48 protein-coding genes (1 of these 48 running past the window's edge) are annotated in these 57,671 nt (G+C 65.3%); 22 read left to right on the top strand and 26 right to left on the bottom strand.

Annotation, left to right across the window (positions count from 1 at the left end):
- Window positions 1-1,670: calcium-binding protein (locus tag KBA48_RS02655; RefSeq protein WP_367273803.1), on the top strand; the 1,670-nt coding region annotated here is incomplete at its 5' end.
- Here KBA48_RS02655 and KBA48_RS02660 read toward each other — a convergent pair.
- The 7 genes from KBA48_RS02660 to KBA48_RS02690 form a co-directional block, all read right to left on the bottom strand.
- Complete coding sequence (locus KBA48_RS02660; RefSeq protein ID WP_292903538.1) at window positions 1,661-2,308, bottom strand: NapC/NirT family cytochrome c; 648 nt, start codon at window positions 2,306-2,308, stop codon at window positions 1,661-1,663. The two genes, KBA48_RS02655 and KBA48_RS02660, sit on opposite strands and share 10 nt — an antisense overlap.
- Window positions 2,308-2,841 (bottom strand): nitrate reductase cytochrome c-type subunit, encoded by a 534-nt coding sequence (locus KBA48_RS02665; protein WP_292903438.1) that lies wholly within the window; start codon window positions 2,839-2,841, stop codon window positions 2,308-2,310. Before KBA48_RS02665 ends, KBA48_RS02660 begins: the two co-directional genes overlap by 1 nt.
- Before the next feature lie 3 nt (window positions 2,842-2,844).
- Complete coding sequence (gene napA, locus KBA48_RS02670; RefSeq protein ID WP_292903439.1) at window positions 2,845-5,346, bottom strand: nitrate reductase catalytic subunit NapA; 2,502 nt, start codon at window positions 5,344-5,346, stop codon at window positions 2,845-2,847.
- Window positions 5,343-5,612 carry a chaperone NapD gene (locus KBA48_RS02675; protein ID WP_292903440.1) on the bottom strand — a complete coding sequence of 90 codons (270 nt, stop codon included), beginning with the start codon at window positions 5,610-5,612 and terminating at the stop codon, window positions 5,343-5,345. The genes napA and KBA48_RS02675 overlap by 4 nt, the downstream gene beginning before the upstream one ends.
- Window positions 5,602-5,892, bottom strand: coding sequence for a 4Fe-4S dicluster domain-containing protein (locus KBA48_RS02680; RefSeq protein WP_292903441.1), 291 nt, complete (start codon window positions 5,890-5,892; stop codon window positions 5,602-5,604). Before KBA48_RS02680 ends, KBA48_RS02675 begins: the two co-directional genes overlap by 11 nt.
- Window positions 5,893-5,905: 13 nt before the next feature.
- The gene (napE, locus tag KBA48_RS02685; protein WP_292903442.1) at window positions 5,906-6,052 is read right to left on the bottom strand and encodes a periplasmic nitrate reductase, NapE protein; all 147 of its coding nucleotides are present in this window, start codon (window positions 6,050-6,052) and stop codon (window positions 5,906-5,908) included.
- Window positions 6,053-6,172: 120 nt separating this feature from the next.
- Window positions 6,173-6,367: a hypothetical protein gene (locus tag KBA48_RS02690; RefSeq protein WP_292903443.1), complete on the bottom strand. Its 195-nt coding sequence runs from the start codon at window positions 6,365-6,367 to the stop codon at window positions 6,173-6,175.
- Between the two features lie 30 nt (window positions 6,368-6,397).
- Here KBA48_RS02690 and KBA48_RS02695 point away from each other — a divergent pair, with 30 nt between their 5' ends.
- The gene (locus tag KBA48_RS02695) at window positions 6,398-7,114 is read left to right on the top strand and encodes a cyclic nucleotide-binding domain-containing protein (RefSeq protein ID WP_292903444.1); all 717 of its coding nucleotides are present in this window, start codon (window positions 6,398-6,400) and stop codon (window positions 7,112-7,114) included.
- A 52-nt stretch (window positions 7,115-7,166) separates the two neighbouring features.
- Here KBA48_RS02695 and KBA48_RS02700 read toward each other — a convergent pair whose 3' ends face one another.
- Window positions 7,167-9,344, bottom strand: a complete 2,178-nt coding sequence (locus KBA48_RS02700) for a glycosyltransferase (protein WP_292903445.1) — start codon at window positions 9,342-9,344, stop codon at window positions 7,167-7,169.
- Window positions 9,345-9,362: 18 nt separating this feature from the next.
- Here KBA48_RS02700 and KBA48_RS02705 point away from each other — a divergent pair, with 18 nt between their 5' ends.
- Complete coding sequence (locus KBA48_RS02705; RefSeq protein WP_292903446.1) at window positions 9,363-9,773, top strand: hypothetical protein; 411 nt, start codon at window positions 9,363-9,365, stop codon at window positions 9,771-9,773.
- Window positions 9,774-9,951: 178 nt separating this feature from the next.
- Here KBA48_RS02705 and KBA48_RS02710 read toward each other — a convergent pair whose 3' ends face one another.
- The 3 genes from KBA48_RS02710 to KBA48_RS02720 form a co-directional block, all read right to left on the bottom strand.
- Window positions 9,952-10,740 (bottom strand): hypothetical protein, encoded by a 789-nt coding sequence (locus KBA48_RS02710; protein ID WP_292903447.1) that lies wholly within the window; start codon window positions 10,738-10,740, stop codon window positions 9,952-9,954.
- A 181-nt stretch (window positions 10,741-10,921) separates the two neighbouring features.
- Window positions 10,922-11,839: a hypothetical protein gene (locus tag KBA48_RS02715; protein WP_292903448.1), complete on the bottom strand. Its 918-nt coding sequence runs from the start codon at window positions 11,837-11,839 to the stop codon at window positions 10,922-10,924.
- Between the two features lie 306 nt (window positions 11,840-12,145).
- Window positions 12,146-14,167 carry a class I SAM-dependent methyltransferase gene (locus KBA48_RS02720; RefSeq protein ID WP_292903449.1) on the bottom strand — a complete coding sequence of 674 codons (2,022 nt, stop codon included), beginning with the start codon at window positions 14,165-14,167 and terminating at the stop codon, window positions 12,146-12,148.
- Window positions 14,168-14,339: 172 nt separating this feature from the next.
- On the opposite strand from KBA48_RS02720, the gene KBA48_RS02725 reads away from it, so the two are divergent.
- From KBA48_RS02725 to KBA48_RS02745, 5 genes are all read left to right on the top strand, one after another.
- The gene (locus KBA48_RS02725) at window positions 14,340-15,575 is read left to right on the top strand and encodes a glycosyltransferase family 4 protein (RefSeq protein WP_292903450.1); all 1,236 of its coding nucleotides are present in this window, start codon (window positions 14,340-14,342) and stop codon (window positions 15,573-15,575) included.
- 78 nt (window positions 15,576-15,653) lie between these two features.
- Window positions 15,654-17,333 (top strand): tetratricopeptide repeat protein, encoded by a 1,680-nt coding sequence (locus KBA48_RS02730; protein ID WP_292903451.1) that lies wholly within the window; start codon window positions 15,654-15,656, stop codon window positions 17,331-17,333.
- Window positions 17,334-17,474: 141 nt separating this feature from the next.
- Window positions 17,475-18,230, top strand: coding sequence for a FadR/GntR family transcriptional regulator (locus KBA48_RS02735; RefSeq protein WP_292903452.1), 756 nt, complete (start codon window positions 17,475-17,477; stop codon window positions 18,228-18,230).
- Window positions 18,231-18,290: 60 nt separating this feature from the next.
- Entirely contained in the window at window positions 18,291-18,884 is a 594-nt protein-coding gene (gene recR, locus KBA48_RS02740) for a recombination mediator RecR (RefSeq protein ID WP_292903453.1), read from the top strand.
- A gap of 252 nt (window positions 18,885-19,136) precedes the next feature.
- A complete protein-coding gene (locus tag KBA48_RS02745) occupies window positions 19,137-20,390 on the top strand; it encodes a polyhydroxyalkanoate depolymerase (RefSeq protein ID WP_292903454.1) in 1,254 nt (417 codons plus the stop codon).
- A gap of 85 nt (window positions 20,391-20,475) precedes the next feature.
- Here KBA48_RS02745 and KBA48_RS02750 read toward each other — a convergent pair whose 3' ends face one another.
- The 3 genes from KBA48_RS02750 to KBA48_RS02760 form a co-directional block, all read right to left on the bottom strand.
- A complete protein-coding gene (locus KBA48_RS02750; RefSeq protein ID WP_292903539.1) occupies window positions 20,476-22,146 on the bottom strand; it encodes a methyl-accepting chemotaxis protein in 1,671 nt (556 codons plus the stop codon).
- A gap of 166 nt (window positions 22,147-22,312) precedes the next feature.
- A complete protein-coding gene (hrpB, locus tag KBA48_RS02755; protein WP_292903455.1) occupies window positions 22,313-24,808 on the bottom strand; it encodes an ATP-dependent helicase HrpB in 2,496 nt (831 codons plus the stop codon).
- A gap of 46 nt (window positions 24,809-24,854) precedes the next feature.
- Window positions 24,855-25,502 (bottom strand): hypothetical protein, encoded by a 648-nt coding sequence (locus KBA48_RS02760; protein WP_292903456.1) that lies wholly within the window; start codon window positions 25,500-25,502, stop codon window positions 24,855-24,857.
- 322 nt (window positions 25,503-25,824) lie between these two features.
- On the opposite strand from KBA48_RS02760, the gene KBA48_RS02765 reads away from it, so the two are divergent.
- A complete protein-coding gene (locus KBA48_RS02765; protein WP_292903457.1) occupies window positions 25,825-26,517 on the top strand; it encodes a phosphatidylserine decarboxylase in 693 nt (230 codons plus the stop codon).
- Window positions 26,517-27,371, top strand: coding sequence for a CDP-diacylglycerol--serine O-phosphatidyltransferase (pssA, locus tag KBA48_RS02770; RefSeq protein ID WP_292903458.1), 855 nt, complete (start codon window positions 26,517-26,519; stop codon window positions 27,369-27,371). The genes KBA48_RS02765 and pssA overlap by 1 nt, the downstream gene beginning before the upstream one ends.
- On the opposite strand, the gene KBA48_RS02775 is transcribed toward pssA, so the two are convergent.
- On the bottom strand, window positions 27,372-28,547 hold the full coding sequence (locus KBA48_RS02775) for a glycosyltransferase (RefSeq protein ID WP_292903540.1): 1,176 nt from the start codon (window positions 28,545-28,547) through the stop codon (window positions 27,372-27,374).
- Between the two features lie 222 nt (window positions 28,548-28,769).
- On the opposite strand from KBA48_RS02775, the gene KBA48_RS02780 reads away from it, so the two are divergent.
- The 4 genes from KBA48_RS02780 to KBA48_RS02795 all read left to right on the top strand — a co-directional run bounded on the left by KBA48_RS02780 (window position 28,770) and on the right by KBA48_RS02795 (window position 34,232).
- Entirely contained in the window at window positions 28,770-30,158 is a 1,389-nt protein-coding gene (locus tag KBA48_RS02780) for an efflux RND transporter periplasmic adaptor subunit (protein ID WP_292903459.1), read from the top strand.
- Window positions 30,155-32,137: a MacB family efflux pump subunit gene (locus KBA48_RS02785; RefSeq protein WP_292903460.1), complete on the top strand. Its 1,983-nt coding sequence runs from the start codon at window positions 30,155-30,157 to the stop codon at window positions 32,135-32,137. The genes KBA48_RS02780 and KBA48_RS02785 overlap by 4 nt, the downstream gene beginning before the upstream one ends.
- Window positions 32,138-32,163: 26 nt before the next feature.
- The gene (locus tag KBA48_RS02790) at window positions 32,164-33,567 is read left to right on the top strand and encodes an efflux transporter outer membrane subunit (RefSeq protein WP_292903461.1); all 1,404 of its coding nucleotides are present in this window, start codon (window positions 32,164-32,166) and stop codon (window positions 33,565-33,567) included.
- 101 nt (window positions 33,568-33,668) lie between these two features.
- The gene (locus KBA48_RS02795; RefSeq protein WP_292903462.1) at window positions 33,669-34,232 is read left to right on the top strand and encodes a hypothetical protein; all 564 of its coding nucleotides are present in this window, start codon (window positions 33,669-33,671) and stop codon (window positions 34,230-34,232) included.
- Between the two features lie 44 nt (window positions 34,233-34,276).
- Here KBA48_RS02795 and KBA48_RS02800 read toward each other — a convergent pair whose 3' ends face one another.
- Together KBA48_RS02800 and ybaK are read right to left on the bottom strand one after the other, a co-directional pair.
- Window positions 34,277-35,320, bottom strand: a complete 1,044-nt coding sequence (locus KBA48_RS02800; protein ID WP_292903463.1) for a sensor domain-containing diguanylate cyclase — start codon at window positions 35,318-35,320, stop codon at window positions 34,277-34,279.
- 175 nt (window positions 35,321-35,495) lie between these two features.
- Window positions 35,496-35,981: a Cys-tRNA(Pro) deacylase gene (gene ybaK, locus KBA48_RS02805; RefSeq protein WP_292903464.1), complete on the bottom strand. Its 486-nt coding sequence runs from the start codon at window positions 35,979-35,981 to the stop codon at window positions 35,496-35,498.
- Window positions 35,982-36,154: 173 nt separating this feature from the next.
- On the opposite strand from ybaK, the gene KBA48_RS02810 reads away from it, so the two are divergent.
- Window positions 36,155-36,886 carry a response regulator gene (locus tag KBA48_RS02810; RefSeq protein ID WP_292903465.1) on the top strand — a complete coding sequence of 244 codons (732 nt, stop codon included), beginning with the start codon at window positions 36,155-36,157 and terminating at the stop codon, window positions 36,884-36,886.
- Window positions 36,883-38,307, top strand: coding sequence for an ATP-binding protein (locus KBA48_RS02815; protein WP_292903466.1), 1,425 nt, complete (start codon window positions 36,883-36,885; stop codon window positions 38,305-38,307). The genes KBA48_RS02810 and KBA48_RS02815 overlap by 4 nt, the downstream gene beginning before the upstream one ends.
- Window positions 38,308-38,315: 8 nt before the next feature.
- Here KBA48_RS02815 and KBA48_RS02820 read toward each other — a convergent pair whose 3' ends face one another.
- The 4 genes from KBA48_RS02820 to KBA48_RS02835 all read right to left on the bottom strand — a co-directional run bounded on the left by KBA48_RS02820 (window position 38,316) and on the right by KBA48_RS02835 (window position 43,530).
- The gene (locus tag KBA48_RS02820; protein ID WP_292903467.1) at window positions 38,316-40,007 is read right to left on the bottom strand and encodes a YjbH domain-containing protein; all 1,692 of its coding nucleotides are present in this window, start codon (window positions 40,005-40,007) and stop codon (window positions 38,316-38,318) included.
- 72 nt (window positions 40,008-40,079) lie between these two features.
- A complete protein-coding gene (locus tag KBA48_RS02825) occupies window positions 40,080-41,468 on the bottom strand; it encodes a glutamine synthetase family protein (RefSeq protein WP_292903468.1) in 1,389 nt (462 codons plus the stop codon).
- Window positions 41,465-42,847, bottom strand: a complete 1,383-nt coding sequence (locus KBA48_RS02830) for an aspartate aminotransferase family protein (RefSeq protein ID WP_292903469.1) — start codon at window positions 42,845-42,847, stop codon at window positions 41,465-41,467. The genes KBA48_RS02825 and KBA48_RS02830 overlap by 4 nt, the downstream gene beginning before the upstream one ends.
- A 77-nt stretch (window positions 42,848-42,924) precedes the next feature.
- Complete coding sequence (locus KBA48_RS02835; RefSeq protein ID WP_292903470.1) at window positions 42,925-43,530, bottom strand: XRE family transcriptional regulator; 606 nt, start codon at window positions 43,528-43,530, stop codon at window positions 42,925-42,927.
- A gap of 284 nt (window positions 43,531-43,814) precedes the next feature.
- Here KBA48_RS02835 and KBA48_RS02840 point away from each other — a divergent pair, with 284 nt between their 5' ends.
- The 5 genes from KBA48_RS02840 (at window position 43,815) to KBA48_RS02860 (ending at window position 49,447) form a co-directional block, all read left to right on the top strand.
- Window positions 43,815-45,314 carry a CoA-acylating methylmalonate-semialdehyde dehydrogenase gene (locus tag KBA48_RS02840; RefSeq protein ID WP_292903471.1) on the top strand — a complete coding sequence of 500 codons (1,500 nt, stop codon included), beginning with the start codon at window positions 43,815-43,817 and terminating at the stop codon, window positions 45,312-45,314.
- 73 nt (window positions 45,315-45,387) lie between these two features.
- Entirely contained in the window at window positions 45,388-46,530 is a 1,143-nt protein-coding gene (locus tag KBA48_RS02845; RefSeq protein ID WP_292903472.1) for an isobutyryl-CoA dehydrogenase, read from the top strand.
- A 137-nt stretch (window positions 46,531-46,667) separates the two neighbouring features.
- Complete coding sequence (locus tag KBA48_RS02850) at window positions 46,668-47,450, top strand: enoyl-CoA hydratase (protein WP_292903473.1); 783 nt, start codon at window positions 46,668-46,670, stop codon at window positions 47,448-47,450.
- A 133-nt stretch (window positions 47,451-47,583) separates the two neighbouring features.
- On the top strand, window positions 47,584-48,771 hold the full coding sequence (locus tag KBA48_RS02855) for an acetyl-CoA C-acyltransferase family protein (protein ID WP_367273805.1): 1,188 nt from the start codon (window positions 47,584-47,586) through the stop codon (window positions 48,769-48,771).
- Window positions 48,772-48,868: 97 nt separating this feature from the next.
- Window positions 48,869-49,447 (top strand): hypothetical protein, encoded by a 579-nt coding sequence (locus KBA48_RS02860; protein WP_292903474.1) that lies wholly within the window; start codon window positions 48,869-48,871, stop codon window positions 49,445-49,447.
- A 50-nt stretch (window positions 49,448-49,497) separates the two neighbouring features.
- Here the strand turns inward: KBA48_RS02860 and KBA48_RS02865 are convergent, their stop codons facing one another.
- The 5 genes from KBA48_RS02865 to xdhA all read right to left on the bottom strand — a co-directional run bounded on the left by KBA48_RS02865 (window position 49,498) and on the right by xdhA (window position 56,421).
- Window positions 49,498-51,063 (bottom strand): alpha-L-arabinofuranosidase C-terminal domain-containing protein, encoded by a 1,566-nt coding sequence (locus tag KBA48_RS02865; RefSeq protein WP_292903475.1) that lies wholly within the window; start codon window positions 51,061-51,063, stop codon window positions 49,498-49,500.
- Between the two features lie 141 nt (window positions 51,064-51,204).
- Window positions 51,205-51,591 carry a hypothetical protein gene (locus KBA48_RS02870; protein WP_292903476.1) on the bottom strand — a complete coding sequence of 129 codons (387 nt, stop codon included), beginning with the start codon at window positions 51,589-51,591 and terminating at the stop codon, window positions 51,205-51,207.
- Between the two features lie 194 nt (window positions 51,592-51,785).
- Complete coding sequence (xdhC, locus tag KBA48_RS02875; RefSeq protein WP_292903477.1) at window positions 51,786-52,616, bottom strand: xanthine dehydrogenase accessory protein XdhC; 831 nt, start codon at window positions 52,614-52,616, stop codon at window positions 51,786-51,788.
- Window positions 52,613-54,943 carry a xanthine dehydrogenase molybdopterin binding subunit gene (xdhB, locus tag KBA48_RS02880; RefSeq protein WP_292903478.1) on the bottom strand — a complete coding sequence of 777 codons (2,331 nt, stop codon included), beginning with the start codon at window positions 54,941-54,943 and terminating at the stop codon, window positions 52,613-52,615. The genes xdhC and xdhB overlap by 4 nt, the downstream gene beginning before the upstream one ends.
- Window positions 54,940-56,421 carry a xanthine dehydrogenase small subunit gene (gene xdhA / locus KBA48_RS02885; protein WP_292903479.1) on the bottom strand — a complete coding sequence of 494 codons (1,482 nt, stop codon included), beginning with the start codon at window positions 56,419-56,421 and terminating at the stop codon, window positions 54,940-54,942. Before xdhA ends, xdhB begins: the two co-directional genes overlap by 4 nt.
- A 149-nt stretch (window positions 56,422-56,570) precedes the next feature.
- Here xdhA and KBA48_RS02890 point away from each other — a divergent pair, with 149 nt between their 5' ends.
- On the top strand, window positions 56,571-57,671 hold the 5' portion of the coding sequence (locus tag KBA48_RS02890; protein WP_292903480.1) for a Zn-dependent hydrolase. It continues 162 nt past the right edge of the window; the window shows 1,101 of its 1,263 coding nt (coding positions 1-1,101); the start codon lies at window positions 56,571-56,573; the stop codon falls past the right edge of the window.

Raw genomic sequence — 57,671 nt, forward strand, 5'->3', positions numbered from 1 at the left:
GGCGCGATGTCATCACCGATTTCACGCCGGGCAGCGACCGGCTGGACCTGTCGGTCCTGGGGATCGGCAGTTTCGAGACGTTCCTACTGCTGGCGGAATCGGCGCGCGTTGGCGGGGTGGCCACCACCTATATCCGGTCGGACCTGGCCTGGGACCGGGGTGGGGGGATCGCGCTGCGCACCGACCGGGGGCAGATCGGGCCAGGGGATGTGATCCTGGCCAGCCAGACCGCACCGGTGAACCGGGAGGCGACGGATGTCGCCACCGATCTGTTCGGCGGGACGGCGGGCGACATGCTGCGCGGCAACGGCATCGCCAACCGCCTTTTCGGGGAAGGGGGCAACGATACGCTGACCGGCGGGGCCGGCAATGATCGTCTGTATGGTGGGGCCGGTATCGACACGGCCCTGTTCAGCGGCAATTCCGGCAGCTACAACATCTACACGATCAACGGCATCACCACTGTCCGGCATAATGGCGGCAGCGACGGGACCGACATCCTGACGGGGGTGGAGCGGTTACAGTTCGCCGACCGCACGGTCACCGTGGCCACCACCACCGCACCCGTCCTCAGCCTTCAAGGCGGCTATGTGCTGGAGGGCAATCACGGGTCGAACCCGATCATCATCGATGGAAGAGTGGTCGGCGAACCGGGGCCAACGGCGCCGCCTCTGTCCCTGGTCTATACGGTCGCGCTGTCCGTCCCGGCGGCGGAGACGGTGCGTTTCACCTTCACGGCGCAGGCGGAGAATGGACAGACCCTGTTCACCGGCCCCGTCACCATCGCCGCCGGTACGACGGGCACCAGCATCGCCGTGCCCTATGGTCTGGGCAATACCGTGATCGGCCCGGATATACGGGTGACGGGAACGGTCAGCGCGGTGCAGGGCGCCCTGCTGACCACCGGCGCCGACAGCGCCCGCACCTGGGTCACGGTGGTGAATGATGATTTCCAGGCGGGGTTCAGTCTGGCCGCCTATCGCGCCATGAATGGCGACCTGGACGCCTACTTCGCGGGCAATGATACCGGGCTGCTGTCGCATTACATCACCAATGGCCGGGCGGAAGGGCGCTCCGCCCAGGGGTTCGACGCGGAGGCCTATGCCGCCCTGAACCCCGATCTTTACCGGGCCTATGGACTGGATGCGGGTGCGCTGCTGCGTCATTACCTGTCAGACGGCAACCGGGAGGGGCGGGCGGCGGAAGGGTTCGATGCCGCCGCTTACGCTGCCCTGAATCCCGACCTGTATCTGGCCTTCGGTCTGGATCACCGGGCGCTGGTGGAGCATTACATCAGCAATGGCAGCGGAGAGGGGAGGCTGGCCGCCGGGTTCGATCCGCAAGCCTATGCGGCGCTGAACCCGGACCTGTTCCGGGCCTTTGGTCTGGATGAAGGGGCGCTTGTCGCGCATTTCATCTTTCATGGCCGCGCAGAGGGACGGGCCGCCCTGGGTTTCGATGCCGAAGCCTATGCGGCCCTGAACCCCGATCTCTTTGCCGCCTTCGGCCTGAACCGCGCGGCGCTGGTCAGCCACTATATCAGCAACGGTGCGGCAGAGGGGCGTCCGGCCTTCAGCGCCGATGGTCAGGTCCCGGCGGCCCCGCCGCCCGACCTGACCCTCCTGGCGCCGGGCAGCAACTGGGGGCCGGATAATAGCGGCTATTGGTGAAGCGCGCCCCCCTGCTGGCGAACATCCGGCATGGTCCAGATGGGAACGCCGGTCATGTCGGGCAGCCGGTGGGCAATGCCCTTGTGACAGTCGATGCAGGTGGCCTGACCCGTGAACAGGAAGCGCTGGTGCGCCTCGGCCCCGCGTGCGCCCTGACGCGTGATGTCCATGCTGTCGGCACTGTGGCAGTTGCGGCATTCCAGGGAGTTATTCGCCTTCAGCCGTGTCCATTCGTGGCTGGCCAGCTCCTTGCGCTTGGCCTCGAATTTTTCAGGCGTGTCGATGGTGCCGAAGATCTTGCCCCAGACCTCCTTGGACGCCTGCATCTTGCGGGCGATCTTGTCGGTCCAGTTATGGGGGACGTGACAGTCGGGGCAGGTGGCGCGCACGCCCGACCGGTTGGAATAATGGACGGTCTGCTTCAGATCGGCATAGGGATTGTCCTTCATCTCGTGACAGCCGATGCAGAACGCCTCCTTGTTGGTCATCTCCAGCGCAGTATTGAAGCCGCCCCACCAGAGGACGCCGGCCACGAAGCCGCCGATGGTCAGGAACCCGATGCCCAGATGTGCCGCCGGGCGGTTGAAGGCGGCCCACGCGGCCTTGACGAGGCTCAGTGCCCGTTGGATGAGGGACATCATCTTCCCTCCCCGGCGGGGGGCCTGCTGCTGCGGATGACGCTGTCGACATCGCGGAAATTGTTGACGACGCGCGGTTGCGCATCCGTCTGCGGCACATGGCATTGCAGGCAGAAATAACGGCGGGTGGAGACGGCCCCCAGCACCTGACCGTCCCGGTCCTGGAAATGCGTGACGGAGATCATGGGCGCCTGGCTGTCGGCCGTGAATTCGCGGGCATGGCAGGTCAGGCACTTGTTGGCACGCAGGTCCAGTTGATAGCCGGCGATAGTATGCGGGATGACGGGCGGCTGTTCGGGATAGTTGCGCTGCCGCCGCTGATCGTCGCTGACATCCTTGGCCATGGCCGGCGCTTGCTGCACCACCAGCCCGTCCGCCCCTGTGAAGGCGGGACGGCCCATGGCCTTCACGTCGCGGGTGCTGGCGGTGGGCGGGGACGGATCGGTGGCAAAGGCCCGTTGCGCCAGCGGTTGCAGCAACAGGGGCAGGGCGGCCAACAGGGCCAGGAACAGGGGGGTGTGCCGCTTGCTCATGGTTCAGGCCTCCCCGACCGGGGTGATGCGCACGGCGCATTTCTTGAAATCGGTCTGTTTGGAGATCGGGTCGGTGGCGTCCAGCGTGACACGGTTGATCAGGACATCGGCATCGAACCAGGGCACGAAGACCAGACCACGCGGCGGCTTGTTGCGCCCGCGCGTTTCCACCCGTGCCCGCACCTGTCCCCGGCGCGATGCGACCAGAACCTCCTGCCCGCGCCGGACCTTCATGGCCTGGGCATCGTCGGGGTGCATGTAGCACAGCGCCTGCGGCACCGCCTTGTGCAGTTCCGGCACGCGGCGTGTCATCGACCCGCTGTGCCAATGTTCCAGCACGCGGCCCGTGGACAGCCAGAACGGATAGTCCTTGTCCGGGCTTTCCGCCGGCGGTTCATAGGGCAGGGCGAAGATGCGGGCCTTGCCATCCTTGTGGCCATAGAAACGCACGCCCTCTCCCACCGGCACATAGGGATCGCTGCCTTCGCGGAAGCGCCAGCGGGTTTCCTTGCCATTCACCACGGGCCAGCGCAGGCCGCGTTCCTGATGATAGGTGTCATAAGGGGCCAGGTCATGGCCGTGACCCCGGCCAAAGCTGGCATATTCCTCAAACAGGCCCTTCTGCAGGTAGAAGCCGAAGGTCTTGGCCTCCCGGTTCTCATAGTCCTTGTCGCATTCGGTGACGGGGAAGCGGTCCACCTGCCCGTTGCGGTACAGGATGTCGTACAGCGTCTTGCCGCGATATTCCGGTGCCTTGGCCAGCAATTCCTCGGGCCACACCTCCTCTACCTTGAAGCGTTTGGAGAATTCGACCAGTTGCCAGAGGTCGGATTTCGCTTCGCCGGGCGCATCAACCAACTGGTGCCAGACCTGGGTGCGGCGTTCGGCATTGCCATAGGCACCTTCCTTTTCCACCCACATGGCGGCGGGCAGGACCAGATCGGCGGCCATGGTGGTGACAGTGGGATAGGCGTCGGAGACGACGATGAAATTGTCGGGGTTGCGGTATCCGGGCCAGGTCTCGTTGGCGGTGTTGGGCGCCGCCTGCATGTTGTTGTTCACCTGCACCCAATAGCAGTTCAGCTTGCCATCCTTCAGCATCCGGTCCTGCTGTACCGCGTGGAAGCCGGGCTTGGCCGGGATGGTGCCTTCCGGCAGCTTCCACAGGTGTTCGGCATGGGCCCGGTGTTCGGGGTTGGTCACCACCATGTCGGCCGGCAGCCGGTGAGAGAAGGTGCCCACCTCCCGCGCGGTGCCACAGGCGCTGGGCTGTCCCGTCAGGGAGAAGGGGCTGTTCCCCGCCTCCGCGATCTTCCCGGTCAGCAGGTGGATGTTGTAGACGAGGTTGTTGGCCCAGACGCCGCGCGTATGCTGGTTGAAGCCCATGGTCCAGAAGCTGACCACCTTGATCTTGGGGTCGGCATAAAGCTCTGCCAGCGCCTTCAGCCGGGCGGCGGGTACGCCCGACTGGGCCGCCACCTTCTCCAGCGTATAGGGGGCGACGAAGGCCGCGAACGCGTCAAAGCTGATCGGGTCGCTTTCATTGGCCTTGGCGGCATTCTTGGCCGCCACCTCCAGCGGGTGTTCAGGTCGCAGGCCATAGCCGATATCGTCGCGGCCCTTCACAAAGGTCGTGTATTTGTTGACGAAATCCTTGTTGACCCGGCCCGTCTTGATGATGTGGTTGGCGATATAGTTCAGGATGGCCAGATCGGTCTGCGGCGTGAAGATCATGGGGATGTCGGCCAGTTCGAACGACCGATGTTCGAACGTGGACAGGACCGCCACCTTCACATCCGGGTTGGACAGGCGACGGTCGGTGACGCGGGTCCACAGGATGGGGTGCATCTCTGCCATGTTGCTGCCCCACAGGACAAAGGCGTCGGCGGCCTCAATATCGTCGTAACAGCCCATCGGCTCATCAATGCCAAAGGTGCGCATGAAGCCGGCGACGGCCGATGCCATGCAATGGCGGGCGTTCGGGTCGATATTGTTGGATCGGAAACCGGCCTTCATCAATTTGACGGCGGCATAGCCTTCATGCACCGTCCATTGCCCGGAACCGAACATGCCGATGGCTTCCGGCCCCTTGGCCTTCAGCGTCGCCTTCCATTTCTCCGCCATGATGTCAAAGGCCTGATCCCAGGTGACGAGCGTGAAGTCGCCATCCTTGGCGTAGCGGCCATTTTTCATGCGCAGCATCGGCGTGGTCAGCCGGTCCTGCCCATAGATGATCTTGGACAGGAAATAGCCCTTCACACAGTTCAGGCCACGATTGACCTCCGATTTCTGGTCGCCATGGGTGGCGACGATGCGCCCCTCCTTTACGCCGACCATGACGCTGCACCCCGTACCGCAGAAGCGGCAGGGGGCCTTGGACCATTGCATCTTGGCGTCCATGCCCGTGGGGAGCTGCGTCGCGGCGGCATCCAGGGTCAGGCCGGCGGTGGCGGCGGCGGTCGCGGCCGCCTGTGCCTTCAGATAATCGCGTCGGGTCAGGGTCATGGCATCGGCTCCGCAAGGGCTGCCGCCGGTTCGGCATGGTGATAGACGGGCAGGGCGCTGTAGACGCCCGGCAAGGCATTGATGGCGTCCAGCGTTTCGGCCACGGCGCTGCTGCTGGACCGTTCGACCAGCACGATCACGCGGCTGGCATCGCCCCGGGCGGGCACGATCGCGCAATCGAGACCCAGCAGGCGGGCCGTCAGGTCCGGCATGGCGCCGGGGGCGGCATGGACGATGACGCTGGAAATATGGATTTCACTGCTCATGTGTTTCCTCCACGGCACCGGACATCGTGATGGCGCCGGCCGGACAGGGGGGCAGGCAGTCGCCGCAGCCATTGCAGCGGTCGGCATCGACATCCGCCCGCGCCCGGCCACGCGGCAGCAGGTGGAAACGGATGGCCCCTTCCGGGCAGGCATCGGCGCAGGTCCTGCAATAGGCACCGTTTTCCGCCAGACAGGTGGCAGCGATGACAGCCAGCGGCGGCCGGACCGGGGCAGGTGCCGGGCGGGTAAACAGGGCGCGGCGGGAAAGCCGGGTTTCCATGATGCCCCCCCCCTCACATGCCGGGCGGGCCGGCGACCATCTGGACCATCCAGACGGCGAAGCCATAGGCACCGACAACCCCGACCGACAGGACGGGCACCAGCACGAAGGCCAGGAACAGGAACGTGAGAAGTTCAGTCCGTTTTCTGTCGGGATGCATGTGCATGACGTCCTGCCAGCAAGATTGTTTGCCAGGGGAACCAATATACCCCTGGGTTATCCGCAAACATTGATCAGGATCAATTTAGTGTGATCAGCATAAATCAAAATTCGTCGGGGATCATTTGAAAAGAATTAAATAATTTTGTGTACTTGATGTATTCAATATTTGTGATTGATATTTATCAAGAATTGCATCCTCGATTTTTCGACTGCGTGGCGTTTGCTGCGCTGCGGCGGGTGTTGACGGGATCAGGCTTGATCCCTTACCAAACGCCATGCCCACATTTTCCTTTTGCTGTTTGATATCGGGCAATGTCTCCAATTCCCGCGCGGGCCGGCAGCCATGATGAAGCAAGACGACCTGACCCTGGTGCGCAACCTGCCCATGTTTGCCAAGGTGACGGAGTCGCAATTGGCATCCCTGGCCGTGCGCGGGTCTTTGCAGCGCTATCCGCGCGGTACCCTGCTGTTTCAGGAGGGGGATGGGGCGGATTTCCTGATGGTGCTGCTGGAGGGCGGGGTGGAGTTGTTTGCCCGGGATCAGGGCGGGACGGAAGCCGTGGTGGAAACCCTGTTCCCCGTCGACAGCTTCATCCTGGCCGCGGCCCTGACGGGGGCGCCCTATCTGATGTCGGCGCGCACCTTGATGCCGTCGCGGGTGCTTCTGCTGGATGCAGACATCTTTCGCACCGCCGTGGCTGCCGATCCCGACCTGTCGGCCCCGGTCATGGCCGAACTGGCCCAGCATTTCCGCCGTCTGGTCCGGCAGATCAAGGATCTGAAACTGCGCACAGGCGTGCAGCGGCTGGGCTGCTACGTGCTGGGTCTGGCCGGCGGCGCGGATGAGGTGCAGTTGCCGTTCGACAAGCGCACACTGGCGTCACGGCTGGGCATGACGGCGGAGAACCTGTCCCGCGCCCTTTCCGCCTTGCGCGACCATGGCCTGTCGGTGCAGGGCAACCGGCTGCTGATTCAGGACCGGGAACGGCTGACCGCCTTTTCCCGGCCTGACCCCCTGATCGACGCGCCGGAAGGGCGGCTTTCCCTGAGGGGGGAATAGCATGTCCGCAATCACCGCCCGCAAATGAGCCGCCACCCCTGATACAATCGTATCAGGGACAATGCCTCAGCAATGCATCGTTGATGGCGCCGGCATCCAGCAGGGGGGGCAGCAGCAAGCCCCGGCCAGCGGCCCGCAGCCTTTCCGCCTGGGCCCCCAGGTCAAAGGCCGCGACGAACAGGCCGGCCGTGATCACGTGGGTCAGGGCATAGCACCATGTCTCCGGCCAGACGGAGGGCAGGAAAGCCGCATGGGGCCGCAATTGGGCCAGCAAGGCCGGTACCTCGTCCTCCTCATACTGGCCGATAATGTCCACCCGGCCCGTTGCTGCCAGAGCGTCATCGTCCATGCTGTACCCCAGCACCTGGAACCGCAGGGGCAGGGACCGGCGTTTCGCATCCGCCGCACAGGCCAGCAGCACATCGTACCCCTTGACGGCACCGATGGCCCCCGGCACGACAAGCCGCAGGGCTTCTCCCGCCGCACGCGGTGGAAAGGGCAGATGCGTGGGCAACGCCACCGGCTCGGCGGGGCTAACCGCATATCGCGCCTCCGGCACATATCGGCGCATACGATTGGCGGTGCTTTGGCAGGAACAGCCGACGGAAAGCGCCGCCGCCAGGATCGGTCTGGTCAGCATCCGCCATTGCGACACCGGCATGCCGACCTCCATCAGGTCGCCATGGGTGGCAACGCACCGGTCGCATTCCTGAACCGCCGGCTCACCACAATAACGCCCGGTGCCGTCGACCAGATTATAGCGGGGGCAGATCCAGCCATAATCATGGACATAGGCACGATAGGGAAACCAGGATGCCAGCACCGGCAGCAACGCGGCGGGCAGCCGCGCGGCGTGGTGCAGTTCCATTTCCGTCACACCCAGATGGATCAGGTCCTGGCGCAGCGTTTCAATGTCGGCCTGTGTGTCATAGATCAGATTGGTCAGGTCAGGCCGATTCGGCAGTTCCAGCCGCAGACGGCTGGAACCCGTGCTTTCGCCCTTTTCCGGCCGCAGGATCACGGTATCGCCGCCCGAGCCCGGACGGGCGGCAATCACCTGCTGGATAAACCGGTTCGTGCCACCCCCGAGATCGGCGCACAGGATCAGCAGCGGTCGCTGCCCCGACCCGGAAACCTGTGCCATATCCAGCCGTTGCCGTGCGTCGCGCAAGGGGTTGGCAGCGATGAAGGCCTGGATGTCGGCATCATAGCCGGGATAACGGCTTTCCAGCACCGCCAGGGCCGCATTGATCCGGGCCTGTTTGGCGGCGCCGAACGACCCGCCGCCGATATGGCCGACAAACACATCCAGGGCGATCAGGTGGCGCCACCCGAGCGCCGATGCCCGAAGGCAGAAATCATTCTCTTCGCCGTACCCCGTGCCGAAGGCATCGGCATCGAACCAGCCGGTTTGGGCCAGGCACGCCCGGCGGATATACATGCAGAAACCGACAGCGGTGGGGATGGGGCAGGTCGCGTCGGGCAGCGTGCGGGCCACCAGACGGTCCAGCGCCCCGATATCCAGGCCCGTCAGCGGCGTGGGGCTGTTTGCCGCCGGATAAGAACAGATCGTCGCGTCATTGGACCAGGGGGTGACAGTCCCCGTGCCGGTTTCACGACAGGCCGCCTTACGCAGCCGGGCCAGCCAGCCCGGCGCGACCACAGTGTCGGCGTTCAGCAGTACGACGTCGCGGCCGCTGTGCGCGGCCATGCCGATATTTACCGATCGCACAAAGCCAAGATTGCCGGGATTGCGGATCAGGGCGATTCGTCTCTGGCCCGCCAACTCTTCCAGCAACCGCACGATCCCAGGTTCGGGACTGGCATCTTCTATCACGACGACGCGCATGGGCGTGCCGGGGTCATGCGACAACAGTGCCTGGAAACAGGCACGCGTTGCTGCCTCGTCGCCATGGACCGGCACCACCACATCGACGATCCCATCGTCGGCCCCGGCCTCCACCATAACGGGTTCGCCGGTCAGTTCGAAACAGAGGGCGGTGCCAGGGGCGTTCGGCGGTGTTTTTACGGCCAGTGGTGGTATTTCACCAAAACCGGTCACGCCCAACGCCGTGACCGGTGAGCTAACAAAACCGCTTATCACCTGATCGCCGGCGCGAAGCTGCAGGGCGACGGGCCGACCGGGGGCGGCCCGATCCATCGGTTGGACCTGAAGGGTGCCGTCGTCGTCGACAGAGATCAGCGCCTGTAATCGTGGGGCGGCCAACATCTCGGCCGCTATCCGCCCATGCCGGATTTCCACGTCATTGATGCAGACCACAGGGGCCACGATGCCCCGCAGTCGCTCGGGGATGGGCAGGGCTATCTGCCTTATCTCATCAGAGGGCCCAAGCTGAATTTCCGCCAATACAAGATGTTGCCAGCGCAGACTGACCCGCCAAATTCCAGGCGGCAGGATGCAATGCGTCAATCGACGCCGGACATAAGCCACCGGCTCATGCGTAGCGCGGACATGCGCCAGCAAGGTGGTGATCGAGTCGGGATCGGTTTCGGCGTGCCAGCGCAACGCATCGACAGCTTTGGGGGGAAGCACCGGATCAAGGCGGGAAAGAGCCTTGGCGGCCATGTCCTGATGCGGATCCAGCGCCAGCGCGCGATCAAGCAGCATGCGGGCCTGGGTGATATTCCCGCTGCATAACCAAGCCACTGCCGCGACGGTCAGGTCGTCAGCATGGGGTGGCGCCATCCGGGACAACCTGTGCGCGAGCAAAGTGGCTTGCGCAGAATCCCTGTCGGCAATGGCCTTGTAGATCTGTGCCCGGATCGCAGGACGCCCGGACAAATCACTGCCGGACACAGTAACCGCCGAAGGAGGGTCAGCGGGGGACAATTGCCACCCGGACGGCGATCAGCGGGTCCTGGGATTGGGGCGATCGGCACGGTTCACCATCAGCGGCCATGACTTCCCCATGGCGCAGAAAACGTCCCGCATAGACAACGCGGTGACTTTCGGCCAGGGGGGGCAACAGTCGGAAGGCGACACCGAGAAGCGGAGCGCCGCCGGGCGTGCCCAATCGACCGGGTGCGGCCGTCCAGGCGCCATCCGTGGTGCTGACCCCGGGGACACGATACTGGAGCAATTTGCCGACGGTGGGGGTCACTTCCAGTCGCAGCGCTTCGATCCAGAACGGTGCATCGGTTGCCGCCCATTCTCCGGCTGCGAAACGTTGTTCGCCAATCTGCTGAATATGGGCGTACAGGACCAGGCCGACCGACGGGGCCTGTTGGGGGCCGCCCAGACGGGTTATGTCAAGATCCTGGCATTGCTGCAATTCCGGACCATAGACATAATTGGTAATCAACAGGGGGGAGCCACCGGCCGGAATGGTGATCACGGCGATGTCTGCCCCGCTGATCCAGGCACAAGCGGTCAGGTTGCCCTTGTGAAGGATGCTGGGGGCGACAGTACCTGGCTGAGGGATCGACGAAATCTGGGTCGCCGGAAAGGTGACGCCATTGATAATACGAGGGCTTTGTCTGTTGGGCTTCAGCGCCGCAAGATAAACCCCTTCAGGAAGCGGGAGTACCTGTGGTGTGGCGCGGAAACGATCAACAGCCGTCGTTATCCGATCATTCGCTGTCATCAAGTCATTTGCTATCGACATGATCGATGCGCCTTAACCCTGCTCAAAAAACCAAACCCATACGGACATGGATCGGCTGATATTGGCAGTTGGGTTGCCATGTGGACAACTGGAATTTGACCACATTCGGATCAGGAGAAGCCTGCAAAAAAAGAAATGGCGGACAAAAGCCCGCCATTTCAATTTCAAGACGCTCACCAGTTTACTTAACGGTAAACCAGTTTATGTTGATGCCCGTGGCACCAGCAACAGTAACCGTCGATCCATCCGGCATGGTGATGATCGTATTGCCACCAGAGACCGTGGCCCGCGAGATCACATCAAGCAAGCTCCAGCCCGCCGAAGAGATATCGGAGAAGTTCGCCAAACCAAGCGTATCCTGGCTGGGGTCAAAGCCGACGATGAGGTCATTGCCGCCGCCGCTGGTGTAGATGAACACATCCTTACCAGCGCCACCGACCATGGTGTCATTACCCGCTTCGCCGATCAGCGTACCGCCACCGGAGGAGGCAACGATACTGTCGGCACCGCCGCCACCGCCCAGAGTAGCCACACCCAAGCCACCGATCAGCGTATCGGCGCCTGCACCACCGTTGGCGACACCAAAATCACCCAACTGCACCGAATCGTTGCCAGAGCCGGCAACAACCGTATCGTTGCCAACGCCCGTAACGATGTTCATATCCTTGGTGGAGCGGGACAGATCCATCAACTGCGTGCCGGCATCGCCAACAACGATCTTCGTCTCCGACTGGGAATCAATGATGACGCCCGTGACGGTGCCAATCTGCGTTCCCTGGATGATGAGGCCACCCGCTTTATCATCAACAACAATGTTGTTGATGGCGCCACTACCCTGACCCGGCGTCGGAGCGGGCAGCGAGGCAACAACAACTTCATTGTTAGTCGTAGGTATGATCACAGTGCTTGTGACGCTCGTGGCGTCAAAGGTACCGATCGTCTGCGTGACCTGGGTGGGAGGACTTGCCGCCGTATCAAGCGTCACCTGACTGATGGTGACCGCCGGAAAACTCGAATTCAGAATGTTCGTAATCGTCACATTTTCTTGTGCCGTAACACCCTGTGTCGCAATCGTTTGACCACCCGACAACGTCGCCATGCCTCAACCCCCATCCCTTAAAGAAAGCCGAATGTGGACCGCCAAATGCGTTACCCACATGCCCAACTCGCCAAAACAATTTAGAGAGTATTTACCACCTTGGACTTCATTGTGCAACGCCGTTGGTGTGCAGGACCCCCTACCCCGAAAGGCCTATGCCTTCCCAATTCCGCACCTGATCTTACGGGTGGTGGGTCCGATCGGGAGCATTTCCACAGGGACGCGTTAGAAACATGCAGGGGGTGAGGTTACCAACCCCTCTCCATGCCCCTCTCCATGGATTGCAAGTATTTGATGTAATTTGAATTATCTTGCAGAGGCGGCGATGGCGAGGGCCGTTGCCACGGGGGCGTCGTCCGCCAGGCCGGGGTCTTCCCAGGCTTCGAACAATGCTTCCGCCTCGGCGAACGCCCCCAGCAGCACCAGACGGATCAGTGCCAGCTTGCGGGCATGCTTGATCGTTATCGGGGCTTCGGCCGCGCCAGGCATCGTCCAGACCGACCAGAGCGCCTGATGAACACTAGTGACATCCGGGGCCGATTCGATAGAGGCGAAGCCAGGGACAGGCGCTGCGATCGTGCCATTCCGGCGCGCCGCGGCGGCGATGGCCAGGGCGTCGGCCACTGATGGGTCGTCGGCCAGACGCGGGCTGTTCCAGGCGTCAAAAAGGGTTTCCGCATCCGCGAAGGCGCCCAGCAACACAAGGCGAATCAAGGCCAGTTTGCGGGCATGTTCAAGGCTTGCCGGGGCTTCGCCTATTCCCGGCGTCGACCAGACTTCCAACAGGGCCCGCCGCACCGAATCGGCGTTGGCAGCCGATTCGATGGCGTTGAATGCCGCGATGGGGGCAGGGGGCAAGCCCGCCGCCAGTCCCCGCGACAAGAGGTCAGTCTCATCGGATCCACCGGGATCTGCAACCAGAAGTACACGCCACAGCAGGGCAGAGTGTCGGGTGGCGCGCAGATCCTTCGCAACCATTCGCCGCAGGTGCGAACGGAAGGGAGCCGGCAGCAGCAATCCATGGTCGGCATGCCCACGTTCCACGGCGGTCAGCAGGGGGGCGGTGTCGGCCCCGATCCCGGCCGCCGCCGTCAGATGCAATTGGACAGCGGCCATCGCCAGCGCTTCGGTTTCTCCATCCTCGATACCCATCGGGCGCAGGGTGCGCCGTAATGATGCACCGGCCAGAGCCGCCATGCCGGCGAACAGCGCCGCCGCCCGCGCGTTACCCTGGGCGTTATTGGCCAGAACAGCCCGGAAATAAAGCAGGCCGGTGAGGTTGCCGGGCAACCGCGACAGCCATTCCCGCCCGTCGACCGAGGGGTCGGGCAGGACCAGATCCGCCGGCCGTTCCAGATCGATACCGAATCGCTCCCGCATCGACTGCGCGAGCTCGCCAAAAAGAGCCAAGGCCTCCTGCGGGCGGCCGGCATTGACCAGTTCCTTCAGCAGCCGATAGCGCAGGCCCGACAACAGCGGCGCCGCGATATCGGGTGTGGCGATCCGGAGGCGTAGATAGGCCTGGTATTGCGCGTCGTCCAGCGCTTGCGGTGCCGGCAGGTCACAGTCACTGGCAAAGGCCCGCAACTGTGCGCCATCCGCGTCCACCTTCACCTGGGCAAAGCCGGCGGCGCGCAACGCGTGTTCCAGTCCACGGGCGCTGAACAGTGTCAGATGCAGCCCCGGGCTGGCGATTGGTATCAGCATGGCCGGCGTCGTGCCGGGATTGAGGGCCGTGCCGTTCGGTGTGGTCAGGACCACGATGCCGGTGTCCCCCACAGCCCGGCGCATGGCGGCCAGAAAGGGGGCCGGCTCCGGAATATGTTCAATGACTTCCGAAGCATAGGCGACGTCGAACGGCTCCGGCAGGGGCGTGTCGGTTGTCCAGTAATCGCGCGTGATGTCGAGCCCCAGATAACGCTGGCCCATGACCGCGAGGCCAGAAGGATCGTAGCACTTGGCCGTCCAGCCCAGAACCGTCTGGACATAATCACTGGGAAACCCGAAACCGCCGCCGATTTCCAGCATGCGCCGCGGCCCCGGCTGGGCAAACCCCAACGGTTCCAGCATGGAGCGCAGGCCCGCCCCCTGTTCCATGTAATAATGCAGGAACGGCGTGTCGGGCAGTTCTTCACCCCGGTAATCGGCGCCGTTGCGATCGGTGGAGAAGCGGGAACCGCAATCCGGGCATTCGACGATCACCCAGTCCGCGCCAGCGGGGCCGGCACCGGGCAGAATCAGGGCGAGCTGGTGCGGGCCGACATGGGCGCATACAGGACAGGTGCCGGGAACAGGGGCGACGGAATTGTCCGGCCAGATGAACTGCAAGGGGTTTCTCCGCGTTTCCAAATGAATGGCGGCCTGATACCGCCCGGATAGTCTCCACCATAGGCGCTGACGACGTGTGTGCAACCCAATTGTCTTGCCCGCCCTTTACAAGTGCGCCACTTTTCACAACGCGGCCAGCGGCCGGCGGGGTTGGTCACCGGACAGGACGGGCATGTACAAGGTACTGTTTGTACACAAGGATTTTCCCGGTCAGTTCCTGCATCTGGCCCGCCATCTGGCCGCCATGCCCGGCGTGCGGGTGGATGCGATGGCCAGCGACCCGGTGCAGGAGGTCGAGGGCGTCACGCTGCACCGCTACACTATGCATATGGGGGGGGAGAGCAGCACCCATGCCTATCTGGTCCGCACCGAAAGGGCCATGTGGCAAGGCCAATCAGCCCTGGCGGCCTGTGTGCTGCTGGCCCGCACCGGGTACCGGCCGGATCTGGTGATCGGCCATTGCGGATGGGGCGAGATCCTGTTCATCAAGGACCTGTGGCCTGACGTGCCCATGATCGGCTATTTCGAGTTCTATTACCGGGGCAGCGGGGCGGATGTCGGGTTCGATCCGCCCGTGCCCGTCAGCCTGAACGAGCGGGCACGGGTGCGCAGCCTTAATCTGGTGAATCTGCTGGGCCTGGAGGCGGCGGACCGGGGTGTTTGCCCCACACGCTGGCAACGCGATCTGCATCCGCCCGAATTTCAGAACAAGCTGACCCTTCTTCATGAAGGGATAGATACTGACGCGGCCAGCCCCGGCCCGGCCCGTCCGCTGGTGCTGGCCGATGGGAGCACCCTGCTGCCGGGGCAGGAAATCGTCACTTATGTCGCCCGCGATCTGGAACCCTATCGCGGGTTTCACATCATGATGCGCGCGGCGGCGGAATTGCTGCGGGCACGACCGGGCCTGCACCTGGCCATCGCCGGCGGCGACGGCACGTCCTACGGACCGCCGCCCGACGACGGGAGCACCTGGCGCGATCGGCTGCTGACCGAACTGGGTGACGCCTTGCCACGGGACAGGGTCCATTTCCTGGGCCATGTCCCGCATTCCGATTTCATCAATCTGATGCGCCTGTCCAGCGCCCATCTCTATCTCACTTATCCGTTCGTTCTGAGCTGGTCGATGCTGGAGGCGATGGCCTGCGGCGTAACGCTGGTCGCATCCGACACCGGGCCGGTGGTTGAGGTGGTGGAGCATGGCGTCAACGGGTTGCTGGTGCCCTTTCATGATCCGGCGGCCGTGGCGGCCGGCCTGATGATGGCGCTGGACATGCCGTCCGGCCGGCGGGCGGATCTGCGGAAGGCGGCGCGTCAGACCGTCATAGACCGGTTCGATCTTGCCCGGTCGGGTGTGCCCGGCTGGCTGCGCATGCTGCATGACGATTTCGGGCTACCCCACCCTTGACGGCAAAACCTTCCTGCTATGCCTGAGGCGAAGGGTGGGGTAGACCTTGGGTAGCTATGACCGACAGGGGCGGCTTCTGTGTCCTCTTTCTTTCCCAACATCTTCCTGGACCGGCTGCTGGGCGGAATCTCCAAATCGCCCTATAAGCGTGGCCAGCATGCGGCGGCCAGCGGAAACGACAGCAAGGCGGCGGCTTTCTGGCTGACAGGCGCGCGTGCCGGCGATGCCGACTGTAAACTGGCGCTGGCCGATGCGCTTTGGAATGGAAAGGGTGTGCTGCGGGACATGCGCTCGGCCCTGCGCTGGTTCGAAGAAGCGGCTGAGGCTGGCAAGGCGCAGGCGCAGGCGCGGCTGGCCGGGGTGTATGCAACGGGTATCGGCATCACCCCTGGTGAGCAGAAGCCGGCAAAGACTGATGACGGCGACCTTGTGGTGCCCCGGGACCGGGCCAAGGCCCGCCATTGGGCCAGGCTTGCCAGTCAGCAGGACCATGTGGAAGCCCAGGTCCTGCTGGGCTGGCTGTGCAGCATGGAGGGCGATCCGGACGGGCTGGATATCAGCCAGGCCATCGAATGGTATAGCCGCGCCTCAGAGAAGGGCAGCGCTCCCGCCATGGTCGGCCTGGCGGGGCTGATCAGTGTCGGGTCCGTGCCCGGCCAGGGACCCGAGGATGCGGTCCAGCTTTACCGCCGGGCGGCTGAACTGGGCAACAAGACCGCCTTCTACTATCTGGGCGCGGCCTATATGAACGGAACGGGAGTCGAGGCCGATCCCGTCGTGGCGTACAAATGGCTGCAGCGTGCGGCCGACGAGGGAGTGATCGGCGCCTTCCGGGCCCTGGGCATGATTTCCCTGAACGGCAGTGGCGGACAACCCGTGGATGTCGGACAGGCCGAAACCTGGCTCCGGCGCGCCGCTGTCAAGGGTGACGTCGACAGCATGGTCCTGCTTGCCGACCTGCACGCGTCGAAACAGGCGCAAGTTCCCAATCAGGCGGAAGCCATCTTCCTTTATGTCGCGGCCTCCGATCAGGGCAACATGAAGGCGACGACCGCACTGGGTCTGGCGCACCTCAACGGCAACGGGGTCGAGCTGAACCACACGCTTGCGGTCAAGCTGTTTGAAAAGGCGGCGGATCATCATGCGGAGGCGCGGTTCCAACTGGCGCTGTGCCATCTGCTGGGCCGGGGGGTACCGGCCGACCCGGCCCTTGCCGCCGAACATCTGCTGAAGGCGGCAGAGCAGAAGCATCCCGACGCCACCTATAATTACGGTACGCTGCTGTATCACGGGAATGGTGTGCCGCAGGACCGGAAGGCGGCCTTCGATTTCTATATCGCTTCGGCCGAACTGGGCAGTGCTTCGGGCCAATTCCGTGTCGCCCATGCCCACACGCTGGGCAAGGAACTGCCGCTCGATAATGATCGGGCCATCACCCTGTTCACCGCCGCCGCCGCGCAGGGCCATCTGTCGGCCCAGATCAATATGGCGCGCATGCTGTTGCTGCACCGTCCGGACGAACGCGCCGCGCTTGAGAAACTGAAGGAGCAGTTGCGCGAGCCGGCCCGGTCCGGGGTGATGGAGGCCATCACCATGCTGGCCGAACTGTTATGGCGCCTGGATCGCGATGCCGAGGGGGCATTGGCCCTGCTGCGGCAATCGGCGGCCATGGGCGATCCCCTGGCCGGTTACGTGAAGGACATGATCAATACATCGCCATCGCCGGGACCTGAGGTTGCGACAATCGCGGCTGGCTGAAAAGGCTTGACCAACTTCCGGCCCGCCACGCAACGCAAGGGCGGGCAAAACGGATATTGGTCAGGCAACCGGTTCTTGCCGGGAACCCTGTACGGTGGCACCCTGGGTTCCATTGCTCAACCGCCATCCATAGCCGCAGAGATGATGTCCGCCACCGAGGGTCGCAAACTCTACCAACAGATCGCCAATGCCATCTCCAAGGCCATTCGCACCGGCACCTATCAGCCCGGTCAGCGGCTGCCGCCTGAACGCGAGCTGGCGGAGGAGTTCAAGGTCAGCCGTCCGACCATCCGCGAAGCCATGATCGCGCTGGACATCATGGGTCTGGTGGAGGCCCGCCAGGGTTCGGGCATCTATGTCACGCATTCACGGCCGGAGGAGCAGGCGGACGACCTGGATATCGGCGCGTTCGAGCTGACGGAGGCGCGGCGCCTGTTCGAAGGGGAGGCCGCAGCCCTCGCCGCCGCCACGATCAGCGAAGCGGAACTGGCCGAACTGACCGACATCCTGTCGGATATGGTCGATGAGAATGAACGCGACGTCGTCGGGGACAAGGCAGACCGGCGTTTCCATGTCGCTATCGCACGCGCCACCCGCAACAGCGCCATCGTCCTGGTGGTGGAGACGCTGTGGGACCTGCGTTACAAGTCGCCGCTGTGCCGCAACATGCTGGCCCGCGCCCGCGCCGTGGGTGTACGCCCCCTGGTCGATGACCATGTCGAGATCGTGGCCGCGCTGAAGACCCGCGACCCGCGAAAGGCCCGGGCCGCCATGCACCACCATCTGGGGACCGTCATCGAGAACCTGCTGACCGCCACGGAACTGGAGGCGGTGCAGCGGGCGCAGTCAGAGGTGGCCGCGCGGCGCAGCGAACTGGCCCGGCGCACGGCATTGTGAGGCTTTTGCGCCCGAAGGTTCCTCTGGAACATTCGGCGAACATCATGTAGCGTCGCGTCCATGATCGGACCCGATATTGACCGCCTGATTCAATTGCTGGCCAAGCTGCCGGGCCTGGGGCCACGGTCGGCGCGTCGTGTCGCGTTGCACCTGATCAAACGGCGTGACGGGCTGATGGCCCCCTTGGGGGAGGCGCTGGCCGCCGTGGCGTCCTCTATCCGCACCTGCTCGGTCTGTGGGAATCTGGACAGTCACGATCCCTGCCATATCTGCGCCAGTGCCGGGCGCGACGGCGGAATATTGTGCGTGGTGGAGGATGTGGGCGACCTCTGGGCCCTGGAACGCACCGGCGCCTTCCGGGGCCGCTACCATGTGCTGGGGGGCACCCTGTCGGCGCTGGACGGAGTCGGTCCAGACGACCTGTCCATCCCGGCCCTGCTGGAGCGGGCCAGCCGGCCGGAGGTGGGGGAAGTGATCCTGGCGTTGAATGCCACGGTGGGTGGTCAGACAACTGCGCATTACCTTTCTGACCGGTTGGCCCCCTGCGGTGTCCGGATTTCACGCCTGGCGCATGGGGTGCCGGTGGGCGGTGAACTGGATTATCTGGACGACGGAACCTTGACGGCGGCGCTCCGGTCACGCCGGACGCTGTAAATGGCCAAAATCATACAGGCGTGATCATACTGGTCTGCTTGAAAAATGGGCAGATGAGACCGGTATCAAGGGTTTGCCTCCAACTATGGTCTTGTGCGCCTGATCTTAACTGTTTCGAGATTTATCTGTTGCAAGCTGATCATCCGTGGTTACGCTACGGCCTGAGACAGGGTGCCGCAGGGGTACCGCTTTTGTGTGGGTACGCGACCGACCAGGGTTGAGGCGGCCGCCGGTTGAAAGGGGACGTTACAAGTGCTCTATCACCTTTATGATCTTCATCATGCCGCCCTGACGCCCCTGCGCCTGATGGCGGAAGCGACGCAGCAGACCTTCCAGAATCCGTTCGTTCCCGCCTCCTATACCAAGGTCGGCCGCGCGGTGGCCGCCGGTGCGGAACTGATCGAGCGCACGACCCGCCGCTGGGGCAAGCCGGATTTCGGCCTGCCGACCACCCGCGTCAACGGGCGTGAGGTGGCGGTGACCGAACGCGTGGTGCTGGAACGCCCCTTCGGCAATCTGGTCAATTTCGAACGCGCCGTCCCGCATGACGACCCCAAGGTGCTGCTGGTGGCGCCGATGTCGGGCCATTATGCCACGCTGTTGCGCGGCACCGTCCAGGCGCTGATGCAGAACCATGATGTCTACATCACCGACTGGCACGACGCGAAGCTGATCCCGCTGTCGCGCGGCCGGTTCGACCTGGAGGATTATATCGACTATGTGATGGATTTTATCCGTCACCTGGGCCCCAACACCCATGTCATGGCCGTGTGCCAGCCGGCGGTGCCGACCCTGGCGGCCGTGGCGCTGATGGCGCAGTTGGATGACCCGTGCCAGCCTTCGTCGATGACCCTGATGGGGGGGCCGATCAACACGGCGGCGGCCCCGACTGTGGTGACGCAACTGGCCGAGGACAAGGATATCGGCTGGTTCGAGCGCAACGTCATCACCACCGTGCCCTTCTATTATCCGGGCGCCATGCGGCAGGTCTATCCGGGCTTCGTGCAGTTGACGGGCTTCATGTCGATGAACCTGGACCGGCATGTCGGTGAACATCTGAAGCTGTTCAGGCATCTGGTGCGCGGCGACGGCGAAAGCGCAGAATCCCATCGCAAGTTCTATGATGAATATCTGTCGGTCATGGACCTGACCTCGGAATTCTATCTGCAGACCGTCAATCAGGTGTTCCAGGAACGGACCCTGCCCACGGGGCGGATGAAGTGGCGGGGCCTGACTGTCGATCCCTCGGCGATCGAAAAGACGGCTCTGCTGACCGTGGAAGGCGAACTGGACGATATTTCGGCCCCTGGCCAGACCATCGCCGCCCACGACCTGTGCAAAAACATCCCGCAAGCCAAAAAACATAACCATCTGCAGAAGGCCGTCGGCCATTACGGTATTTTCAACGGCCGCAAATGGCGCGAAGATATCGAGCCGCGCGTGCGCCGCTTCATCCTGGAAAATGACGCGGTGCGTGCCGGGCGGAAGACGACCGCCGCGGCCTGAGTGCAGGGGGAACGACGATAAAGGCGGGGGCGCCGATCCTGACGGGTCGGCGCCCTTATCAATTCAAGGGCTTGACCTGTGCATGTCACCCCTTGCCGGTGGCTGTCCGGCGGATGTCGGTGGCGAAGCTTTCCACCTGCCGGGCCAGATCGCTGGCCTGCCGGGCAAGGTCCTGGGTCCAGCGTTCGATTCCCGCCGCCGATTCCAGCGCCGCCGTGGCCCCGTGCGAAATGCCGTCGACCTTGGCCGAGACATCGCGCGACGCCTCAGCCGCCTGGGACGTATTATCGGAAACGCCGGCGATGGTGGCCGCCTGTTCTTCCACGGCCCCGGCAATGGCGGCGGCGTTGCCGTTCACAGCCTCGATCGTTGAGGCGATGCGGCCGATGGCGGCCACGGCATCATTCACGCTCTGGCGCAGGGTGGCGATCTGACGGGTGATCTCCTCCGTCGCGCGCGCCGTCTGGCCAGCCAGACTCTTCACCTCGCCCGCCACCACGGCGAAACCCTTGCCGGCTTCGCCCGCCCGCGCCGCCTCGATGGTGGCGTTCAGGGCCAGCAGGTTGGTCTGGGCGGCGATATCACCGATCAGGGCCACCACCTCCCCAATATGGTCGGCCGCCGTGGACAGCCCGTCCATGACGCTGCGCGCGGCACCGGCCTCCTGCACGGCATTCTGCGTGACAAGGGTGGCGTGGGAAACCTGACGCGCGATCTCCGCACTGGCGATCCCCAATTCCTCGGCGGCACCGGCCACGGACTGGACATTGCCCGCCGCATGGTGCGTGGCGGCGGCGATGGCGGTGGAGGTCTGGGTTGTTTCCCGCGCCTTGTCCGCCATCATGCTGGTCAGGTCATGCACCTTGCCGATGCCGTCCACGATGATCCGTACCGCCCCTTGCACCTGCCGGTCCATGGTATCGGCGACACTTTCCAGGGTGCGGCGGCGCTCGGCCTCCGCCTGGGCGCCAGCCTGTGCATGTTCGGCCTCCAGGCTTGCCTTTTTCACCGCCTCGTCGCGGAAATGGCTGGTGGCGGCGACCATCGCGGTCATTTCATCGCCGCTGTCGCAGACCGGCAGGGTGACGCCCGTGTCGCCGGCGGCCAACCGGCCCATGACATCGGTCAGCGCCTGGATGGGGCCGATGATGGCCCGCCCCACCAGCGTGAGGATCACTACCATGACCAGCAGCGTCACCCCATAGGCGGTGCCCGCCACCATCCGGGACTTGGCCATCCATTCGCGCTGTTCCGTCTCGGCCTTCTCGGCACGGGCGGACACTTGTGCCGCGATATCTTCCAGTTCGCCCTTGATGGCATCGGCCAGCCCGTCGATCTCGTCATCCAGGGCGGCGAAGCGGGCACTGTCGGCCCTGCCTTCCACAGCCTTGACCAGGCCATCCCGCATGGCGCGTGACAAGGCCCCTGCATCGGTGATCACCTTCGCCGCGCTGGCCTGTTCGGGTCCCGGCATCGCACGGGCCGCCAGTTGTGTGGCCAGGCCGGACAGTTCGCCCAGCCCTTCGTCCATGCTTTTGCGCCGGTCGGCGGCGACGGCGCCCTCATCCTTGTCGACGATGATGTCCATGGCGACCAGGCTCATCTCCGTTGCCAGTGAATGGGCACCGTTGACCAGCTTCTGATATTGTTCCGCCTTATCGGATATCGCGGATTTTTCGACGGACACCCGGTCCACGATAAAGAAGGTGGCGGCCAGGACGGACAGGCCTATGAAGGCCATGGCCCCGACGGACATAAGCTTCAAGCGGATGGTCCAACGCAAAAGAGCCCCCATCGTAACCGCCAACCGAAATTCAGGCTACGCCCCCTATTCCGGATCACAAGACGCTTTTTATAACCGTTAGGGTGTGTCCCCCGTCGTCAGGCGCATGGGCGCGGAGGGGCGCGGTGGCCCCTTGGCTTCAGGTGCCGCGCCGCTTGGCCCGTGCCGTCGGTTCGGCTACCAGGGGGTCGTCGGGCCAGTAATGGCGGGGATACCGTCCGGCCAGTTCCTTTTTCACATCCTTGTAGGACCCGGCCCAGAACCCGGCCAGATCGCGTGTCACCTGCACCGGCCGGTGGGCGGGGGACAGGAGATGCAGCAGCACGGGGATGCGTCCGCCGCCCAGGCGCGGCGTCTCCGCCAGCCCGAACAGTTCCTGCAGACGCACGGCCAGCACCGGTTCATCGCCCGAATAATCGATGGGGATGCGGTTGCCCGTCGGCACCGTCAGATGGGTGGGGATCTCCCCATCCATGGCCTGACGCTGGTTCCAGTCCAGAATGCCGGTCAGGGCGGCATGCAGGTCCACCCGGTCCAGATGCGCCCGCCGCGTGACGCCCGACAGATAGGGGGCGAGCCAATCCTCCAGGCTGGACAGCAATCCCTCGTCCGACAGGTCGGGCCAGCGGTCGGGGGCCGCGCGATACAGGAAATCCACGCGCCGCCGCCATCCCTGCAATTCCTTGGTCCAGGGCAGACAGGAAAGCCCCATGGCGCGCACACCCTCCAGCATAGCGGGCAGCACCAGATCGGCCGGCGGATTGGCCAGGGGCTCGTCCTTCAATGACAGTTCGAACAGGCGACGGCGGCGGCGTGCCTGCACGATCTGTTCGCGCCCGTCCCAGACCACCTCCAGCTCTGCGCGGATATCGTCGGCGAAGGCCTCTTCAAGGGCGGCCTGCGTGACCGGTGCCGCCAGAAAGATGCGGGCATCCCGTCCCTGGCCGTCCAGATCGGCCACGGCCAGCAGGTCGCAGGCCGCCAGCGCATCGGTCGGGTCCAGCATGGCGCCCCGCCCGCCCGACAGGCGGAACTGCCCTGCCGCCCCCGCCCGCCGCTGCCCGATCCGGTCGGGATAGGCCAGCGCCAGCAGCAGGCCGGCATCCTCATGGTCGATAGGACCCGGCGGCCCGCCCACCTGCCGTTCCAGTTGGCGGGCCTGTTCCAGCGCCTGATGCAGGGCGCCGCGATCGACATCGCCGCCGCGCCCGCGTTCATCCAGATGTTCCAGCCGCGTGCGCAGATCGGCATCCCGCCGCCCGCCGCCGCGCAGGATATCGCGTTCCCCGATCAGGGCGGCGACGCGGCAGGCCAGCCGCGTCCGGCCCAACTCCCGCCCGCGCAGCACCAGATGCGCCAGACGCGGATGCACGCCCAGCCCGGCCATGGCCTTGCCATGGGCCGTGATGCGCAGCGTGTCGTCAATCGCGCCCAGTTGCTGCAGCAGTTTGCGCGCCTGGGCCAGGGTTGCGGCCGGGGGGCTGTCCAGCCAGGACAGTTCATCGGGATCGACGATGCCCCATTGCGCCAGTTCCAGCGCCAGTGGCGTCAGGTCGGCGCGCGTGATCTCGGCGGCGGTGAAGGGGATCAGGGCGCGGTCCGTCGCCTCCGACCACAGGCGGTAACAGACGCCCGCCGACAGGCGTCCGGCGCGGCCCCGCCGCTGGTCGGCCGAGGCGCGCGAGGATTTCACGGTTTCCAGCCGGCCCATGCCGCTGCGCGGGTCGAAACGCTGCAGGCGCGACAGGCCGCTATCGATGACAATGCGGATGCCTTCGATGGTCAGGCTGGTCTCCGCGATGCTGGTGGCCAGCACCACCTTGCGCTGACCGGCGGGGGCGGGGCGGATGGCGATATCCTGGGCTTCCAGGTTCATATCGCCATAAAGCGGGGTCAGCAGCACATGGGCGGGCAGGGGGCCGTCAGCCAGCAGCCTTTCCACCCGCCGGATCTCCCCGCTGCCGGGCAGGAAGGCCAGGACGGAGCCCTGCTCCTCGGCCAGGGCTCGGCGGATGGCGCGGGCCATATGGTCGTCGGGCCGGTCGGTGGGACCGGGTTCCAGCCACCGCGTCTCCACCGGAAAGGCCCGGCCTTCCGACGTCACCAGCGGCGCCCCGCCCAGCAGGGCCGCCACCGGTCCCCCATCCAGCGTGGCCGACATCACCACCAGCCGCAGATCATCGCGCAGCAGCTCCCGCGTCTGCAAGCAGAAGGCCAGCGCCAGATCGGCATCCAGGCTTCGTTCATGGAACTCGTCGAACAGCACCGCCGACACCCCATCCAGCGACGCGTCGGATTGCAGACGGCGCAGGAAGATGCCTTCCGTCACCACCTCAATCCGGGTGGCCGCCGACACGCGGGCGTCCATGCGCACGCGGTAACCGACCGTCTGCCCGACCTCTTCCCCCAGCATCTGCGCCATGCGCCGCGCGGCGCCGCGCGCGGCCAGACGGCGAGGTTCCAGCATGATGATGCGCCCGCCCTTGGCCCAGGCCTGGTCCAGCAGGGCCAACGGCACACGTGTGGTCTTGCCGGCACCTGGCGGGGCCTGCAGCACGGCCGTGGTCCCGGTGGACAGGGCCGACAGCAGCGACGGCAGGGCTTCATCGATGGGAAGGGCGGGGAAGTCTGGCATGGGCCGATGCTATAGCGGGAGACGGCGCCCTAGGCCAGAGGGTGCCTTATGGTCGCGTCATCCAGGCCGTGATGTCAAAATACAGCTTCACCCGCTGCCCCTCGACATTCTCCAGTTCCAGCACGTCGTAGTTCTTCCCGCCATCCATCATGTGCAGCGACTGCGACACCCGCTTCCATCCGGGGTACAGGTGCGCGGCCACCTGGTATTCAAGCGGCACCCCTTCATGACTGCCGGCCAGAGGCTGGGAGAAGGTGATGGCGCTGTCGAAATAATCGCCGGTGCCGGTGCCGGGGGGAAGCAGTCCCTGTTCCCGGTCATGGGCCAGAACCTTCGGGTAAACCTCATTGGCCATGGCGTCGCCGGCCCGGCGCGCGATGTTGAACCAGTAGGGGGCGTGCTGATTCAGGTTGCTGGAACGTGACATTTTCGACAGCCGCCAGAGAGACATGGCAGCCTGACCATGCCCCTGTTTGGCCAGGGCCAGCAACATGTCGAACCCGCCGCCCACCTTGTCGGGACCCGCGGCGCCGTAAGACAACTGGGTGGCATATTCGAAACGGCCTTCGGGGCTGCCCGCCTCCGCCGCCTTGCGCCAGGCTTCCAGCAGAATGGACGGGTCCGTACCGGCCTTCGATATGGATCTGGCGGCGGCAAGCGCGTCGGCGGCCGTGGCCGGTTCGGCCGGCGGCATTATGGGGCCATCCGGCAGGGGGGCAACAAACCGGGCATCGGGTGGCCGATCCACCAGCGGGGCGGTTTGTGTCCCGCAGGCACACAGCAGCATTGGAGCGGCAAGGATCGCTATTCTCACGGCCCGTAAAAACAAGCTGGACACTCCCCTTTTTTGGGACCCGCCGACGCAGTGTCGTCCCCGGCAACGGCGCGGGTCAATAGGCCGCCCGACCTACATCCAACCGGTACTGTCGGCGGATACGACCATGGCGCTTCAAATCCGGGCCCCGACTGTCTAGTATGGGCGTTTGTTCCACCATTAGCGGGTAGCCGCGAAAGACATGTCCGCGCTGAAAACCGTCATCGTCCCGATCAACAAGGCCGGCTGGCCTTTTATCGCCCTGTTCGCCGTGGTGTCGGCCCTGCTGGCCACATGGTCCCCGGCGTTGGGCTGGATCGGGCTGGTCCTGACCGCCTGGTGCGTCTATTTCTTCCGCGACCCCGACCGGGTGACGCCGACCAAGCCCGGCCTGGTCGTGTCGCCCGCCGATGGTCGTGTCACCCTGATCACCAAGGTCGCCCCGCCGCCCGAACTGGGCATGGGGGAGGAGAAGCTGACCCGCATCTCCGTCTTCCTGAACGTGTTCGACGTGCATGTGAACCGCTGCCCGACCGATGGTGTGGTGAAGGCGGCCGAGTACAAGCCCGGCAAGTTCCTGAACGCCGACCTGGACAAGGCCAGCGAGGAGAATGAGCGGATGTCCATCCGCCTGGGCCTGCCCGACGGACGCGAGATCGCCTTTGTGCAGATCGCGGGTCTGGTGGCGCGCCGCATCATCTGGTGGGTGGCACCGGGTCAGTCGCTGAAGGCAGGCGAACGGTATGGCCTGATCCGTTTCGGCAGCCGCTGCGACATCTATCTGCCCGAGGGCGTGCATCCGCAGGTGGTCGTGGGTCAGAAGATGATCGCCGGTGAAACCGTGCTGGCCGACCTGAACAGCACCGAGGAACAGCGCGAGGGCGAGGTACGCTGATGCCGCCGGAGGAGATCCCGCCGCCCCGCGCGGGTCACCGGCACCGGTCGCGGCGGCTGCGCCCGCCGCGGCTGAAGGGCCTGTCCATCAACAAGCTGCTGCCCAACATGCTGACGATGCTGAACCTGGCATCGGGCATGACGGGCATCCGATTCGCCATGGAGGGCAAGTGGCAGGAGGCGGTGATCGCCATCGCCGTTGCCGCCCTGTTCGACATGCTGGACGGTCGCATCGCCCGCATGCTGAACGCCCAGAGCAAGTTCGGCGAGGAGCTGGACAGCCTGTCCGACGTGGTCAGCTTCGGCGTGGCCCCGGCCATGATCCTGTATCTCTGGTCGCTGGACGATGCCCGCACCGTCGGGTGGATGGCGGCCTTGCTGATGGGTGTCTGCGCCGCCCTGCGTCTGGCGCGGTTCAACACCATGCTGGGGGCGGCGGCGGAAAAGCCGCCTTTCGCCTATAATTACTTTACAGGCGTGCCCGCCCCCGGGGGGGCGTTCCTGGCCCTGCTGCCCTTGATCGCCACGCTGGAGGTGGGGGCCGGATGGCTGGACAGCCCCTGGATCGTGGTGCCCTGGACGGTGGGAGTGGCCGGCCTGATGATCAGCGCCATTCCGACCTTCTCCATGAAGGGGCTGCGTATTCCGCAGCGCTATGTGGTGTTTGTGCTGCTGGGGGTGGGGGCCACCGCTGCCGCCCTGGTCAGCGCGCCCTGGGCCACCTTGTCGGTGGTGGGGCTGGTCTATATTGCCTCAATCCCCTTCTCCGCCCGCCGTTACAAGGTTCTGGCGGAGGCGGCGGCGAAGCTGCAGGATGGAGAGACGGTTGTGGAGGAGGAGGCGGGCGCCGGCTGATCAGTCCGCGCCGCCAATGGCCGGCCGGGTCAGCCGGCCCGTACCGGCCGCCGTCGGTGTCTGGCCGCCCATCGACAGCAACGCCTGTTCATAGGCGGCAGTGGCGCCAGCCACCGTGAAACCACGTATCCGGTCACGCAGAACGGTTTCGGCCACGGGATGGCTCAACGCTGCATCCATGCCTTCGGCCAGGGCGGCGGGATCATCCACGGGCACCAGCGGACCCAGCGCCCCGTGACGCAGCAATTCACGGGAGCCGCCAGGGCAGTCGGTTGAAATGGCGGGACATCCCGTCGCCATGGCCTCGACCAGCACGCCCGGCATACCCTCCCATCGGGACGACAGGACAAACAGGTCGGCGGCGGCCATCCGCTGGAACGGGTTGCTGACCAGTCCGGGAAAGCTGACATGCTGCCGGATGCCCAGTTCCCGGCACAGCGCCTTCAGGGCCTCTCCGTCCGGTCCGTCACCAGCCAGCGTCAGATGCGCGGGGCGGCGGGACAGCAGCAGCGCAAAGCCACGCAGCAGCGTATCGAACCCCTTCTGCCGCACGAAACGGCCCATGGCCAGAATCTCGGCCGGAAGACCGTCCGGGCAGACCGAACGCCGGGGCAGGGCGATGCCATCCGGCAGGATGGGGCTGGGCACGGAAATGATGCGGTCCGCGCCCAGCCCCGTCAGCCTGGCAGCATCGCGTGCGACATCGTCGGAAACGGCCAGGATGCCGTCGGCCCGCCGCCACAGCCAGCTTTCGGCCAACCGACGCAGCGATGGGCCGCCGGTCCGCTGACGTGACAGATGATTGCTGGCCCGCAGGACCAGACGGGTGCCCCCCTTCGCGGCCAGACCATGGGCCATGACAGCGGGCAGAACCGCATGGTTGGCCATGGCCACCAGCATGGCCGGGTGCCGGTCGCGCAGATAGGTGCAAAGCGGCCGGATGGCGGACAGAAGCTCCCCCGCCCGCGCGCCCCCGGCCGCCACATCGCGGGCCGAACCGGGGGCCAGCGCGACGGGGTTCACATTGTTGGCAACCAGCCCGGCCTGCGGTCCGCCGCCGACGGCGGTGACCAGATCGACACGATGCCCCCGCGCCGCCAGGCCGTTGGCCAGCATGATGGACCGTCGCTGCGCACCTCCGGTGCTGAGCGAGTGGAGAAACAGGGCGATATGCATGCCGGTCACTTTTTGTATCAAATTTTGTCAGGATCATATCGGCCGATGCTGACAGTTTTCTGAATATGCGACCTTTTGTGTCGGCGGATACCGCATTGCGGCAATGCACGCGGCGGATGTGCAGCCGTTCTTTCGTGACAAAAATTTAAAGATTTTTCGCCGCAGGGTCTTTCGCGGTGCGACGTATAAGGGGGTACGCCAACCTGTCCTGCCAAAGAAGCGATGATGCAACCTGCCGCGCAAGTCACGACCAAGGCCCAAGCCAAGCCGTCCGGCGGCCGCCGGAAGCCCACCCTGTTCCGTCCTCGTAACATCCTGCTGGGACTGGGTGTTCTGGCCATCACCGCCGGTGTCTATTGGTGGCAGGCGGGTGGGGCCGGCAAGAGCGAGGGCACGGCGGATTTCCTGACGGCCGTCGTGGATCGCGGCAATATCGAAGACAGCGTGACGGCGGTGGGCAACCTGCAGCCGCGTGATTATGTCGATGTCGGCACCCAGGTGTCGGGCCAGTTGCGCACGGTGCATGTGGAGGTGGGGCAACAGGTCAATCAGGGTGATCTGCTGGCGGAGATCGATCCCACCGTATACCAGACACGGGTGGAGGCCGACCGCGCCCAACTGGAGAATCTGAGCGCGCAATTGACCCAGCGGCAGGCCGAACTGGCCCTGGCCCAGCAGCAATATACGCGGCAGAAAAACCTGCTGGCCGAAAACGCCACCAGCGAGGACAGTTTCCAGAACGCGGAAAAGACCCTGCGTGCGGCGGAAGCGGCGGTAAAGGCCGTGAATGCCCAGATCCGCCAGACCAATTCGACCCTGCGCGGGGACGAGGCCAATTTGGGCTTCACCAAGATCTATGCGCCCATGTCGGGCACAGTCGTGTCGCAGAATGCCAAGCAGGGCCAGACCCTGAACGCCAACCAGTCGGCGCCCATCATCCTGCGCATCGCCGACCTGTCGGTGATGACCGTGACGACACAGGTATCGGAAGCCGACGTGTCGCGCCTGCGTAACGGCATGCAGGCCTATTTCACCACGCTGGGCCGGCCTGAACGGCGTTGGCGCGGCACGCTGGCCAAGATCAACCCGACGCCGGAAGTCGTGAACAATGTCGTGCTCTACAACGCCCTGTTCGATGTGGAGAATACGGGCGGCGACCTGATGACCCAGATGACGGCGCAGACCTTCTTTGTGGTTGCGGCGGCCGACAATGTGCTGCGTGTGCCTGTCGCAGCCTTCCAGCGCCCGCCCATGCGTCCGCCGGGCGGCAGTCAGGCGGGCGGCGCCCCGGCCGGTGCGCAGGCGCCCGACGGCGCCATGGGTGAACGCCGCCGCCGCGATGCCACCGCTCCCGCTGCCGCCCCGGCCGGCGATGGCACCGGCCAGCGGGAGCGCCCGCGCATGGTGCAGGTATTGAAGCCGGATGGCACGGTGGAGGAGCGGCGCATCATGATCGGCGTCAGTGACCGGGTGAATGCCGAGGTGGCGTCCGGCCTGAACGAGGGCGATCTGGTGGTCGTCGGGCGCAAGCCGTCCGCCGGGCAGTTGAAGGCCCAGCAGCAACAGCAGCAGCAGAACATGCAGCGCATGCGCCCGCCGGGGATGCTATGAGCACGAACCAGCAGCGGGGCGACGCCATCCCCCTGATCGAACTGGTGGACATCACCAAGACCTATTCCAGCGGCGAAGTGGCGGTGCAGGTGCTGAAAGGCATCTCGCTGAAGATCCATCCGGGGGAATTCGTCGCTATCATGGGCCAATCGGGGTCCGGCAAATCGACCCTGATGAACATTCTGGGCTGTCTGGACCGGCCGACCACGGGCCAGTACCTGTTTGACGGGCGCGATGTCTCCACCTTCGACCGCGACATGCTGGCCATGTTACGGCGGGAAGCGTTCGGCTTCGTGTTCCAGTCCTACAACCTGATCCCCATGTCCACGGCGGTGGAGAATGTGGAAGTGCCGGCCATCTATGCCGGTCTGGGGCGGGAGGCGCGGCGCGACCGGGCAGAGGAACTGCTGGGCGCCCTGGGCCTGTCCGACCGTATGGGGCATCGGCCCAGCCAGCTTTCCGGTGGTCAGCAGCAGCGCGTGTCCATCGCCCGCGCCCTGGTCAATGGCGGGCAGGTGATCCTGGCGGACGAGCCGACCGGCGCCCTGGACAGCCGCAGCGGCGAGGAGGTGATGCGCCTTCTCTCCGATCTGGCGTCCAAGGGGCATACCGTCATCCTGATCACCCATGACCGCGACGTGGCCAACAATGCCCGCCGTCTGGTGGAGATCAAGGACGGGCAGATCGTGGCCGACGGGCCAACGCCCCGCGCCCTTGCCGAAAGCGCCCCGCCGCCGGTCGCCGCCCGCACCATAGAGGTGCCGGAGCCGGGGGAGGATACGGGCTGGACCGTCAGAGAGGTGCTGGAAGCCTTCCGGATGGCCCGGCGTGCCCTGTCGGCCAACCTGTACCGCACCATCCTGACCCTGCTGGGCATTGTCATCGGCGTGGCATCGGTCGTTACCATGCTGGCGGTGGGCAACGGCTCGCAAAAGGCCATGGTGGAACGGATCAGCGCCATGGGCACCAACCTGCTGGTGGTCCGGCCGGGTGCGCCGGGGCAGCGCAATGCCAATGGCGTCGCGACGCTGGTGCCCGAGGATGCAACGGCCGTTGCGAAGGTGCCCAACGTCATCGTTGCGGTACCGGAATATTCCGGCAACATGACGGCGCGGGCCGGCAATCTGGACTATCAGACCCAGATCACCGCCACCAGTCCGGATGTGCTGCTGGCCCGATCGTGGGAACCGGCCAGCGGCACCTTCTTCGAACAGGAGGCGATGGAACGTTATTCACCGGTGGCCGTGATCGGCCAGACGGTGGCCAACAACCTGTTTCCGGGTCAGGACCCGGTCGGCCACTATATCCTGCTGCGCAATGTGCCGTTCCAGGTGATCGGCGTCATGTCGGCCAAGGGGGCCAATCCCGGCGGTCAGGACCAGGATGACGTGGTGTTCGTGCCCCTGACCACGGGTTCCTACCGGTTGTTCGGGCGGCGCGACCTGCGCACCATCACGGTGTTGGTTGATGATCTGTCCCTGATCGACGAGACGCAGGCCATGATCACCAGCCTGCTGACCGTGCGGCATCAGGGAGAGGATTTCCAGATCCGCAACACCGCCTCCTTTATCGACACGCTGTCGGCGATGCGGGAGACGATGACCATCCTGCTGGGCTCCATCGCCGCCATTTCCCTGCTGGTGGGGGGGATCGGCGTGATGAACATCATGCTGGTGAACGTGACGGAACGCACGCGGGAGATCGGTATCCGCATGGCCACCGGCGCCCGCGCCCGGCATGTGATGCAGCAATTCCTGCTGGAGGCGTTGCTGGTATCGGCGCTGGGCGGTGTCATCGGCGTCGTGCTGGGCATCGGCATCTCGCTGTTCCTCACGCTGTTCAAGGTGGATATTCAACTGACCTTGCCGCCCATGCTTCTTGCCTTCTCCTGCGCCTTCGCCACCGGCCTGATCTTCGGCTACACGCCTGCCCGCCGGGCGGCACTGCTGGATCCCGTCGTGGCGCTGGCCGCCGATTGACCCCTTATCCCCGGATGATCCCCCGAATGATCGTCAGATCCCCGCGCCTGATCCTGTCGCTGCTGCTGTCCGGCACCATCCTGTCGGGCTGTGCCCAGGGTGATTATGGCAGCACGGCCAGTCCCGTTGCCCCACCCCCGGCCTGGCAGCAGGCCGATACGGCCGGCAGCGGCACCCCCTGGCCCGCCGCCGACTGGTGGGGGGGCTTCGGGTCGGCTGAACTGGTGGCGTTGCTGTCCGATGCGCGACAGGCCAACCCCGATCTGTCTGCCGCCGCTGCCCGCCTGTTGCAGGCCGATGCCCGCGCCCGCGCGGCGGGGGCCGATCTCCTGCCGACCCTGGGTGCCACGGCCGGGATCAGCCGGCAGGAGACGGACGCCGCCGGGGCCGGCGGACGCAGCGGCCGGACCAGCGCCAGTGCCGGTCTGTCCGCCAGTTATGAGCTGGATTTCTGGGGTGCCAACCGGGCCGCCGCCGACAGTGCGGCCATCAGCGCGGCCATCAGCCGCCTGGATCAGGAGACGGTGGCCCTGACCGTCACCTCCACCGTTGCCAACACCTATTTCCAGGTCCTGTCGCTGCGCGACCGTATCCGCAGCGCGGAAGAGAATTTGGTTCTGGCCGAACGGGTGATGGCCGTCGTCGATGCCCGTTACCGCAACGGTGCCGCCACGGCGCTGGAGGTGGCGCAGCAGAAAACCGCCCTGACCAGCCAGCGCGCCACCCTGCCGGCCCTGCGACAGCAGGAACTGGCGGCAGCCAACGCCCTGGCCGTGCTGCTGGGCCGCACGCCCGCCGACCTTTCAATCGGGGCCAATGGTCTGGGCGGGCTGGGCCTGCCGGCCACGGGCGTGGGAACACCGGCCGACCTTCTGGAACGCCGCCCCGACCTGAAGGCCGCCGCCCGGCAGCTTGAAGCGGCCGGGGCCGATATCGTGGCGGCCCGCGCCGCCCTTTACCCCTCCGCCAGCCTGAGCCTGTCGGGCAGTCTGACGGGTGGCGGCCTGTCCAGTCTGGTCAATGCCCCCACGGCCGCTGCCAATATCGGCCTGTCCCTGGCCCAGAGCCTGTTCGATGGCGGCCGGCGCGGCGCCCAGGTGGAGGTGGCGCAGGCCCGGCGGGTGGAACTGGTGGAGACCTACCGCAAGGCCATCCTGACCGGCTTCTCCGACGTGGAGACGGCGCTGGCCGCCGCCCGCAACGCCGAACGTCAGCGGGTGTTGCAGGAGGAAGCGGTCCGTCTGGCCCGCGAACTTTTCCGTCTGGCCGAGACACGCTACCGGGAGGGGGCAACCGACCTGCTGACCCTTCTGGATGCGCAACGCTCCCTGCTGTCGGCACAGGACCAGTTGACCCAGGTGCGGCTGGCGGAGTTGCAGGCGGCCGTTTCGCTGTATCGTGCCTTGGGTGGTGGCTGGTCGGCTGCGTGATCCATGCACGCGGCGCGCGTTCTTCTGTTCCATCTGATGGAGGATTGCGGGTGGTTTCCAGTTTGTTATGATGGAAAACCACCCGCCGCCGGAGGATAGAGATGAACGTTGCCGCCGCCTGGAGCGCACCGTCTGCGCACGGATCGCGCGGTGCCGCATCCTCTCCCGCTCCGGCGTCGGCGTCCGCCCAAAATGGCAGTTTGGCGCAGGCCCTCTCCCAGAAGGGGGCGGACCTGCTGTCGCGCTTGTCGGATGACACCCGGCAGATGCTGGACAGGTTGATGGCCAGCGGGGGCATATCGGCGAAAACGGCGGCCAGCGCCATCGATTACTTCGCCAAGCTCAAGAATAATCAGGACGTGGCGGACACCATGCCAACGCCTGCCGCCGCCGCGACGGCAGGCGGCCTTGACGAGGCGCTGGCCCGCCTGGAAACCGGGTTGAAGGAAGGCGGCGATACGCTGACGCGGGATATCGACGCCTACCGACGCGCCTCCGCCGCTTATCGCCGCGAAAGCCTGGACACGCTGCACAAGCGGCTTGCCGCCGGGATGCAGGGCTACAAGCTTGAGGAACTGTCGGCAGGCGCGGCCATACGCAACACGCCCCTGGGTGATGCCCTGGCCCGCGATGCTGGTGTCGACCTGTCACGCGGCGCGCTTTAGAACAGCTTTCCGTTGGGGCAGAAAACCGCCCCCGGCGCAACCGGTCAGGCCGAGACCACGCGGTTGCGCCCGCAATGTTTGGCCTGATACAGCGCCTTGTCCGCGCGGCGCAAGGCCGGTTCCACGCTGGCCTCACCCGGCTGTATGATGGCGGCCCCCATGCTGACCGTGACCTTGATGGGACCGGCATCGGTGTGGATGGGTGTGTGTTCCACAATGCGGCGCAGGCGCTCTGCGGTTTCCACGGCCTGCGCAAGGCTGGCATCGGGCAGGATCAGGCCGAATTCCTCGCCCCCCAGGCGGGCGAACACATCCTGCACACGGATGATCTGACCGATCTGGTCGGCGAACTGGGCCAACACCTTGTCGCCGGCACTGTGGCCATAGGTATCGTTGATCTTCTTGAAATGGTCGATATCCAGGGCCAGCACGGCGATATCGCAGCCTGACCGTCGCCGCCGCCCCATCTCGCGTTCCGAGAGGGAAAAGAAGGTGCGGCGGTTCAGGGCCCCGGTCAGCGGGTCGGTCTGCGCCAGCACGGCCAGTTCCCGGTTCGCCAGCCGCAGTTCCAGTTCATCCATGACGATCGCGGCCAGATCGGTCAGGGTTTCCCGATCCTCGTCATCAAAGCTGCGCGGCACACGGTCGATGACACAGACAGTGCCAAGCGCCTGCCCGTCGACGGTGATCAGGGGGGCGCCGGCATAGAACCGGATACCGGGATCACCGGTGACCAGGGGGTTGTCGCTGAAGCGCGGGTCAAGGCGCGCATCCTCCACCACCATCACCTCTCGGCGACGGATGGCATGGTCACAGAAAGCCTGGGATCGCGGGGTCTGCTGCACCGCCAGGCCGTCACGCGCCTTGAACCATTGCCTTTCCTCGTCGATCAGAGAGATCAGGGCGATAGGCACGCCCAAGGCGCGGCGAGCCAAGGCGACGATACGATTGAATTGTGGCTCCGGCTGGCTGTCCAGCACCTGATACTGGTCAAGCGTGCGAAGCCGCAGCACTTCATCCGTCCGCAGGCCGCAGGTACCGGCGTATAAGTCACCGCCGGGCGGTTGGGTGTCTATATTGACCCTCATGGTCGCCCGCCTCCCGTCATTGTCGTGGAGCCTTGTCTCTCCACGAAATGTATATTCACTTCCGACAGGTGCGATAGTTATCCCTTCGCTGTGGCCATCCGGTTCACGGGTCTATGACGGATGGATTACATATTCATCATTATTTACTTATATACATATTCAATATCGGGTTTTGTTATTTGCTGACCGTGATCGGGGCTAGTCTGGCCCCCAGGATGCGGACGATGTCGGCCGGTGCCGCCGCGATCTGAAGCCCACGCCGACCGCCATTCATGATCATTTCCGGCAGGTCGCCGGCACTGGCATCGATCAGGGTCGGCAGGCGCTTGCGCATGCCCAAAGGGCTGATCCCACCAATGACATAGCCCGACACCCGTTCTGCAACCTTGGGATCGGCCAGGGCCGCGCGCTTGCCACCGGCGGCGGCGGCCAGCGCCTTCAGGTCCAGCCGCGCGGGAGACGGGATGACGGCACAGACCAGGCCCACCCCCTCCACATCCGACACCAGCGTCTTGAACAACACGGATGGCTCCACGCCCAGTGCGGCGGCGGCGGCCATGCCGATGGCATCGACATCGGGGTCGTAATCATATTCCAGCAGCCGATGCGCCACGGACGCGGCTTTCAGGGCATTCACGGCTTGTGTCGCCTTGGCGGACATGGGCTGGTGTCTTCCATCGCGGGGAAAGGTGCGTCTTTTTCCGCGCGCCCCGCGCGCCGGTCAAGCCCTTGGCGGCGTCATACAACGATACAATTTGACACGCTGTCATGCCTTCCCGTGCCCGGCGTCGCGTGCCATCTTCATACGCTGGTAATCCTTCAAATCGCGATCCCATGCAGGCCATTGAGAACCCCCATATCCTTCTGGTCGATGACCACCGCGATATCCGCGAGACCCTGGCCCGCTTCCTGGAAAAACACGGGATGCGGGTGACGGCGGCGGAGGACGCGGCCGTGGCACGGCGGCGGTTGCGCGCCTGCGCCGCCGACCTGATCGTGCTGGATGTCATGATGCCGGGGGAGGATGGGCTCAGCCTGTTCCGCCATATCCGCGAGACGATGGACACGCCCGTCATCTTCCTGACCGCCATCGGCGAGGCGACGGACCGCATCGTCGGGTTGGAGATGGGGGCCGACGATTATGTGACCAAGCCGTTCGAGCCGCGAGAGCTGCTGGCCCGCATCCGCGCCGTCCTGCGGCGCAGCCACAGCCTGCCGGTGACGGGGGTCCGCCGCAAGGCGGATGAAAGCCGTCTGACCTTCGATGGCTGGCTGCTGGACCTGAACCGCCGGGAACTGCTGGGCAGCGATGGCGTGGTCGTGTCCCTGTCCACAGCGGAATTCTCGTTGCTGGAGGCGTTTGTGCGTCATCCCAACATGGTGCTGACGCGTGAACAATTGCTGGACCTGACCAAGGGACGGGAGGCCGATGTGTTCGACCGCTCCATCGACAATCAGGTCAGCCGCCTGCGCCGCAAGATCGAACCCGATCCCCGCAACCCGACCCTGATCAAGACTGTCTGGGGCGGCGGCTATTGCCTGGCGACAGAGGTCAGGGCGGCATGAAGCGGCTGCTGGTCTTTCTGCGTCAGCCGCGCAGCCTGTTCACCCATATGGTGGCGCTGCTGGTCGGCGCCATGCTGGTGGCCAAGCTGGGAAGCTGGACGGCGTCGCTGGATGACAAGGCGGCCACGGTGCGTCGCACGCATGTGGAGGAGATGCTGCCCCGCATCGCCAATACCAGCCGCATCCTGGGCATCCTGCCACGCGACCTGCGCAACGACACACTGGCCGCCATCCGGGCACGCGAAACCCGGTATACGGTGGATGATCAGCCCATCCTGCCGCCCGATCAGGTATTGACCGACCCGCAGGCGATCGCGGCGCGGGACCGGTTGATGGACCTGCTGGACCTGCCGCGCAGCGCCGTCCTGTTCAAGATGTGGAACAAGTCGGAGAATGCGGAGCCGGGCTGGTTCCACAATCCCTGGGCCGCCATCGAGCCGGTGGAGATGGGGATGAAATTCTCCGTCCGGCTGCCGGATGGACAATGGCTGAACGCCGTCAACCGCCGCATGATCCAGCCCACGGTGTGGAGCAGCACATCGACCTGGACCTTGCTCACCTCCATCCTGATGGTGGCGCTGGCCACCTTCTATATCTCCCGCCGCCTCTCGCGCCCCTTGCGCGACCTTGCCGACCGCGCCGACCGGCTGGGCCGGGGGGAGGCGGTGCCGGCGCTGGAGACGGAGCGGGGACCGGAGGAGGTGCGGCGCGCGGCCCACGCCTTCAACGCCATGGGTGCGCGCATCCGTCGGTTCGTGGATGACCGGACCCGCATCCTGGCCGCCATTTCCCATGATCTGCGTACCCCCATCACCAATCTGCGCCTGCGCGTGGAACTGCTGGACGAAGGGGAGACCAAGTCCCGGATGATGGAAACCCTGGACGAATTGCGGGCCACGGTGGAGGCCACTCTGTCCTTCACGCGCGATGAACTGGCGGAGGAGGCGGTACGCGCCGACCTGTCCACCCTGGTGGAAAGTGTCTGCGATGATTTCGCCGATACGGGTTACCCGGTCAGCTTCACCGCCGCCGACCGGCTGCCGCTGATCTGCCGCACCGGGTCCATGCGCCGGGCCGTACGCAACCTGATCGAGAATGCCCTGGCCTATGGCGGAACGGCCCGTGTCTCCATGCGCAGCGATGGGGCGGAGGCCATGATCATCGTGGCCGATGACGGGCACGGCATCCCGGAAGGTGACCTGGAACGGGTGTTCGAGCCTTTCGTGCGCCTGGAAGCCTCCCGCAATCGCCGGACGGGCGGGGTGGGGCTGGGCCTGTCCATCGCCCGGTCGGTGGTGCATGGCCATGGGGGGGATATCCGGCTGCACAACCGGCCGGGCGGCGGCCTGGACGCCGTCATCACCCTGCCCATCCTGTCGGGTCCGCATCATGACGGGATTGTCTTCCGCAACGCGGCGTAACGGGCGGGTCAGCGCACACGCAGCAATCCCCGGTCCCAGTCGCGGGTGACGCGCGCATAACCGGCAGCAAAGCGCAGGTCGGACAGGGTCAGCGCGCGGTCCAGCCTTTCGGCATTTTCCCGCGCCATGGGCCGCACCCGCATCTGGGTCAGCGCCTCCACATGCTGGCCGAACCCGATCAGCGGCAGGGTCAGGGTCAGCCCCAGGCGGCTGCTGCCGGTGGTGGCGGTCGCGTCCAGGGACAGGGTGACACCGGTGCCGAACTGCCGGGACAGGGTGTAGGTGCAACCCCAGTCGCCGGCCAGATACCGGCCCAGCGCCAGTTCGCTGCGGATGCCGCCATCCTGCCCCTCCCACCCGCCGGTGAGGAAGCCCGTGGTCCGGCCGGTACCGCGATAGAGGGTCTGCACCGTGGGCGGACGTTTCCAGACATGGTGGATGACGGTCCCCAGCGACCAGCGGGCGCGCAAGGGCTGATACCGCAACTCACCCCCGCCGCCGCCATAGAGCGGGTCCAGGTTCCCGGCCTCCAACAGCATGTCCAGCGACGGGGTCAGTGCCCGGACAAAGGCGGCCTGTGCCCGGTCCAGGCTGAACCGCCGGTGCAGGTACAGCGCGGCATCGTCCCGCCCCGCCGATGGCGGTTCCCACCGGGGCCAGCCGATATTGACGGCGGTCGCCGCCCGCCCTTCGCCCGTCAGGATCAATCCGGCAAAGGGCAGCAGATGCAACCGCGCCCCTGCCGACGCACGCGTGGCCCAGGCATAGCCGCGCGGCCCCGGCTCCAGCTCGGTCAGCGCGTCCAGTTGCAGTTCCCAGTGATGGGACAGGCTGTCGGGCGTTTCCGCCCGCCGGAAGCGGCTGTTGCGGCGGATTTCGGCGGGGCTGATCCGGTGTCGGCGCAGGGCGTCGATGTCGCTGCCCGCAATGCTGGTCGCCACACCGGGCAGGCCCAGCCGGTGGCTGGACAGGGTGACACGCGGCGGTGGGGGATCGGGATCGGGCAGGGCCGCGCGGAAGGCCGCCCCCGGCGACTGCGACAGGCCGATATCGGTGAAGCGGCCGCCATCGGGCCGTCGGGTCCGGCGGAACCAGGGTTCGTCCTGGCCGGCACCATCGAACTGTATAACCGTCCGTCCGACCAGGCCCCGGTCGCGGCGCCAGCCCAGGGTGACGAAGGATCCTGCCTCCTCCACCGCCCATCCCGCCTCCAGCACCGGTTCATCCGGTCCGCCCACGCCACCCGACAGCCAGACGCTGCGCAGCGCGGGCAGCCGGATCGGCAGGCGGAGATTGACGACAGGCCGCAGATCACCGGTGCCATCACGGCCCAGGCCGGCCGACAGTTCGGCCTTGCCCATCCGGCTGCCCAGCAACAGGCTGTCCAGCCGGCCGGTCACGCTGTCGCCATGGCCCCGGCTGTCCAGGACAAGGGCGGGCATGAACCGCTGTTGTTCCAGCAGTTCGAGGGCAAAATCCGCTGCCAGACCCCGGTCGCCCTGGCGCAGGCTGGCCGACAGGGCCCGGATGGGGCGCAGGCCGAAGCTGGTGACCTGAAAACCGTCTTCCGGTATTGTCAGCGACATCCAGGCCGACCCGATGGTGGGCAGAAAGGCCGTGGGTTGATCCGCCGGCGGCGTATCCGCCCGGCAGGCCAGGGCCGGCAGCAGCAACAGGAACAGGACCGGCAACAAGCGCATCGGTGGCAATGATGATGAAACCGCATTCACTATTGATCATCATGGCCGCAGAAATCAATCAGGGCGCGATCATCAGACCTGATGAAGATATAATTGGTAGTCGGTATCCGGAATGGCCCCCGCCACGCGCAGCAGCTCCGCCTGTTTGATCGCCAGAAAGGCGCGGTGCAGATCGGGGCCCAGGGCCGATTTCAGGAAATCGGATGTCTGCGCCTGCGCGATGGCGGCACGCCAGTCGGCGGGCATGGTCCCGGTAAAGGGCGTTTCCTGCGTGAATCCCTGATAGTCCGCTGCCGGCCCCGGATCGATGTCATGGGCGATGCCATGGCGGATACCCGCCAGGACGGCGGTGCCAACCAGATAGGGGTTGGCATCCACGCCCGACGGCCGATGCTCCACCCGCCGCGCCGCCGCCGGCCCGGCCGGAATGCGCAGCGCCACCGACCGGTCATTGATGCCCCAGGTCGGCTGTACCGGCGCATAAAGCCTGGCCACGAACCGGCGCCAGGAATTGGCGTGCGGGGCAAAGGCCAGCATGCCATCCCCCATGGTGGCCGCCAGTCCCCCGATGGCCCGGCGCAACAGGGGGTTGGGGGCGGTCTGCCCCTCCTCCTCCGCGAACAGGTTCCGGCCCTGACCATCGTTCAGGGACACGTGCAGATGCATGCCCGATCCGGCTTGTCCCGCCAGCGGCTTGGCCATGAAACAGGCGATCATGCCGTGACGCCGGGCCATGGCCCGGACCAGCCGCTTCAACATCACCAGATCGTCGGCGGCGCGCAGCAGGTCGGTGCGGTATCGCAGGGTCAGTTCATACTGTCCCGGCGCATATTCAGAGATCAATGTCTCCAGCGGCAGGCCCTGCGCCCGGGCCGCGTCATAGACGGGGCCGAAAAATGGCTGCATCCCGTCCAGATCGTCCAGACCATAGACCTGCACCTGCCCGTGCCGCCGACCGTCCAGCGCCATGGCGACGGGCCGTGGCTTGCCGTCCGGACCCGGTTGCGCATCCAGCAGATAGAATTCCAGTTCGAAGGCGCCGGCGGGGTAAAGCCCCTCCGCCGCCAATGATGCAAGCTGCGCGGCCAGGGCGTGCCGGGGGTCGGCCCCGTGCGGACTTCCATCCAGATGATACAGGCTCACCAGAACCTGTGCCCGCAGCGGCCGGGTCCAGGGCAGCAGCACCAGTGTGCCGGAAAGCGGCCAGGCGCGCAGATCGGCATCGCCGACCGACCAGACCAGGCCCGTTTCCTCCACATCCTCCCCCGTCACATCCAGACCCAGGATGGAGGAGGGGAGGTGGCGGCCGTGGCGATACAGGCTCTCCACCTCATGCCGGCGGATGATCTTGCCGCGTCCGATGCCGTTGGCGTCGGTCAGCACGATATCGACGGCTTCGACATCGGGATGGGCGGCCAGGAAGGCTTCGGCTTCCGACCAGTCGGCGATCTGTCTGTTCATGCCGCCCCCACCTTGCCCCGCGCCAGAATGCAAGCCACCTCCGCGAAGGCCGTGATCAGCGCATCGACCTGCGCCACCTTCGTGGCCGGGCAGATCAGCATCATATTGTGGAAGGGCGCGATCAGGACACCCCGGTTCAGCAGGGCCAGATGGATCGCCTGTTCCAGCGGCCCGGCGTGTGCCGCCTCCGCCTGTGTCCCGTTGCGCAGGGGGCCGGGCGCACAGATGAATTCCACCCGTGCCCCCACCCGCACCACGTGCCAGGGCAGATCATGCGCCGTGATCGCCGCCGACAGGCCGGCGCACAGGCGGGCGGCCAGCGCTTCCATATGGGCATAGGCCTCGACCGTCATCACCCTTTCCAGGGTGGCCCGCATGCAGGCCAGTGCCAGGGCATTGGCCGACAGGGTGGTGCCCATGCCGGAATGTCCCGGTGGCGTGGCCGCCCGCACGGCATCCAGCCGCCGCGCCACATCATCGGTGAAGCCCCAGATGCTGGCCGGCACCCCGCCCGCCACCGGCTTGCCCAGCACGAACATGTCGGGTTCCAGCCCGATAACCGCGCTGTACCCGCCGGGTCCGGTGGAGATCGTATGGGTTTCGTCGATCAGAAGCAGGGTGCCCGTCTGTCGGGTCAGACGGCGAAGGGCCGTGTGGAATCCCGGATCGGGCAGCACCATGCAGCAATTGGTCAGAACGGGTTCGGTGATGACGCAGGCGACCTGCCCGTCGGCCAATGCCGCTTCCAATGCGGGAAGATCGTTGAACTCCACCACCCGCGTATCGGCGGTCAGATCGGTGAACTGCCCCAGAAGGCCGGGGCGGTTGACCGGCACGCCATCAACCAGCCGGACAAAGGTTTCATCGACGGTGCCGTGATAGCAGCCGTTGAAAACCAGAATCTTGGCACGACCGGTCACGGCACGCGCGACGCGCAGGGCAAAGCGGTTGGCATCGGTGGCTGTCGTCGCCACCTGCCAGTGCGGCAGGCCGAACCGTTCGGTCAGCAGGCGCCCCACCGCAATGGCATCATCGGTGGGCAGCATATAGGTCAGGCCGCGCCCTGCCTGGGCCGTCAGCGCGTCGCGGACGGGTCCCGGCGAATGACCAAACATCGAACCGGTATCGCCCAGACAGAAATCGGCAAGCACATGGCCGTCCGTATCGGTCAGCGTGGCGCCTTGCGCCTCGGCAACCAGGAACGGGAACGGCATGGGCCAGTCCCGCATCCAATGCATGGGCACGCCTTGATAGAAACCGGGAAGCCCGGCGCCCGCGCGGGCAGCCGCGTCGGGATGGGCCGCGATGTAGCGTGCCCGTTCCGCCACCATCAAGGCGTCAATCGTGGCGGCGCCGATACCGCCCAACCCTTCACCCATTCACGCCGCTCCCCACCGGTCCCGGAAGTTCGCCCAACTGTCGGGGCCGGCCGGGGGAGACGTCAAGGGGCTGCTTCTCAGTGCGGGAACCAGACACCGGCCACGCGGTGCAGCCGGTCCAGATCGTCCATGGACAGTTCCACCCGTCGACGCGACAGGGTCATGCCATAGATCACACCCTCGTCATCCTGACGCAGATAGAAGGCCACGGGCGCAAAATTCAGCCGGTTGATCACCAGATCGCCGACATTGGGCGGCGCATTGGGATTGACCAGCAGCGTGGTGCCGATGCCGATGGCGGGCGCGTTCGACAGGTCATGGACCGTGACGGCATAGGCGCCCTGGACGCCACGCATCTGCGGCGGGCGCGGCATGGTGCCGGCAGCCTTTGCCTCCACCCCGTCCCGGGACAGGTCGCGGCCTTCATAGACCGGCACTTCGGCGTCGGCCTTGTTCTCGCTCAGCATCGATCGCAGCGGACTGGCCGGCGACAGCATCTCCGTCGGGCCAACGCCGAAAATTTTGGCGAGACGGATCACATGGTCGGGCCGGAAGGGCCTGACCCCGTTCTCCAGCTTGGATATCTCACTTTTGGACAGGCCGGCGGAAGCGGCAAGCGCCGCCAGGCTCATACCTCGTGAGCTGCGCATCATGCGCAGATGGACCCCGTCATGATGTTGCACTTGGTGATGTCTCCCCTGACAGACTTCAGTGGAAACATACATTGTTGGCGGCTTCCGGAAAGGTCACAGGACTAGTCCAAACGGATAGGTCGTTTTTTATGAAAGTTTGCGGGGAGTTTCCGCGGGCAACAGGCACGGGGGCCGGCGCTTGTGCAAAATTAGGGCATCGGGCCTTGGGCGCCCGCTGCGTATGGGGGTTCCCGCACATCAGGATGGGCTTAAGCGCGCCTTGTCGTGCGCGCGGTCCCGTGCCACCTTCCTGGCAACCACCCAGGGAGGATAAGTTGGTCGAGAAGCTGTACCATTTCATCGGCGGCGCCCGTGTCGAAGGCAAGTCCGGCCGTTTCGCCCCCGTTTTCACGCCGATGACGGGTGAGATTTCGGCCGAGGTGCCGCTGGCCAGCACGGTTGAACTGGCCGAAGCTGTCGCCAATGCCAAGGCCGCCCAGCCCGCCTGGGCCGCGACCAACCCGCAGAAGCGCGCCCGCGTGCTGATGAAGTTTCTGGAACTGCTGGCCCGCGATTTCGAAAAGATCGCCCTGAAGCTGTCCCTGGAGCATGGCAAGACCCTGCCCGATGCGCGCGGCGATATCCAGCGCGGCCTGGAAGTCGTGGAATTTGCCATCGGCATTCCGCACCTGCTGAAGGGTGAATATACCGAAGGCGCCGGCCCCGGCATCGACATGTATTCGATGCGCCAGCCGCTTGGCGTCGTGGCCGGCATCACGCCGTTCAACTTCCCGGCCATGATCCCGATGTGGAAATTCGCCCCGGCCATCGCCTGCGGCAACGCCTTCATCCTGAAGCCGTCGGAACGCGACCCGTCCGTGCCGCTGATGCTGGCCGAGCTGATGTATGAGGCCGGCCTGCCCAGGGGCATCCTGAATGTGGTGAATGGCGACAAGGAAGTCGTGGACGCCATCCTGGACCATCCCGACATCAAGGCCATCGGCTTTGTCGGCTCCACCCCCATCGGCGAATATATCTATACCCGTGGCACGGCCAACGGTAAGCGGGTGCAGGCCTTTGGCGGCGCCAAAAACCATGCTCTGATCATGCCCGATGCCGACCTGGACATGGTGGCCGATGCCCTGATCGGCGCCGGCTACGGCTCTGCCGGTGAACGCTGCATGGCCATTTCGGTGGCGGTGCCGGTGGGCCAGAAGACGGCCGATGCCCTGGTCGAACGGCTGGCGCCGCGCGTGCGCACCCTGCGCGTCGGCCCCTCCACCGATGAGAAGGCCGACTTCGGCCCCGTGATCACCCGCCAGCACATGGAAAAGGTGAAGTCCTACGTCGATATCGGCGTGAAGGAAGGGGCCGAGCTGGTCGTTGACGGGCGCGAGGTCAACCTGCAGGGCTATGAAGGTGGCTATTATGTCGGCGGCGTGCTGTTCGACCGCGTGACGCCCGACATGCGCATCTACAAGGAAGAGATTTTCGGCCCCGTCCTGTCCATCGTGCGCGCGCCCGATTACGAGACGGCCCTGTCCCTGCCGACCGACCATGAATATGGCAATGGCGTCGCCATCTTCACGCGGGACGGCGATACGGCCCGCGACTTCGCGGCGCGTGTGGATGTTGGCATGGTCGGCATCAATGTGCCGATCCCCGTGCCGCTGGCCTATTACACGTTCGGCGGCTGGAAGCGCTCGGGCTTCGGCGATCTGAATCAGCATGGGCCGGACAGCATCCGCTTCTACACCAAGACCAAGACGGTGACCTCGCGCTGGCCCTCGGGCATCCGCTCCGGCGCGTCCTTCGTCATCCCGACCATGGGCTGATCACCGCCTGAAGACGGCCCCGGCCTCAGTTGAGGGCCGGGGCCGCATCCATTTTCACCGACAGGATCGCCTCATGGATTTCGATCTTTCCGAAGACCAGCGCGCCATCCAGGATCTGGCACGCGGTTTCGCGGCCGAACACATGGCCCCGTTCGCCGGCGAATGGGATGAACATCACATCTTCCCCGTCGACACGCTGCGCAAGGCCGCCGAACTGGGCTTCGCCGGCATCTATTGCGGCGAGGCGCATGGCGGCACCGGCCTGGGCCGGCTGGACGCGTCGATCCTGTTCGAGGAACTGTCGGCGGCCTGCCCGTCGACGGCGGCCTATCTCTCCATCCACAACATGGCCGCCTGGATGATCGATACGTTCGGGGACGAGGACCAGAAGGCCCGTTTCCTGCCCGACCTGTTCTCCATGGCCAAGTTCGCCAGCTATTGCCTGACCGAGCCGGGGGCCGGCTCCGATGCCGCTTCCCTCCGGACGAAGGCGGAGCGCGACGGCGACCATTATGTGCTGAACGGGTCCAAGGCCTTCATCTCCGGCGGCGGGGCGTCCGACATCTATGTCGTGATGGTACGCACGGGCGGGCAGGGGCCGAAGGGCATTTCCTGCCTTGTCGTGGAAAAGGGCACGCCGGGCCTGTCCTTCGGCAAGCAGGAAAAGAAGATGGGCTGGAACAGCCAGCCCACCTGCCAGGTGATTTTCGAGGGGGCCCGCGTCCCCGTCGCCAACCGGCTGGGCCAGGAAGGCGACGGCTTCAAGATCGCCATGAAGGGGCTGGATGGCGGCCGTCTGAACATCGCCTCCTGCTCGCTGGGCGGGGCGCGGGCCTGTCTGGAGGCGGCGCGGGGGCATATGGAGGTGCGGCAGCAGTTCGGCAAGGCGCTGAACGAATTCCAGGCATTGCAGTTCAAGTTCGCCGACATGGCGACGGAACTGGAAGCCGCCCGGCTGATGGTCCACCGGGGGGCCGCGAAGCTGGATGCGCGCGACCCGGATGCCACACTCTACTGTGCCATGGCCAAGCGCTTTGCCACCGATGCCGGTTTCAAGGTCGCCAATGATGCGCTGCAACTTCATGGCGGTTATGGTTACATCCGCGAGTATCCGGTGGAACGCATCCTGCGTGACCTGCGCGTCCATCAGATCCTGGAAGGTACCAACGAGATCATGCGCGTGATCATCGCCCGCCGGCTGCTGGGTGGGGCATAATGCCAACCTACCAAAGGCATGCCTTTGGTAGGTTGGAGGCTGGCGACCGCCAGCCTGGCGCCCATGCGCCGTGAGCCAAGCCGCCAGATGGCGGCGCCCGGCGTCTGAGGGAACGAATAGAAGAGGGCAAGACCGAAATGACCGAGACCTACGAGAACATCCTGGTGGAAACCAAGGGCAAGGTGGGCATCATCCGCCTGAACCGGCCCAAGGCGCTGAACGCCCTGTCCGACGGTCTGGTGACCGATGTGGAAAAGGCACTGAACATCTTCGAAGATGACGCCGCCATCCATGTCATCGTCATTACCGGGTCGGAAAAGGCCTTTGCCGCCGGTGCCGACATCAAGGAGATGGCGAAGTTCACTTATCAGGACACGTACCTGAACGATTTTATCACCAAGAAGTGGGGCCGGCTGGCCACCTGCCGCAAGCCGACCATTGCCGCCGTCGCCGGCTATGCGCTGGGTGGCGGCTGTGAACTGGCCATGATGGCCGACTTCATCATCGCCGCCGACAATGCCAAATTCGGCCAGCCGGAAATCACCATCGGCACCATCCCCGGCGCCGGTGGCACCCAGCGCCTGACCCGCGCCATCGGTAAGGCCAAGGCCATGGAAATGTGCCTGACCGGCCGCATGATGGATGCCGAAGAGGCGGAGCGGGCGGGCCTGGTGGCGCGCATCGTGCCGCTGGCCAATCTGATGGACGAGGTGATCAAGACGGCGGAAAAGATCGCCGCCATGTCGCGCCCCGTCACCATGATGGCCAAGGAGTCCGTGAACCGCGCCTTCGAGAGCAGCCTGAACGAAGGGTTGCTGTTCGAACGCCGCGTCTTCCACGCTACCTTTGCGCTGGATGACCAGAAGGAAGGCATGGACGCCTTCATCAACAAGCGGCTGCCGGGCTTCACCGACCGCTGAGGCCGGAACGGGGCGGAAACGAAATGTCGTTTCCGCCCCTGCTTTTAAACGCTTGTTTATGTAACGGTTGCGCCGCCACTACCGACAGACTATTTTGTTGCGACGCAAAATAAATGAATCGGAGGGTCCCCCCGTGAGCGCGTTGAATGAAGTAGTCATCGTTGCCGGTACCCGTACCGCCATCGGCGGATTCGGCGGCAGCCTGAAGGATTATGCCCCGGCTGACCTGGGCACGCTGGTGATCAAGGAAGCCATCAGCCGGGCCGGCATCGCGCCCGAGGATGTGCAGCATGTGGTGATGGGGCAGGTTATCCCCAGCGGCCCGCACGACGCCTATCTGGCGCGCGTGGCGGCCGTGAATGCCGGTGTGCCGGTCCAGGCCCCGGCGCTGACGCTGAACCGCCTCTGCGGTTCGGGCGTGCAGGCCATCATTTCCGCGGCCCAGATGATCAAGCTGGGTGAATGCGATGTGGCCGTGGCCGGTGGCGCGGAAAGCATGAGCCGGTCGCCGCATGTCATGCCGTCGGTCCGCTGGGGCCAGCGCATGGGCGACGCCGCCGTGGTGGACGCCATGGTCACCGTCCTGACCGACCCGTTCCACAAAATCCATATGGGTATCACCGCCGAGAACGTGGCCGAGCGCCATGGTATCGACCGCGCCGCCCAGGATGCCCTGGCCCTGGAAAGCCATCGCCGTGCCGCCCGCGCCACCGCAGAGGGTCGGTTCAAGTCGCAGATCCTGCCCGTGGAAGTGAAGGTGAAGGGCGGCACCAAGCTGTTCGACACCGACGAGCATTTCCGTGCCGACGCCAGCGAGGCGGATTTCTCCAAGCTGAAGCCCGTCTTCAAGAAGGACGGTTCTGTCACGGCCGGCAACGCGTCAGGCGTCAATGACGGCGCCGGCGCCGTGGTGCTGATGTCCGCCGCCGAAGCGGAAAAGCGCGGTACCAAGCCGCTGGCCCGCATCGTCAGTTGGGGTCATGCCGGGGTGGAGCCGGAAGTGATGGGCCTGGGTCCGGTGCATGCCGTGCCCGTGGCCCTGGACCGCGCCGGCCTGACCGTTGCCGATATCGATGTGATCGAAAGCAACGAGGCCTTCGCCGCCCAGGCCTGCGCGGTCGCCAAGCTGCTGGACTTCCCGGCCGACAAGGTGAACCCCAACGGTTCCGGCGTTTCCCTGGGCCATCCGGTGGGCGCCACTGGCGCCATCATCACCGTGAAGGCGCTGTATGAGCTGGAGCGTATCGGTGGCCGCTATGGTCTGGTCACCATGTGCATCGGCGGCGGCCAGGGCATCGCCATGGTCATCGAACGGCTGTAACCGACCCCCGTATCGGTTAGGATCGGCCCGCCCACCGCAAGGTGTGGCGGGCCGATTTCATTTCGGCCGGATAATAAATAACAGGAAAGTTGGATCCATGCGCATTCGCACCATTCTGGCCGGGCTCTCCCTGTTGGCCGCGCTTCCGGCCGCCGCCGCGCCAGCGGATGATTTCCTGAACAGTCTGCGGGCGCTTTGCGGCAAGGCATTCGAAGGCACGATCACCACCAACGAGGGTGGGGCCGCCAACGATCCCTTCGTGGGCAAGCGGCTGGTCATGCATGTCCGCGACTGCAAGGCGGGTGAGGTGCGTATCCCCCTGCATGTGGGTGAGGACCGGTCGCGCACCTGGATCGTGACGCGCACCGCCACCGGTCTGCGCCTGAAGCATGATCACCGGCATGCGGACGGGACGGAGGACACACTGACCCAATATGGCGGTGACACCCTGTCCCCCGGCACGGCGGAGCGGCAGGAATTCCCCACCGATGCCTTTTCCCGCGCGCTGTTTGCCGACAACAAGCTGCCGCCCGGTGCGCAGCAGAATGTCTGGGCGCTGGAGAGGGGGCAGGACCGCTTCACCTATGAATTGTCGCGGCCGGGACGGGTGGTGCGCATGGTGTTTGACCTGACGAAGCCTGTTGCCGCCCCGCCAGCCCCGTGGGGACATGAATGACCGTACGGGGGAGCGGGCGTTGGACCGCTTCCCCGTTTCCCAGGCTCCGTTTATCTGACGGTCAGCACCACCACCGATTTGGGCGGCAGTGTTACCGACAGGGTAGAACCGTTGACACCTGCCCCCGTGAAGGGAGCCGGCTTCACCGTTTCCGGCTGTGCAAAGCTGTTATGACTGTTCATGGCGGATGCCGTCAGGATACGGCCCGACACGCTGGCCGCCGTCGCCCCGTCCAGGTTGATGCTGGTCGATACGGTGTTGTTCGGATCGATATTGGCCAGCGCCACTAGAATACTCCCATCCTTGGCCCGCGCGGCCGATGCGCTGATCGATGGCAGGCTGCGTTCGGCATAGGTGTATTTCGGCCCGGTCACGGTGACCGGGAACTGTGTGGCCCCCTGGAAATCCTTGTACATGTCAAAGACATGATAGGTGGGGGTCAGCAGCATCTTCGGCCCGTCGGTCAGGATCAGGGCCTGCAGCACATTGACCATCTGCGCGATATTGGCCATCCGCACCCGGTCGGCATGCTTATGGAAGATGTTCAGGTTGATGGCGGCCGTGAGGGCGTCGCGCAAACTGTTCTGCTGTTCCAGGAAGCCGGGATTGCTGCCGGGCGTGGGGTCGAACCAGTTGCCCCATTCATCGACGACCAGCGCCACCTTCTTCTGCGGGTCATGCTTGTCCATGACGGCCACATGCTTGGCGATCAGATCGTCCATATAGAGGGCGCTGTGCATCAGGGCAAACCAGTCGCTCTCGGTAAATTCCGTCGCCGACCCCTTCTCCTTCCAGGTGCCCCTGGTGGGGCGGCCCATGGAGGGCAGGGCGTAATGATGCAGGCTGATGGCATCGATCATGCTGCCGGCGCCGGCCATCACGGTATCGGTCCAGCTTACATCATCGGTGCCGGACCCGGCGGCGATGATCCTGGTCGGCTGGCCGGGGGCGGGCTTGATGAAGGTGCGGATCTGGCGTAGCTGGTCGGTATAATATTCCGCCCGCATATTGCCGCCGCAGCCCCAGGTCTCGTTCCCGATGGCGAACCAGTCCAAGGTCCAGGGTTTGTCCCGCCCGTTGGCGCGGCGTGTCTGGGCCAGCGTGGATTTCGACGGGCTGGTGATATATTCGACCCAGTCGGCCATCTCCCGGGCCGAACCGGTGCCGATATTGCCGTTCACGTAGGTCCGGGCGCCGACCAGTTCAGAATATTCCATGAATTCATGGGTGCCGAATTCATTGGTTTCCGCCACACCGCCCCAGTTGGTATTGACCCCGACGGGCCGCTTGTTGCGGGGACCGATGCCGTCGCGCCAATGATATTCATCGGCAAAACAGCCGCCGGGCCAGCGGATCAGCGGCACGCGGATGGCCTTCAACGCCTCCAGCACATCCTTGCGATACCCCTTGATATTGGGGATCGACGATTTTTCCCCGACCCAGATGCCTTCATAGATCAGGCGGCCCAGATGTTCGGCGAACTGGCCCTGAATTTCCGGGGCCAGGACCGGACCCGGCTGCCCCACCTGTACGGCGATAGTGGCATCCTGGCCCCAGGCCGGAAGCGATGTCAGCAGGCCCAGGCACAGGGCCAGACTGCGGTGCAAACCTTTCATGTGTTTTTCCTCCCCCGCTTTTCTGGTCGTGATGGCGCGCATCCTAACCGGAATCGGGGACAGGAACAGCACATTAGTCAGATTATATTACTAATTTCCGGCGACGACGGCCATACCCGCCGCCGCCTTGTCTTCCGGCTTTCAAGGAACAGCGGCGACCTGTGCCTGCCGCGTCTTGAATTCCCGCAATTCCGCGTTGAAGCGGGTGACCGTGCGTTCCAACTGATCGGCCACCTGTTGGCGATGGTTGATCACGTCGCGACGATAACTGGCGGATGCCATGTCGGCGGCACTGGCCGGGTGATTGTCCAGGCAGGTGAGGTAGGACATCAGGCGCGCAGTGTAATCCCGCATGCCGGCACCATAGGCGCGCATGGCGACCTCATCCGCCGTATCGCCCTTGGTGGTCGATGGTGCGGCCGGCACGCCGCCACAGGCCGCGTTCAGGGCCGCAATATCCGCCATCGCCGGGCCGGCGGCCAACAGAAGCGTGGTGGAAAGGATCAGGGCGGAAATGGCATTCTTCATCGCGATCCTCACAAAGCCGGACGGCAGGATATGCCGTCATGGTTACCTTGTTCGCTCGCTTCCCCCAACATCGCCGCCGGTCCCGTGGGCCGGTGGTTCCTTTATAAGTTCAAGCTTATGCCGGTAATTTCACTACGCATAGGCTTTTAGCTATGCGCGGAATACTGAAAGCAATTTTATGAATTAACAATTTCTCATGGCCTGTCGTCGCTACAGGGCGTGGCGCAGCCGCTACACTTGTTATCGCTAACAGCTTCGGTCGGGGCGACAGGTGCCGGGGTGGCGGTGGACAGCAATTGTGCCACCACCGCCACCGCGATTTCGCCGGGATGCTTGCCCGTCAGACCGGGAAGGCCGATGGGACAGGTCAGCCGCGCGGGGTCCAGCCCATCGGCCCGCAGCCGGGCCGCGAACCGCGCCCGCTTGGTCCGCGAACCGATGACACCCACGAATGGCCGGCCCGGCAAGGACAGGGCGCCGCGGGTCAGGCGGTAATCCAGCGCATGATCATGCGTCATGATCAGCACATGGCTGAAACCGGATGACAGCAAGGTCTCTGGCGCCTCCGCCACGAAGGCCGCGCAGTTGGCGGGAAGGGGGCTGGGGAACTGGTCGGGCCGGCTGTCGACCCAACTGACCCTTGCCGGCAGGGTGCCCAGGACCGTCACCAGGGCCTTGGCCACATGGCCGGCCCCGAACAGGGCGATACGCAGGGTCGGTGGGCGCACCGGTTCGAACAGAAGCGTGACACGGCCACCGCAGCATTGGCCCAGCGCCGGGCCAAGCGGGTACGATTGCGTCCGTAACTTCGTTACATCGCCATCCAGCAGGGCGCGGGCGGTTTCGATGGCGGTGAATTCCAGCGCCCCACCGCCGATCGTGCCGTGCAGCGTGTCGGTGGTGACCAGCATCTTGGTTCCCGCCGGCCGGGGGGCCGACCCGGCAACCTCCGTTACAGTGACCAGGACACTGGCCCGGCCCTCCCGCTGGCAATCGGCCAGGGCGTTTATCCAGTCCTGAATCATGGCTCTGCCCCCGCCTGCCGGGCCCGCACCGCCATCAGAACCCGTTCCGGCGTGGCCGGTGCATCCAGCACCACAGGCCCTGTCCCCCCCGACGCCGCCACCGCCGCCTTGATGGCGTGGTAGGCGGAAATGGCCAGCATGAAGGGCGGTTCGCCCACAGCCTTCGACCGGTGGATCGTCTCCTCCCGGTTGGGCTGGTTGATCAGGTCCACGGTGAAATGATCGGGAATGTCGCCGCAGCCGGGGATCTTATAGGTGCTGGGCGCGTGGGTGCGCAGGTGGCCGGCCCCGTCGAACACCAGTTCCTCCATGGTCAGCCAGCCCATGCCCTGCACATAGGCCCCCTCCACCTGTCCCCGGTCCAGCGCGGGGTTCAGGGAGGTGCCGCAATCATGCAGGATATCCACGGCCAGCAGCCTGGTCTCCCCCGTCAGCGTGTCGATCACCACCTCCGACACGGCGGCGCCATAGGCGAAATAATAGAAGGGGCGGCCGATCAGGGTTTCCTTGTCCACATCGATCTTCGGCGTGGCGTAGAAGCCGGTGGCGGACAGGGAAATGCGGGCCAGATAGGCCTGGCGGATCAGGTCTTCGAAGCTGATCGACCGGTCGTCCCCCGTCACCTTGCCATGGGCAAAGCAAAGGGCGGATGGCTCCACCCCCCAGCGTCCGGCGATGAAGCCGGCCAGCCGGTCGCGGATGGTGCGGGCGGCGTTAAAACTGGCCATGCCGTTCAGGTCGGCGCCGGCCGATGCGGCGGTGGCGGACGTGTTGGGTACCTTGTCGGTGCGGGTCGAGGTGATGCGCACCCGGTCCAGGCCGATGCCGAAGACATCGGCCACCACCTGCGCCACCTTGGTGTAAAGCCCCTGGCCCATTTCCGTGCCGCCATGGTTTAGCAGGACGGAACCGTCGGTATAGACATGGATCAGGGCACCGGCCTGATTGAGGAAGCTGGTGGTGAAGGAAATGCCGAACTTGACCGGGGTCAGCGCGATGCCGCGTTTCAGCACGGGGCTGGCCGCGTTGAAGGCGGCGATGGCGGTACGGCGGGCCTGATAATGCGCAGAGGATTCCAGCCTTTCCATCAGGCTGTCGGCGATAAAATCCTCCACCTTCATGCCATAGGGCGTCACATCGCGGCCCGGTCCGCCATAGAGGTTGGCGCGGCGAACGGCCAGCGGGTCTAGGCCCAGATGATGGGCGATGTCACCCACCACCCCCTCGATCGCCAACATGCCCTGCGGCCCGCCGAACCCCCGGAAGGCGGTGTTGGAGACGGTGTGCGTCTTGTAGCGGTAGGAGGTGATGCGGACATCTGGCAGGAAATAGCAATTGTCGGCGTGAAAGATGGCGCGGTCATTGATGGCGCCCGACAGGTCGGTCGACATGCCGCAGCGGCTTTCCAGAACGATGTCGAGGGCCAGGATGCGGCCGGCATCGTCGAAACCGACATCATAGGCGACCTCGAAATCATGGCGCTTGCCCGTCATCACCATGTCGTCGTCGCGGTCCAGGCGCAGCTTTGCCGGGCGGCCCGTGCGGTCCGCGACCAGGGCAGCGACAGCAGCGAAAAGGCTGGCCTGGGTTTCCTTGCCCCCGAAACCGCCGCCCATGCGGCGGACCTCCACCACGACATGATGATCGGAGCGGCCCAGGGCACGGGCCACCAGATGCTGCACCTCCGATGGATGCTGGGTGGAGCAGAGGACATGCATGTCCCCATCCTCCCCCGGCACGGCCATGGAAATCTGGCCTTCCAGATAGAAATGATCCTGCCCGCCCATGGCAAGATGGCCGGTCAGCCGATGGGGTGCCGTGGTCAGCACCCGCAACGGGTCGCCGCGTTCCACACGTTTGGGCGGCAGAATGTGGCTTTCGGCGGCGCGGGCTTCGGCGATGGTGATCACCGCCGGCAGGTCGGCATAAGTCACTTTGGCCAGCCGGGCGGCGGCGCGGGCCGCAATCCGGGTCTCGGCGGCAACGGCGAACAGGCTTTGGCCCACATATTCGACCAGGGTGTCGGCGAAGATGGGATCATCGGCGACCACAGGGCCGACATCGTTCGTGCCCGGGATATCGGCGGCGGTCAGCACCACCACGACGCCTGGATAGGCACGCACGGCGGACAGGTCGATCGACAGGATGCGGGCATGGGCCTTGGCACTCTGCCCCAGGGCGACATGCAGCAGGCCCGGCGGTTCCGGCATATCATCGACATAGCGGGCGGCACCCGTGACATGCAGCGGCGCGCTGTCATGACGGATGGCCTGATGTGTGGCGGGGAAGGGGATTGATGCCGGGGCGCGGGGGGAACGGTGGCTCATGCGCCCCCTCCGATGGCACGGGCAAAGGCGGGGACGCGGGTCGCGGTCGTGGGCAGGGCTTGTTCCATCCGCCATTTGAGGATCAGGTTGCCGGCCGTGATCAGCCGGTAATCGGCACTGGCGCGCATGTCGGTCAGGGGTTGGAAATCCTGGGCAAGGGTGGCGGCGGCATCGCGGGCGGCGGCATCGTCGAAGGGACGTCCGATCAGGGCGGCCTCGGCGGCGGCGGCTCTTTTCGGGGTTCCGGCCATGCCGCCGAAGGCCAGCCGCGCCTCGGTCACGATACCATCAGCCAGGGTCAGGCTGAACCCGGCCATGACGGCGGAGATATCCTGGTCGAAACGCTTGGAAATCTTATAGCAGGCAAAGACCTGCCCGGCGGCCGGCTCGGGCACGCGGATGGCCGCCACGAATTCGCCCGGCTGCAGCGCCGTCTGGCGATAAGCCAGAAAAAAATCCTCAAGCGGCATATCGCGGACAATCTCGCCGCGCCGCAGCACAAGGCGGGCACCCAGGGCGATCAGGGCGGGCATGCTGTCCCCGATGGGGGAGCCATTGGCGATATTGCCGCCCAGCGTCGCGGAATTGCGCACCTGTTCGGAACCATAACGGCGGAACAACTCGCCCAGGTCGGGATAGAGGGGGGCCAGTATCTCCGCCGCATCCGTGACGGTGGCGGCGGCGCCGATGGTGATGACGCCGTCGGCATCCGTGATCCGGGCCAGATCACGGATGCCACCGATATGGATGATGGTCCCCAGGTCGCGGAACTGCTTGGTCACCCACAGGCCGACATCGGTGCCCCCGGCGACCAGCGTGGCGCCAGGATGGGCCAGGACCAGTGCGGCCAACTGCTCCGTCGTGGCGGGGGCGAAGACCTTGCCGCCGGCATGCGTCAGGGTGTCCGTGCGGTCGATGCTGCGCAACAGGGCCAGCGTTTCCATCATGCCGGCCGTATGGGCGTCGGGCGCACGACCCATGGCGCGGGCGGCCTCCACGATGGGGCGATAGCCGGTGCAACGGCATAGATTGCCGGCCAGGGCGCTGTCGATGCGGCTACGGTCGGGAGCAGCCTCGCCATGGTACAGCGCGAACAGCGACATCACGATGCCGGGCGTACAGAAACCGCACTGGCTGCCATGATGGTCGACCAGCGCCTGCTGGATGGGATGCAGGCTGCCATCGGGCCCGGCCAGATCCTCCACCGTCACCAGTTCCTTGCCGTCCAGGGCGGTCACGAATAGGATGCAGGCATTGACGGCGCGGTAGCGTATATTCTCCGCCTCCGCCATGCCCAGCACGCCGTCCCGTGTGCCCAACACGATGGTGCAGGCGCCGCAATCCCCTTCGTTACAGCCTTCCTTGGTGCCGCGCTGCCCCCGATCCTCGCGCAGGTAATCCAGCACGGTGCGGGTGGGCGGGACATCGGACAGGGTGACAACCTGTCCCCGGTGCACAAAGCGGACGCAATCGGCCATGGTGTTCCATATCGATCCAAAAGAAAGCATGGCAGAACAGGAAACGTCCCCTGTCAAGTCGCTTTACAGAACAATGATGCGGTGCAACATTTTGTTCGGGGCCGAAAACAGTCCCGACAATAGACGTTCAGCAACAGGGATTTCCGCGCATGACCTATCCCAGCAACCGGTCTTTCGGTTCCATTGCCGCCCATGTCAGCCAGGATCGACTGGCGCAACGGCTGGCCGATATGGCGAAGATCGGTGCGACGGAGAAGGGGGGCGTCAATCGCCCGGCGCTGTCCCGCGAGGATGGGTTGGCCCGCGCGCTGCTGACAAGCTGGGCCACGGCGCGGGGATTCTCGGTCTCCACGGACGGCATCGGCAACCTGTATGTGCGCCGCGAAGGGTCCGACCCGACCCTGCCGCCCATCATGACGGGCAGCCATCTGGACAGCCAGCCCACGGGCGGGCGCTATGACGGCGTTTATGGCGTCCTGGCGGGGTTCGAGGTGCTGGAGGCGCTGGAGGATGCGGGCGCGGTGACCAAACATGCGGTCGAGGTCGTGGCCTGGACCAATGAGGAAGGCTCCCGCTTCCAGCCCTATTGCATGGGATCGGCCCTGTTCGCGGGCAAGATGGATCTGGATATGGTGCTGTCCTGCAACGACGCGAAGGGGATCAGCGTGCGCGACGCGCTGGCCGAAACCCTGTCGCTGGCCCCGTCCATGCCGGTGCGCGACTTCGGATCGCATGCTGCCGCCTATGTCGAGGCCCATATCGAACAGGGCCCGCGCCTGGAGGCCGAAGGCAAGACCATCGGCGTGGTGCAGGGTATCCAGGGCAGCCGCTGGTTCCAGGTGGAGGTGACGGGCCAGGAGGCCCATGCCGGCACCACCCCGCATGGCGCCCGCAAGGACGCGTTCCAGACGGCATTGAAAATGGTCAATGCCCTGAACGACCTGATGCATGACCCGGATGATATCATCCGCTGCACCTTTGGCCGGTTCGAGGTGTTGCCCGGATCGCCCAATACCGTCCCCGGCAAGGTGATCTTCACCATCGATTTCCGCCATCCCGACGCAGGTCTGGTGAAGGAGCGTGGGGACAAGGTGGCCCCGCTGATCCAGTCGCTGGCCGCCCCGTGTACCGTGGTGGTGAAGGAGACCAGCACGACGGCACCCGTGGATTTCGACGCAGCGGTGGTGGATGCTGTGCGTGAAGCGGCGCAGGGCTTGGGCTATGCCAACCGCGACATGCCGTCGGGCGCC

The sequence above is a fragment of the Niveispirillum sp. genome (assembly GCF_017996735.1).
Classification (GTDB): domain Bacteria; phylum Pseudomonadota; class Alphaproteobacteria; order Azospirillales; family Azospirillaceae; genus Niveispirillum.

What these genes read in the sequence shown, in the direction of transcription:
- KBA48_RS02660 (WP_292903538.1), bottom strand. Translation starts at nt 2,308, where the DNA reads ATGTCCCTCATCCAACGGGCACTGAGCCTCGTCAAGGCCGCGTGGGCC.
- KBA48_RS02665 (WP_292903438.1), bottom strand. Translation starts at nt 2,841, where the DNA reads ATGAGCAAGCGGCACACCCCCCTGTTCCTGGCCCTGTTGGCCGCCCTG.
- napA (WP_292903439.1), bottom strand. Translation starts at nt 5,346, where the DNA reads ATGACCCTGACCCGACGCGATTATCTGAAGGCACAGGCGGCCGCGACC.
- KBA48_RS02675 (WP_292903440.1), bottom strand. Translation starts at nt 5,612, where the DNA reads ATGAGCAGTGAAATCCATATTTCCAGCGTCATCGTCCATGCCGCCCCC.
- KBA48_RS02680 (WP_292903441.1), bottom strand. Translation starts at nt 5,892, where the DNA reads ATGGAAACCCGGCTTTCCCGCCGCGCCCTGTTTACCCGCCCGGCACCT.
- napE (WP_292903442.1), bottom strand. Translation starts at nt 6,052, where the DNA reads ATGCATCCCGACAGAAAACGGACTGAACTTCTCACGTTCCTGTTCCTG.
- KBA48_RS02695 (WP_292903444.1), top strand. Translation starts at nt 6,398, where the DNA reads ATGATGAAGCAAGACGACCTGACCCTGGTGCGCAACCTGCCCATGTTT.
- KBA48_RS02700 (WP_292903445.1), bottom strand. Translation starts at nt 9,344, where the DNA reads ATGTTGGCCGCCCCACGATTACAGGCGCTGATCTCTGTCGACGACGAC.
- KBA48_RS02705 (WP_292903446.1), top strand. Translation starts at nt 9,363, where the DNA reads ATGCCGGATTTCCACGTCATTGATGCAGACCACAGGGGCCACGATGCC.
- KBA48_RS02710 (WP_292903447.1), bottom strand. Translation starts at nt 10,740, where the DNA reads ATGTCGATAGCAAATGACTTGATGACAGCGAATGATCGGATAACGACG.
- KBA48_RS02715 (WP_292903448.1), bottom strand. Translation starts at nt 11,839, where the DNA reads ATGGCGACGTTGTCGGGTGGTCAAACGATTGCGACACAGGGTGTTACG.
- KBA48_RS02725 (WP_292903450.1), top strand. Translation starts at nt 14,340, where the DNA reads ATGTACAAGGTACTGTTTGTACACAAGGATTTTCCCGGTCAGTTCCTG.
- KBA48_RS02735 (WP_292903452.1), top strand. Translation starts at nt 17,475, where the DNA reads ATGATGTCCGCCACCGAGGGTCGCAAACTCTACCAACAGATCGCCAAT.
- recR (WP_292903453.1), top strand. Translation starts at nt 18,291, where the DNA reads ATGATCGGACCCGATATTGACCGCCTGATTCAATTGCTGGCCAAGCTG.
- KBA48_RS02750 (WP_292903539.1), bottom strand. Translation starts at nt 22,146, where the DNA reads ATGTCCGTCGGGGCCATGGCCTTCATAGGCCTGTCCGTCCTGGCCGCC.
- hrpB (WP_292903455.1), bottom strand. Translation starts at nt 24,808, where the DNA reads ATGCCAGACTTCCCCGCCCTTCCCATCGATGAAGCCCTGCCGTCGCTG.
- KBA48_RS02760 (WP_292903456.1), bottom strand. Translation starts at nt 25,502, where the DNA reads ATGCCGCCGGCCGAACCGGCCACGGCCGCCGACGCGCTTGCCGCCGCC.
- KBA48_RS02765 (WP_292903457.1), top strand. Translation starts at nt 25,825, where the DNA reads ATGTCCGCGCTGAAAACCGTCATCGTCCCGATCAACAAGGCCGGCTGG.
- pssA (WP_292903458.1), top strand. Translation starts at nt 26,517, where the DNA reads ATGCCGCCGGAGGAGATCCCGCCGCCCCGCGCGGGTCACCGGCACCGG.
- KBA48_RS02775 (WP_292903540.1), bottom strand. Translation starts at nt 28,547, where the DNA reads ATGCATATCGCCCTGTTTCTCCACTCGCTCAGCACCGGAGGTGCGCAG.
- KBA48_RS02780 (WP_292903459.1), top strand. Translation starts at nt 28,770, where the DNA reads ATGATGCAACCTGCCGCGCAAGTCACGACCAAGGCCCAAGCCAAGCCG.
- KBA48_RS02785 (WP_292903460.1), top strand. Translation starts at nt 30,155, where the DNA reads ATGAGCACGAACCAGCAGCGGGGCGACGCCATCCCCCTGATCGAACTG.
- KBA48_RS02790 (WP_292903461.1), top strand. Translation starts at nt 32,164, where the DNA reads ATGATCGTCAGATCCCCGCGCCTGATCCTGTCGCTGCTGCTGTCCGGC.
- KBA48_RS02795 (WP_292903462.1), top strand. Translation starts at nt 33,669, where the DNA reads ATGAACGTTGCCGCCGCCTGGAGCGCACCGTCTGCGCACGGATCGCGC.
- KBA48_RS02800 (WP_292903463.1), bottom strand. Translation starts at nt 35,320, where the DNA reads ATGAGGGTCAATATAGACACCCAACCGCCCGGCGGTGACTTATACGCC.
- ybaK (WP_292903464.1), bottom strand. Translation starts at nt 35,981, where the DNA reads ATGTCCGCCAAGGCGACACAAGCCGTGAATGCCCTGAAAGCCGCGTCC.
- KBA48_RS02810 (WP_292903465.1), top strand. Translation starts at nt 36,155, where the DNA reads ATGCAGGCCATTGAGAACCCCCATATCCTTCTGGTCGATGACCACCGC.
- KBA48_RS02815 (WP_292903466.1), top strand. Translation starts at nt 36,883, where the DNA reads ATGAAGCGGCTGCTGGTCTTTCTGCGTCAGCCGCGCAGCCTGTTCACC.
- KBA48_RS02820 (WP_292903467.1), bottom strand. Translation starts at nt 40,007, where the DNA reads ATGCGCTTGTTGCCGGTCCTGTTCCTGTTGCTGCTGCCGGCCCTGGCC.
- KBA48_RS02825 (WP_292903468.1), bottom strand. Translation starts at nt 41,468, where the DNA reads ATGAACAGACAGATCGCCGACTGGTCGGAAGCCGAAGCCTTCCTGGCC.
- KBA48_RS02830 (WP_292903469.1), bottom strand. Translation starts at nt 42,847, where the DNA reads ATGGGTGAAGGGTTGGGCGGTATCGGCGCCGCCACGATTGACGCCTTG.
- KBA48_RS02845 (WP_292903472.1), top strand. Translation starts at nt 45,388, where the DNA reads ATGGATTTCGATCTTTCCGAAGACCAGCGCGCCATCCAGGATCTGGCA.
- KBA48_RS02850 (WP_292903473.1), top strand. Translation starts at nt 46,668, where the DNA reads ATGACCGAGACCTACGAGAACATCCTGGTGGAAACCAAGGGCAAGGTG.
- KBA48_RS02860 (WP_292903474.1), top strand. Translation starts at nt 48,869, where the DNA reads ATGCGCATTCGCACCATTCTGGCCGGGCTCTCCCTGTTGGCCGCGCTT.
- KBA48_RS02865 (WP_292903475.1), bottom strand. Translation starts at nt 51,063, where the DNA reads ATGAAAGGTTTGCACCGCAGTCTGGCCCTGTGCCTGGGCCTGCTGACA.
- KBA48_RS02870 (WP_292903476.1), bottom strand. Translation starts at nt 51,591, where the DNA reads ATGAAGAATGCCATTTCCGCCCTGATCCTTTCCACCACGCTTCTGTTG.
- xdhC (WP_292903477.1), bottom strand. Translation starts at nt 52,616, where the DNA reads ATGATTCAGGACTGGATAAACGCCCTGGCCGATTGCCAGCGGGAGGGC.
- xdhB (WP_292903478.1), bottom strand. Translation starts at nt 54,943, where the DNA reads ATGAGCCACCGTTCCCCCCGCGCCCCGGCATCAATCCCCTTCCCCGCC.
- xdhA (WP_292903479.1), bottom strand. Translation starts at nt 56,421, where the DNA reads ATGGCCGATTGCGTCCGCTTTGTGCACCGGGGACAGGTTGTCACCCTG.